The organism is Sphingomonas psychrolutea, assembly GCF_014636175.1.
Lineage (GTDB): Bacteria > Pseudomonadota > Alphaproteobacteria > Sphingomonadales > Sphingomonadaceae > Sphingomonas > Sphingomonas psychrolutea.
On record NZ_BMDW01000005.1, the window covers coordinates 57,672 to 115,342 of the forward strand.

At 64.8% G+C, this 57,671-nt stretch carries 51 protein-coding genes and 2 pseudogenes (2 of these 53 cut by a window edge); 21 read left to right on the forward strand and 32 right to left on the reverse strand.

What is annotated here, in order from left to right; genetic code table 11:
- The 3 genes in view from lptC to IEV62_RS05475 are tightly spaced (at most 31 nt apart) and all read right to left on the reverse strand, a layout consistent with a single transcriptional unit that may run on beyond the window.
- On the reverse strand, positions 1–216 hold the 5' portion of the coding sequence (gene lptC / locus IEV62_RS05465; RefSeq protein WP_188445862.1) for an LPS export ABC transporter periplasmic protein LptC. 414 nt of this gene lie to the left of the window's left edge; only the first 216 of its 630 coding nucleotides appear in the window; it begins with the start codon at positions 214–216; its stop codon lies beyond the left edge, outside the window.
- Positions 209–829: a ribonuclease D gene (locus IEV62_RS05470; protein ID WP_188445863.1), complete on the reverse strand. Its 621-nt coding sequence runs from the start codon at positions 827–829 to the stop codon at positions 209–211. The genes lptC and IEV62_RS05470 overlap by 8 nt, the downstream gene beginning before the upstream one ends.
- 31 nt (positions 830–860) lie before the next feature.
- The gene (locus IEV62_RS05475; protein WP_229732851.1) at positions 861–1,658 is read right to left on the reverse strand and encodes a TerC family protein; all 798 of its coding nucleotides are present in this window, start codon (positions 1,656–1,658) and stop codon (positions 861–863) included.
- A gap of 205 nt (positions 1,659–1,863) precedes the next feature.
- On the opposite strand from IEV62_RS05475, the gene IEV62_RS18390 reads away from it, so the two are divergent.
- Both IEV62_RS18390 and IEV62_RS05485 read left to right on the forward strand, forming a co-directional pair.
- A complete protein-coding gene (locus IEV62_RS18390) occupies positions 1,864–2,682 on the forward strand; it encodes a cold-shock protein (protein ID WP_188445865.1) in 819 nt (272 codons plus the stop codon).
- Positions 2,683–2,970: 288 nt separating this feature from the next.
- Positions 2,971–3,480, forward strand: coding sequence for a thioredoxin (locus tag IEV62_RS05485; protein ID WP_188445866.1), 510 nt, complete (start codon positions 2,971–2,973; stop codon positions 3,478–3,480).
- Between the two features lie 44 nt (positions 3,481–3,524).
- Here IEV62_RS05485 and IEV62_RS05490 read toward each other — a convergent pair whose 3' ends face one another.
- The 8 genes from IEV62_RS05490 to IEV62_RS05525 form a co-directional block, all read right to left on the reverse strand.
- Entirely contained in the window at positions 3,525–3,872 is a 348-nt protein-coding gene (locus tag IEV62_RS05490; protein ID WP_188445867.1) for a hypothetical protein, read from the reverse strand.
- Positions 3,873–4,417: 545 nt separating this feature from the next.
- A complete protein-coding gene (locus IEV62_RS05495) occupies positions 4,418–5,251 on the reverse strand; it encodes an EamA family transporter (protein ID WP_188445868.1) in 834 nt (277 codons plus the stop codon).
- A gap of 50 nt (positions 5,252–5,301) precedes the next feature.
- The gene (gene pip, locus IEV62_RS05500) at positions 5,302–6,255 is read right to left on the reverse strand and encodes a prolyl aminopeptidase (RefSeq protein ID WP_188445869.1); all 954 of its coding nucleotides are present in this window, start codon (positions 6,253–6,255) and stop codon (positions 5,302–5,304) included.
- A gap of 36 nt (positions 6,256–6,291) precedes the next feature.
- The gene (locus tag IEV62_RS05505) at positions 6,292–7,584 is read right to left on the reverse strand and encodes a metal-dependent hydrolase family protein (RefSeq protein WP_188445870.1); all 1,293 of its coding nucleotides are present in this window, start codon (positions 7,582–7,584) and stop codon (positions 6,292–6,294) included.
- Between the two features lie 55 nt (positions 7,585–7,639).
- Complete coding sequence (locus tag IEV62_RS05510) at positions 7,640–9,229, reverse strand: cisplatin damage response ATP-dependent DNA ligase (protein ID WP_188445871.1); 1,590 nt, start codon at positions 9,227–9,229, stop codon at positions 7,640–7,642.
- Positions 9,230–9,283: 54 nt separating this feature from the next.
- Positions 9,284–9,793: a Dps family protein gene (locus IEV62_RS05515; RefSeq protein WP_229732837.1), complete on the reverse strand. Its 510-nt coding sequence runs from the start codon at positions 9,791–9,793 to the stop codon at positions 9,284–9,286.
- Between the two features lie 97 nt (positions 9,794–9,890).
- Entirely contained in the window at positions 9,891–10,442 is a 552-nt protein-coding gene (locus IEV62_RS05520) for a TMEM165/GDT1 family protein (RefSeq protein ID WP_229732838.1), read from the reverse strand.
- A 22-nt stretch (positions 10,443–10,464) separates the two neighbouring features.
- Positions 10,465–10,788: a hypothetical protein gene (locus IEV62_RS05525; RefSeq protein WP_188445874.1), complete on the reverse strand. Its 324-nt coding sequence runs from the start codon at positions 10,786–10,788 to the stop codon at positions 10,465–10,467.
- A gap of 173 nt (positions 10,789–10,961) precedes the next feature.
- Between IEV62_RS05525 and rpmG the strand changes: the two genes are divergently transcribed.
- Entirely contained in the window at positions 10,962–11,129 is a 168-nt protein-coding gene (gene rpmG, locus IEV62_RS05530) for a 50S ribosomal protein L33 (protein ID WP_010162189.1), read from the forward strand.
- A 219-nt stretch (positions 11,130–11,348) separates the two neighbouring features.
- Here the strand turns inward: rpmG and IEV62_RS05535 are convergent, their stop codons facing one another.
- Positions 11,349–11,720 (reverse strand): response regulator, encoded by a 372-nt coding sequence (locus IEV62_RS05535; protein ID WP_188445964.1) that lies wholly within the window; start codon positions 11,718–11,720, stop codon positions 11,349–11,351.
- 48 nt (positions 11,721–11,768) lie between these two features.
- Between IEV62_RS05535 and IEV62_RS05540 the strand changes: the two genes are divergently transcribed.
- From IEV62_RS05540 to IEV62_RS05570, 7 genes are all read left to right on the forward strand, one after another.
- Positions 11,769–12,050, forward strand: coding sequence for a DUF3572 domain-containing protein (locus IEV62_RS05540; RefSeq protein WP_188445875.1), 282 nt, complete (start codon positions 11,769–11,771; stop codon positions 12,048–12,050).
- A complete protein-coding gene (locus IEV62_RS05545) occupies positions 12,047–12,691 on the forward strand; it encodes an HAD family hydrolase (RefSeq protein WP_188445876.1) in 645 nt (214 codons plus the stop codon). The genes IEV62_RS05540 and IEV62_RS05545 overlap by 4 nt, the downstream gene beginning before the upstream one ends.
- Entirely contained in the window at positions 12,688–13,155 is a 468-nt protein-coding gene (locus IEV62_RS05550) for a RidA family protein (protein WP_188445877.1), read from the forward strand. The genes IEV62_RS05545 and IEV62_RS05550 overlap by 4 nt, the downstream gene beginning before the upstream one ends.
- A 70-nt stretch (positions 13,156–13,225) precedes the next feature.
- Positions 13,226–15,037, forward strand: coding sequence for a DUF885 domain-containing protein (locus IEV62_RS05555; protein ID WP_188445878.1), 1,812 nt, complete (start codon positions 13,226–13,228; stop codon positions 15,035–15,037).
- 196 nt (positions 15,038–15,233) lie between these two features.
- Positions 15,234–16,061 (forward strand): universal stress protein, encoded by an 828-nt coding sequence (locus tag IEV62_RS05560; protein WP_188445879.1) that lies wholly within the window; start codon positions 15,234–15,236, stop codon positions 16,059–16,061.
- Positions 16,058–18,613, forward strand: a complete 2,556-nt coding sequence (locus IEV62_RS05565) for a cation-translocating P-type ATPase (RefSeq protein WP_188445880.1) — start codon at positions 16,058–16,060, stop codon at positions 18,611–18,613. The genes IEV62_RS05560 and IEV62_RS05565 overlap by 4 nt, the downstream gene beginning before the upstream one ends.
- A complete protein-coding gene (locus IEV62_RS05570) occupies positions 18,610–19,683 on the forward strand; it encodes an AI-2E family transporter (RefSeq protein WP_188445881.1) in 1,074 nt (357 codons plus the stop codon). The genes IEV62_RS05565 and IEV62_RS05570 overlap by 4 nt, the downstream gene beginning before the upstream one ends.
- Here IEV62_RS05570 and cydX read toward each other — a convergent pair whose 3' ends face one another.
- The 3 genes from cydX to IEV62_RS05585 are packed head-to-tail and all read right to left on the reverse strand — an operon-like array spanning position 19,684 to position 22,550.
- Positions 19,684–19,791, reverse strand: a complete 108-nt coding sequence (cydX, locus tag IEV62_RS05575; RefSeq protein ID WP_188445882.1) for a cytochrome bd-I oxidase subunit CydX — start codon at positions 19,789–19,791, stop codon at positions 19,684–19,686. It lies immediately after the preceding gene.
- 11 nt (positions 19,792–19,802) lie between these two features.
- Positions 19,803–20,951 carry a cytochrome d ubiquinol oxidase subunit II gene (cydB, locus tag IEV62_RS05580; protein WP_188445883.1) on the reverse strand — a complete coding sequence of 383 codons (1,149 nt, stop codon included), beginning with the start codon at positions 20,949–20,951 and terminating at the stop codon, positions 19,803–19,805.
- 21 nt (positions 20,952–20,972) lie between these two features.
- Positions 20,973–22,550, reverse strand: a complete 1,578-nt coding sequence (locus IEV62_RS05585; RefSeq protein WP_188445884.1) for a cytochrome ubiquinol oxidase subunit I — start codon at positions 22,548–22,550, stop codon at positions 20,973–20,975.
- A gap of 123 nt (positions 22,551–22,673) precedes the next feature.
- Here IEV62_RS05585 and IEV62_RS05590 point away from each other — a divergent pair, with 123 nt between their 5' ends.
- Together IEV62_RS05590 and IEV62_RS05595 are read left to right on the forward strand one after the other, a co-directional pair.
- Entirely contained in the window at positions 22,674–24,227 is a 1,554-nt protein-coding gene (locus tag IEV62_RS05590; RefSeq protein WP_188445885.1) for an ATP-binding cassette domain-containing protein, read from the forward strand.
- Positions 24,228–24,244: 17 nt separating this feature from the next.
- A pseudogene (locus IEV62_RS05595) lies at positions 24,245–25,618 on the forward strand (ATP-binding cassette domain-containing protein); the annotation flags it as partial.
- Positions 25,619–25,780: 162 nt separating this feature from the next.
- Here IEV62_RS05595 and IEV62_RS05600 read toward each other — a convergent pair.
- A complete protein-coding gene (locus IEV62_RS05600) occupies positions 25,781–26,464 on the reverse strand; it encodes an OmpW/AlkL family protein (protein WP_373868554.1) in 684 nt (227 codons plus the stop codon).
- Between the two features lie 186 nt (positions 26,465–26,650).
- Here IEV62_RS05600 and IEV62_RS05605 point away from each other — a divergent pair, with 186 nt between their 5' ends.
- Positions 26,651–27,388: a Crp/Fnr family transcriptional regulator gene (locus IEV62_RS05605; protein WP_188445887.1), complete on the forward strand. Its 738-nt coding sequence runs from the start codon at positions 26,651–26,653 to the stop codon at positions 27,386–27,388.
- Here IEV62_RS05605 and IEV62_RS05610 read toward each other — a convergent pair.
- Entirely contained in the window at positions 27,375–27,839 is a 465-nt protein-coding gene (locus tag IEV62_RS05610) for a hypothetical protein (RefSeq protein WP_188445888.1), read from the reverse strand. The genes IEV62_RS05605 and IEV62_RS05610 overlap by 14 nt on opposite strands.
- Positions 27,840–28,021: 182 nt before the next feature.
- Between IEV62_RS05610 and IEV62_RS05615 the strand changes: the two genes are divergently transcribed.
- Genes IEV62_RS05615 through IEV62_RS05625 form a run of 3 tightly spaced genes read left to right on the forward strand, consistent with a single transcriptional unit; the run spans position 28,022 to position 33,671 of the window.
- Positions 28,022–28,915: an ABC transporter ATP-binding protein gene (locus IEV62_RS05615; protein ID WP_188445889.1), complete on the forward strand. Its 894-nt coding sequence runs from the start codon at positions 28,022–28,024 to the stop codon at positions 28,913–28,915.
- 10 nt (positions 28,916–28,925) lie between these two features.
- On the forward strand, positions 28,926–32,513 hold the full coding sequence (locus IEV62_RS05620) for an ABC transporter permease/M1 family aminopeptidase (RefSeq protein WP_188445890.1): 3,588 nt from the start codon (positions 28,926–28,928) through the stop codon (positions 32,511–32,513).
- 21 nt (positions 32,514–32,534) lie between these two features.
- Positions 32,535–33,671, forward strand: coding sequence for a WD40/YVTN/BNR-like repeat-containing protein (locus tag IEV62_RS05625; protein ID WP_188445891.1), 1,137 nt, complete (start codon positions 32,535–32,537; stop codon positions 33,669–33,671).
- Here IEV62_RS05625 and IEV62_RS05630 read toward each other — a convergent pair.
- A complete protein-coding gene (locus tag IEV62_RS05630; protein ID WP_188445892.1) occupies positions 33,663–34,829 on the reverse strand; it encodes a serine hydrolase domain-containing protein in 1,167 nt (388 codons plus the stop codon). The two genes, IEV62_RS05625 and IEV62_RS05630, sit on opposite strands and share 9 nt — an antisense overlap.
- Before the next feature lie 92 nt (positions 34,830–34,921).
- Between IEV62_RS05630 and IEV62_RS05635 the strand changes: the two genes are divergently transcribed.
- Entirely contained in the window at positions 34,922–35,182 is a 261-nt protein-coding gene (locus tag IEV62_RS05635; RefSeq protein ID WP_229732839.1) for a hypothetical protein, read from the forward strand.
- A 4-nt stretch (positions 35,183–35,186) separates the two neighbouring features.
- Here the strand turns inward: IEV62_RS05635 and IEV62_RS05640 are convergent, their stop codons facing one another.
- Both IEV62_RS05640 and IEV62_RS05645 read right to left on the reverse strand, forming a co-directional pair.
- The gene (locus IEV62_RS05640; RefSeq protein WP_188445893.1) at positions 35,187–37,727 is read right to left on the reverse strand and encodes a TonB-dependent receptor; all 2,541 of its coding nucleotides are present in this window, start codon (positions 37,725–37,727) and stop codon (positions 35,187–35,189) included.
- 103 nt (positions 37,728–37,830) lie between these two features.
- Positions 37,831–39,450 (reverse strand): tetratricopeptide repeat-containing sulfotransferase family protein, encoded by a 1,620-nt coding sequence (locus tag IEV62_RS05645; RefSeq protein WP_188445894.1) that lies wholly within the window; start codon positions 39,448–39,450, stop codon positions 37,831–37,833.
- 87 nt (positions 39,451–39,537) lie between these two features.
- Between IEV62_RS05645 and IEV62_RS05650 the strand changes: the two genes are divergently transcribed.
- Positions 39,538–40,824: an amino acid permease gene (locus IEV62_RS05650; protein ID WP_188445895.1), complete on the forward strand. Its 1,287-nt coding sequence runs from the start codon at positions 39,538–39,540 to the stop codon at positions 40,822–40,824.
- Here IEV62_RS05650 and IEV62_RS05655 read toward each other — a convergent pair.
- The 6 genes and pseudogenes from IEV62_RS05655 to IEV62_RS05680 form a co-directional block, all read right to left on the reverse strand.
- A complete protein-coding gene (locus IEV62_RS05655; RefSeq protein WP_188445896.1) occupies positions 40,804–42,411 on the reverse strand; it encodes a phytoene desaturase family protein in 1,608 nt (535 codons plus the stop codon). The genes IEV62_RS05650 and IEV62_RS05655 overlap by 21 nt on opposite strands.
- 169 nt (positions 42,412–42,580) lie before the next feature.
- Positions 42,581–43,720 (reverse strand): aromatic ring-hydroxylating oxygenase subunit alpha, encoded by a 1,140-nt coding sequence (locus IEV62_RS05660; RefSeq protein WP_188445897.1) that lies wholly within the window; start codon positions 43,718–43,720, stop codon positions 42,581–42,583.
- A gap of 6 nt (positions 43,721–43,726) precedes the next feature.
- Positions 43,727–45,121, reverse strand: coding sequence for a M20/M25/M40 family metallo-hydrolase (locus IEV62_RS05665; protein ID WP_188445898.1), 1,395 nt, complete (start codon positions 45,119–45,121; stop codon positions 43,727–43,729).
- A gap of 81 nt (positions 45,122–45,202) precedes the next feature.
- Positions 45,203–48,305: pseudogene (locus tag IEV62_RS05670) on the reverse strand (efflux RND transporter permease subunit).
- 195 nt (positions 48,306–48,500) lie between these two features.
- Positions 48,501–49,325: a transporter gene (locus IEV62_RS05675; protein WP_188445899.1), complete on the reverse strand. Its 825-nt coding sequence runs from the start codon at positions 49,323–49,325 to the stop codon at positions 48,501–48,503.
- Positions 49,326–49,350: 25 nt separating this feature from the next.
- Positions 49,351–50,568 carry a hypothetical protein gene (locus tag IEV62_RS05680; protein ID WP_188445900.1) on the reverse strand — a complete coding sequence of 406 codons (1,218 nt, stop codon included), beginning with the start codon at positions 50,566–50,568 and terminating at the stop codon, positions 49,351–49,353.
- Positions 50,569–50,808: 240 nt separating this feature from the next.
- On the opposite strand from IEV62_RS05680, the gene IEV62_RS05685 reads away from it, so the two are divergent.
- From IEV62_RS05685 to IEV62_RS05695, 3 genes are all read left to right on the forward strand, one after another.
- Positions 50,809–51,168, forward strand: coding sequence for a hypothetical protein (locus tag IEV62_RS05685; RefSeq protein WP_188445901.1), 360 nt, complete (start codon positions 50,809–50,811; stop codon positions 51,166–51,168).
- Positions 51,169–51,379: 211 nt separating this feature from the next.
- Positions 51,380–52,291, forward strand: coding sequence for a helix-turn-helix domain-containing protein (locus tag IEV62_RS05690; RefSeq protein ID WP_188445902.1), 912 nt, complete (start codon positions 51,380–51,382; stop codon positions 52,289–52,291).
- A 93-nt stretch (positions 52,292–52,384) separates the two neighbouring features.
- Positions 52,385–53,269, forward strand: coding sequence for a hypothetical protein (locus tag IEV62_RS05695; protein ID WP_188445903.1), 885 nt, complete (start codon positions 52,385–52,387; stop codon positions 53,267–53,269).
- Here the strand turns inward: IEV62_RS05695 and IEV62_RS05700 are convergent, their stop codons facing one another.
- From IEV62_RS05700 to IEV62_RS05725, 6 genes are all read right to left on the reverse strand, one after another.
- On the reverse strand, positions 53,270–53,899 hold the full coding sequence (locus IEV62_RS05700; RefSeq protein ID WP_188445904.1) for a helix-turn-helix transcriptional regulator: 630 nt from the start codon (positions 53,897–53,899) through the stop codon (positions 53,270–53,272).
- 443 nt (positions 53,900–54,342) lie between these two features.
- A complete protein-coding gene (locus IEV62_RS05705; RefSeq protein ID WP_188445905.1) occupies positions 54,343–55,071 on the reverse strand; it encodes a cytochrome c biogenesis CcdA family protein in 729 nt (242 codons plus the stop codon).
- A gap of 4 nt (positions 55,072–55,075) precedes the next feature.
- The gene (locus tag IEV62_RS05710; RefSeq protein WP_188445906.1) at positions 55,076–55,453 is read right to left on the reverse strand and encodes a thioredoxin family protein; all 378 of its coding nucleotides are present in this window, start codon (positions 55,451–55,453) and stop codon (positions 55,076–55,078) included.
- A 128-nt stretch (positions 55,454–55,581) separates the two neighbouring features.
- Positions 55,582–56,685, reverse strand: coding sequence for an ABC transporter permease (locus tag IEV62_RS05715; protein ID WP_188445907.1), 1,104 nt, complete (start codon positions 56,683–56,685; stop codon positions 55,582–55,584).
- A complete protein-coding gene (locus tag IEV62_RS05720) occupies positions 56,682–57,425 on the reverse strand; it encodes an ABC transporter ATP-binding protein (protein ID WP_188445908.1) in 744 nt (247 codons plus the stop codon). The genes IEV62_RS05715 and IEV62_RS05720 overlap by 4 nt, the downstream gene beginning before the upstream one ends.
- A protein-coding gene (locus tag IEV62_RS05725; RefSeq protein WP_188445909.1) for a 3-oxoacyl-ACP synthase III family protein crosses the window boundary here: on the reverse strand, positions 57,418–57,671 show its end. The gene runs 781 nt beyond the window's last position; only the last 254 of its 1,035 coding nucleotides appear in the window; the start codon falls outside the window, past its right edge; its stop codon occupies positions 57,418–57,420. Before IEV62_RS05725 ends, IEV62_RS05720 begins: the two co-directional genes overlap by 8 nt.

Genomic DNA, 57,671 nt, shown 5'->3' on the forward strand with positions numbered 1-57,671 from the left:
CGACTGGACGCGCAAGCGCTCCTTGGCGACTTCGACCTTGTTCTTGTCGAGCAGGAAGCTGACATCGCCGCCGGCATAAAGCGGCAACACCACGACAAACGCCGCCAGCACGCCGATCGCCATCGGCAGCACCCGGCGCAAGACCGCGATCACGCGGTCGTGGCTCGATCCCGGTGCCGCCCAGATCTGGCGGGTGGTGCGCGCCGGATTAGGCATGCGCGAAGATATCGACCTCGGGCCAGCCCGCGATGTCGAGTTCGGCGCGCCATGGCAGAAAGTCAAAACACGCTTGGGCCAACTCGGTCCGCCCCTCGCGCGCAAGGCGCAGGTCGAGTTCGTTGCGCATCGCATGGAGATAGCGCACGTCCGAGGCGGCATAGTCCTTCTGCGCTTCGCTCAATTCGGGGCTGCCCCAATCGGACGATTGCTGCGCCTTCGAAATATCCTGGCCGAGCAATTCGCGCACCAGTTCCTTCAACCCGTGGCGATCGGTATAAGTGCGGATCAGCCGCGAGGCGATCTTGGTGCAATAAACGGGTGCCGCGGTCACATCGAGATAATGGCTGATCGCCGCCAGATCGAAGCGTGCGAAATGGTAGAGCTTCACGCGTGCCGGATCGGCGAGCAGCGCGCGCAGGTTCGGCGCGGCATAGTCACTATCGGGGCCGAAACGCACCAAATGCTCGTCCGGACCGCCATCCGAAAGCTGCACCAGGCAGAGCCGATCGCGCGGCGTGATGAGGCCCATCGTTTCGGTGTCGACGGCGATATCGACCCCTGCGGCGAAGATGTCGGCGGGAAGGTCTTCTTCGTGGAGATATACAGTCATCGCGCGGCCCTAGCGGGAAGCGCGCGTGCGTTCAATGCGTGCGCTTCTTGCTGCGCCCTTTGCGCGACGCGATGTTGAGCGCCTCGACCCCGCCCGAAAACGCCATCGCGGCATAAATATACCCTTTGGGCACATGCACGCCGAAGCCGTCGGCGATCAGCACCGCGCCGATCATCAGCAGGAAACCGAGCGCCAGCATCACCACACTCGGGTTGCGCTCGATGAACTTGGCAAGCGGCGTCGCCGCCAGCAGCATCACGCCGACCGCAACGATTACCGCGACGATCATGATCGGCAAATCGTTGGTCATGCCGATCGCGGTCAGGATTGAATCGACCGAAAACACCATGTCGAGCAGGAGAATCTGCACGATCGCCGCGCCGAACGACAGTGCGGCCGCGCTTTTTTTGTCGAGCAAATTCCCCGAATCGCCGCCGCTCTCGGTTTCGGCGTCGAGCGAATGGTGGATCTCGGTCGTCGCCTTCCACAGCAGGAACAGGCCACCCGCGATCAGAATGAGATCGCGCACCGAAAACGCGGTCTCGAAACTCGGCACGCCGTTTTCGCCGACTGCGCCCGTAATGCCAAAATCGACCACCGGCGCGACCAGCCCCGCGATCCACGCGATCGCCGACAGCAAGACAAGCCGCAGGATCAGCGCCAGCCCGATCCCGACGCGCCGCACCCGAATGCGCTGCTCCTCGGGCAGTTTGTTCGACAGCAGCGAGATGAAAACGAGATTGTCGATTCCCAGCACCACTTCCAGTACGATCAGCGTGGCAAGCGCCGCCCAAGCGGCGGGATCGGCGATGAGAGTCATGATCGACATCATCAATTCTGTGCCGTGCTTGCAACGCCCGCGCAAGAACCGTGTGAGGCGTGCCGCATTTTAGACGAATTCATTCGCGGCGCTGCGATTTTTAGGCTACCACGAGTCGGTACCATAATCGTTTTGGTGCATGTGCCTTTGCGTCCTTCGTCCGACGCTACGGTTACTATGATGGTTTCGGACGAGCCGGGAAGACGAACAGGGCATGAGTTTCGATAAAGGACGCCGCGGCGATCGTGGCGGGCGCGGGCGCGACAAGCGCGACGGTTTCGGCGATAGCGGCGGCTTCGACGGCGGTTTCGGCGGCGGTGGCGGCGATCGTTTCGGTGGCGGCGGTGATCGCTTCGGCGGCGGCGGCGACCGGTTCGGCGGCGGCGGCGGTGATCGCTTCGGCGGCGGCGGCGGCGGCGGCGGTTTCCGCAGCGGTGGTGGCGGCGGCTTCGGCGGTGGTGGCGCAGGCGGCGGTGCTGGCCGCGGCATGCCCCCGCAGGTCGTTGGCGAAGGCACCGGCATCGTAAAATTCTTCAACGGACAGAAGGGCTTCGGCTTCGTCGTACGCGATGATGGCGGCGAAGACGTGTTCGTCCATATCAGTGCCGTCGAGCAAGCCGGCCTCACCGGTCTGGCCGAGGGTCAGCCGTTGGGCTTCACCTTGGTCGATCGCGGTGGCCGCATCTCGGCAACCGATCTCAAGATCGACGGCGAGCCGATGGCCGTCACCGACCGCGGCCCGCCGCGCGAGCGTGACGCAGCCCCAGGCGGCCCGCGTGGCGCTGCCCCCGGCGGCGCACCGCAGCGTTCGCTGACGGGTGAGAAGGCGACCGGCACGGTCAAGTTCTTTAACGCGATGAAGGGCTTCGGCTTCATTCAGCGCGACGACGGACAGCCCGATGCGTTCGTGCATATCTCGGCGGTCGAGCGGGGCGGCATGTCGTCGCTCAACGAAGGCGACCGGCTCGAATTCGAGCTGGAAGTCGATCGTCGCGGCAAGATGGCAGCGGTGAACCTCACCTCGATCGCATAAACGCTTTCGATTTGACGGACAGATAGACCCGGCGGGCTTTAGGCCCGCCGGGTTTTTCTTTGTCCGCATTTCGGGCGAAACGCGGCAGACAGTCGGCGCTTCACTCAATCGTCACCCCGGACTTGTTCCGGGGTCCACCGGGCGGCCAGAACGTATCTCCGATTGTGAAGGTCACGCTGGTCGGCATGGTGGACCCCGGAACAGGTCCGGGGTGACGAGATTTAGGCACCGTCGCGTCCAGGATGGCGACGGACTGATCGACGTCACGATTGCCTAAGGATTTGCCAAATGCGCCCCGCCCTCATCGCCCTCCTCGCCGTAACGCTCACTGTCCCGGCAACGGGCGCCCCCGCGCCACGGGTCGCTGCAACCAGCTTCGAACAGCTCGCAACACCCCTCCCCGTCCCGTACGACGAAGCCGCCAACGCCAGGACGCAAATCGCCGCCGCCCGGACTCGCGCGATCAAGGCGCACAAGCTGCTGCTGATCGATCTCGGCGGAAACTGGTGCCTCGATTGCCGCTTGCTCGCCGGAACGATGGAGTTGCCCGAACTGCGCGGCTTCCTCGCCAAACATTATGAGATCGTCATCGTCGATGTCGGCCGCTTCGACAAGAATCTCGATATCGCCGCGAAATACGGCCTGAAGGATCATTTCGGCGGCGGCGTCCCGAGCGTCCTGATCATCGACCCGCGCACCGATACCTTGCGCAACCCCGGCCACACCGCTGCGCTCGCCGACGCCCGCACCCTCACCCCGCAGGCACTGGCAGACTGGCTAGCGAGTTGGGCGAAATAGCGTGAGTCCGGTTGCGTCGAATTTCGGACGTTCCCCGATATGGCTCAACGGAACACGCGCAATAGGGCGCTAACGGTCTTCGATACTTTTGTGCGGAGCCGTGTCCGATCTACGGTACGGGGCGTCCCGGCGCGATGGTGGCGCGGCTGCGTGTAACTCGACGCATTTCGAGTTTCGCTAAGAACTTGCCGCATCGAGTCGAACCAATCCTCTAAAATCCACCGGGCTTGATCACGCATCTCGGCTGCATCTGGCGGCGACAGCCGTGCAGCAATCGCGTCCACTTCGGCGAAGAAGCGAAGCACATGGCCACTGTCGTCGCTGGCACCAAAACAATCAAAAGCGCCCTGCATATGGCGACAGACGATCCGCCTCATCTCGTCGTCGGTCATGAAATCCCCCGCTTTAACGCCTCGAACTCACCCCCCACGCATCGCCTCCCCGAAACTTTCGTCGAGCCGAGATGTAAGGGCAAAACCCCGGCTCGGTTGCCCGATCCGCGGCGCAGCAACCTTTTCTCCGCCGATCCTAAGACGATGCGGAGGCGAGAATTCCGCACTCGTTGATCTGAAAGATGAGTCCGATGCTCTTCGGGGCCGAGCCGGGTCTGGCAGTGAAATTCGTGGACGTTTGAACGGCGTGGGCACGCAAGAAATCGTTCTCCAAAATGCCCGCCAACAGCAGTTTTCCAGCAGCACCCGACCTCCGCTGTCCTACATCAGTCGAGTCTGTCACTATCGCCGCGGCTCTTTCAAACCGTCGATTCGTCAGGCCGTCCCCGCGCAGTGAAGAACAGCGTGGATGGCGTAACCTTTGTGACTTTAGCGCGGGTCCATCAGGCGTTCTCCGACACGCCCTGTCCGCCCGCGCCCACCTACCATCGCGGACCGTCGAGCACCGCGTCTATGCCTAACCTTAGCCTAAACTTCCGCAGCTCTCACCCCACCAGAATCAACGCCGCCCCCGCCAGAATTCCCAGCACGCCAACCACCCGTCCCCAGGTCGCGCGTTCCTTCAACACCAGGATCGCGATCAGCAACGCGGTCACCATCCCCGTCTCGCGCAGCGCGGCGAGCGGTGCGGTCGGTCCCAACGACAAGGCATAAACCGCGCCGCCATAGGTGAACACCGACAGCAGCCCCGCGATCATCCCCGGCTTCCACTGCGCCCGCGCCGAGGTGAAGATGCCACCCCGGGTTAACACACCGAACAAGGCGACGACGACGAAGCCCATCTGCACGAAGACCCAGACGATATAGCTCGCCGGGGTGGGCGCGGCGCGCACGCCGATCGCGTCGATCACCGTGTAACTCGCGATCAGCGCGCCGGTCAGCAGCGACCAGCCGAGCGCCGCCCGCCCGATATGCTTGCCCGACACCATCACGAACATCGCCGCGCCGATCACCGCGATCCCGGCGATCTGCCCCTTGGTCGCATGATCCCCCAATATGCCGATCGACACCCCCGCGGTAATCAGCGGTGCGGTGCCACGCAGCACCGGATAGACCGCCGAAAGATCGCCGATCGCGTAGGCGCGGACCAGTGCGTAGAGATAGATGGCGTGCAGCACCGCACTCGCCGCCAGCCAGCCCCACGCGCCAGTCGGCAAGGGCACAAAGGCGATCGCGGGTAGCAGGATGATCGCACCGGTCGCATCGGTGATCGCGCGCCCCGCCGCCTTATCGCGCCCACCCTTGATGATCGCGTTGACGACGGCGTGGATCGACCCGGACGCGATCATCAGCAGGGCGGCAAGCGTGAAGGGGGCCATCGACGGCGCCTGCCCGTCGCGGCCCCCCGACGCAAGCACCGCGCAAGCGCTCAGCCGTCGGCGAAGCGATCGGTCGCGCGGATCAGCTGATCGAGGATGCCGGGCTCATTATAGGCATGGCCCGCGCCCTCGATCAGGTGAAAATCGGCCTCGGGCCACGCCTTGTGCAGCGCCCAGGCATAACGCGCCGGGCATGGCATGTCGTAGCGGCCATGGACGATCGTGCCTGGAATGCCGCGCAACCGCCCCGCATCGCGCAACAATTGGCCGTCCTCCAGCCACGCATCATGCACGAAAAAGTGGTTCTCGATCCGCGCAAAAGCAAGCGCGAAATGGCCGTCGCTAAACGCATCGGACAGGGCCGGATCGGGCAGTAGCGTGACCGTCTCACCCTCCCACAGCGTCCACGCCTTGGCTGCTTCCAATTGCCGCGCCGTATCGTCGCCGGTCAGCAACCGCCGATACGCCCACAGCATATCGCCGCGCTCTTCGGGGGCGATCGGCGCGACGAACGCTTCCCATTTGTCCGGGAACATTTCGGACACGCCAAACTGATAATACCACGCGAGTTCAGGCCGCGTCGCGGTATAGATCCCGCGCAGGATCAACGCACTGGCGCGCTTGGGATGCGTCTCGGCATAGGCCAGCGCGAGCGTCGACCCCCACGATCCGCCGAACACCAGCCAGCGCTCGACCCCGACCATCGCCCGCAGCCGCTCGATATCGGCGACGAGATGCCACGTCGTATTCGCCTCGAGCGAAGCGTGCGGCGTCGACCGGCCGCAGCCGCGCTGATCGAACAGCAGCACGTCGTAGCGCGCCGGATCGAACAACCGCCGATGGCTGGGCGAAATGCCACCGCCGGGGCCACCGTGCAGGAACACTGCCGGCGTTCCGCCCGGCGTCCCGCACCGCTCATAGGCGATGCTGTGTCCATCGCCGACGTCGAGCATCCCCGTCGCATAGGGTTCTATCTCAGGGTAAAGCGTGCGGAAATCGTTCATGAGGAATAGGTACCCCGCGCGACTTCCGCTGTCACGCTACCGCATCGGGATCACGCGGCCCTGCACCATCACATAGCCGACATGCAGCACCGCCGCCGGATCAACCAAAGGATCGCCCGTCACCGCGATCAGATCGGCCGATTTACCCACCTCGAGCGTCCCCGTCTCCGCCGACAGGCCGAGCAAGTCCGCCCCACCCTTGGTCGCCGCGATCAGCGCGTCGCGCGGGGTCATGCCGCCCTTGCTCACCATCAGACCGAGCTCCTCGCCATTGCGGCCATGCGGGAAGACCGCGGCATCGGTGCCGAGCGCAATCGGCACGCCCGCCTTATAGGCGCGGTTGAGGCCCTTGCCCCAGACGGCGAGCGTCGCGCGGCCCTTCGCCTCGGTATTGGCGGTGTAGCGCCCGGTGCCGAGATACATTTGCAAGCCGCTGAACGCCATCAGCGTGCCGCTGTAATAGGTGCCGTGCGCCTTCATCAACGCGACGCCCGTATCGTCGATGAACGTGCCATGCTCGATCGAATCGACCCCGGCGCGCACTGCCGCGGCGATGCCCTTGGCGCCATGCGCATGCGCCGCCGCCTTCAGCCCCAATTGGTGCGCGGTATCGCAGATCGCCTTCATTTCCTCATCGGTAAAATGCTGTTCGAGCCCGATCTTGCCATCGTCGAGCACGCCGCCGGTCGCATGGAATTTGATCACATCGACGCCGTACGCTGCGATCCGCCGCACCGCTTTGGCGCATTCCTGCGGCCCGGTGCAGACCCAGAATTGCTCGCCCGTCGCATCGATCGCGGCGCGCAGATCGGGGTTGAGCCCGACCGTGCCATCGCCATGCCCGCCAATGATCGACAGCGCCGGCCCCGCGACCAAAATGCGCGGACCGGGGAAGCTGCCCTCCTTCACCGCATCGCGCATCGCCAGGCTGGCGAGCGCCCCGCCGCCGAGATCGCGCACCGTCGTGAACCCGGCGCGCGCGGTGATCAGCGCGTTCTTCAGGCCGACCGTCGCGGCATAGGGTTCGGAATATTTCGGGGTCAGCCCCTGATACCACGGCTCCCCCGCATTGCCGGTCAAATGGACATGCACGTCGATCAGCCCAGGCAGCACGGTTTGCGTGCGCATGTCGACCACGGTCGCGCCGTCGGGCGCGGTCGCGCCATCGTCGATCCGCACGATCTTGCCATCGGTGACGATTACTGTGGAGGCGCCGCGTTCGGGCTTGGAGGCATCGACGATCAGATGCCCCGCCTGGATCGCGAAGGTTTCGGCATTTGCCGTGTTTGCGGTGAGCAAAGCCATGGCAGCGATCAGGAAGGTGCGCATCGTGTCCCCTATATTTTTTCAGCAACGTAGAAGGTTGCAGGCACAAGTCGAGGGCTCAGACGATCATCCGCTTGAGGCCCGCCACCGTATCCGCTTCGCCCGCAGGCTTGTCGGTGCGGATCCGGGCGATGCGCGGGAAGCGCATCGCGACCCCCGATTTGTGCCGCTTCGACTCGTGGATTGAATCGAACGCAATCTCGAGCACCAGCGTCTTTTCGACCTCGCGCACCGGGCCGAACCGGCCGGTCGTATGGTTGCGCACGAACTGGTCGAGCCGCTTCAATTCCTCATCGGTAATCCCCGAATAGGCCTTGCCGACCGGCAACAACTCGCCCGTCTCGGTCCAGCAGCCGAAGGTATAGTCGCTATAGAAAGACGAGCGCCGCCCGCTTCCGCGCTGCGCGTACATCATCACGCAATCGGCGGTCAGCGGATCGCGCTTCCATTTGTACCACAGGCCCGTTTTGCGCCCGCCGACATACGGGGAATCGCGGCGCTTGAGCATCACCCCCTCGATCGCGGCATCGCGCGCGCCGGCGCGGATACTCTCCAGCGCAGTAAAATCCTCCGCGACGATCACCATGCTGAGATCGAACCGACCCGGATCGAGTGCCCCGGCAAATGATTCAAGCCGCGCGCGACGGTCCGACCATGGCGAGCCGCGCAAATCCTCCGCACCATCGAACAGGATATCATAGAGCCGCACGAACGCCGGCGCCTCGGCCAGCATCTTCGCCGACACAACCTTTCGCCCGAGCCTTTGCTGGAGCGCGTTGAAGCTCGCCGCGCCGCCTTCTTCGGTCGCAGTCCCTTGGGCGTCGCCCTTCACCATCAACTCACCATCGACCACGCCGTACGTCGTGAAATCGCGCGCCACTTCCGGGAAGCTCGCGGTGATGTCGTCGCCAGTGCGGCTAAAGAGCCGGGTCTGCCCCGCCACATGGACGATCTGGACGCGAATCCCGTCCCATTTCCACTCGGCGGCATAGTCGGCAAGATCGACCCGCAAATCCTCCAGCGGATGTGCGAGCATGAACGGGCGGAACACCGGTACATCGGCAGCGGTCGGCTGCGCGCCCCTGCCCTCGGCCCAATCGAACAAAGCGGTGTAGGGCGCATCGATGCCATGCCAAACTTCCTCGACCGCTTCGACATCGAGGTCGAAGGCTTGCGCCAGCGCAGTCTTGGCAAGCCGCGACGACACGCCGATCCTAAGCGCCCCGGTCGCCATCTTGAGCAAGGCGAAGCGCTCATCGGCATCGAGCCGGTCGAGCATCCCGGCCAGCACCGCCGGCGTATCGGATCGGGAAAGGGCGGAGAGGCGATCGACCGCTTGCGCGATGCTCAGCGGTTCGGTGTCGCGCGTGAATGGCGGCGTCGGCCACAGCAACGCGATCGTCTCGGCCGAATCGCCAACATAATCGCGGCTCATCCGGTACAATACCGGATCGACCCGCGCCTCGATCAGCGCGCGGATCACGGCGGGTTTCACGCCCGGCAGATCGAGCTCGCCCGTCAATGCCGCCATCGCCCAGCCGCGATCGGGATCGGGCGTCGCGCGCAGATAATCGACGATCAGCTTGAGCTTGGCGTTGCGGGACCGCGTGTAGATCAAGCGGTCGAGAAGATCGGCAAAGGCGCGCATAATGCTTTAACATGGGCGCTGGCGGTGCGTTCCGCCAGCGCCCATGTAACCAGATCAGCCCTTGCGGCCGGCCTCGAACAAGAACCAGGCGCGGCGCTCGGCCTGATCGGTCCAATCGTCGATCATCGCGCTGGTCGCGTTGTCCTTGGCTTCATCGGCGATATCTTTGGCTTCGCGCAACGCGGCGACGAGCGCGAGATTGTCGTCGCGCAATTCGCTCAGCATCGCATCCGGCCCGACGAAATCGGCGTCATTGTCCTTGATCGTCTGATGGCGCGCGATGTCGCCGATCGAGCGCAGCGTGGTGTTGCCGGTCTTGCGTACGCGCTCGGCAATGTCGTCGGTTCCGGCGAAGATCTGAGTCGCCTGATCATCGAGCATCAGATGATAGTCGTGAAAGTGCGGGCCAGAGACGTGCCAGTGAAAATTCTTGGTCTTGAGATACAGCGCGAAGGTGTCGGCGAGGATGCCGTTGAGCGCCTCGGCAACGGTCTTGGTCGCGTTGCTGGTCAGGTCGCTGGGGGTCTTCAAATCGGTCGGGGTCTTGGGTGCGTCGGCGGCCACAATGTATCTCCTGTGGGATGGTTCGTTGCGGAAACGATCCGATGGCGGATTGGGTCCGGGCCGACCGAGACTAATTTCGATCGTGACCATCGAGCGCCTAGATCAGCCGCAGCGCCGCCAGCCCCTGCACCACGCCAAAGGCGGTCAGCGCTGCCGCCGCGCTCAGCCGTATCGCCACGGTCGGCAAGCGGCGCAGGTTGCGCTCGCCCAGCACAATCGCCGGGATGGTGACCGCCAACGCACCCAGCGTCGCACCGACCGCGGCAAGCGCCGGCGTCTCGCTGCGCGCGGCGAGCGCTGCCGTGATGAATTGCATCCGATCGCCAAACCCGAGCAGGCCGATCGCGATCAGGCTCAAGAGAAACGCGCCGCCGCGCCAGTCGCGGTGTTTGGCGGGCCTGAGCGGCCAGAAAGCGGTGATTCCGCCCGACACCAGCGCCACCGCCAGCAACAGACCCTGCGCATTGGGCGACAGCAGTGGCGCGATAAGCACGCCCCCCACGACGCCGAGCGCATTGCCGAGCGCGAGCGCGAGCGCGGTCGCGGCGATCACTGCACTTTTGTTGGCATAGCGATCGCCGAGCATCGCCGCAGTCCACGGCGTGCGGTCGCTCGCCTGGGTCAGGAGCGCCGCAACGAGCGCGGCCATCAACGCATCCATGTGGCGTGCGTCAGCCGCTCAGCCGAACCGAACAGGCGGCGAGATAGGTTTCGCAGGCAGGGCCGTCGTGCCGGTCGCACGCCACCGCATCGCGCAGGATGTCCAACCAGCCGATCACCAAGGCCCCACGCTCGCCGCGCGCCAGCGCCGCTTCGATCGCGTGCGTCACCGCGACGGCGGGATACAGGCCATGCGGGAGGGCTGCCGCCCGAATCGCATCGACCTCGCTGGCGAGCGTCGCGATCGACACGGTCCGGGCGCGGTGACCGATCCCCGCGACTCGCGCGGCGAGTTCGGCCTGGACCGGATCGCGTGTGGCGTATGCAGCATCCATCGCTAACACCTCTCTGCGTGCTACGCTGCGCCACAACGGGTAAACATCGCCTTAACCCATCGCAAAACGACCGCCATGCTTGACATCGCGACCCGCTTCCGCCATCGGGCAGCGCTTGGGAGCGGCGACCGGTTCGCCGCTTTTTCCTTTTCGTAATCACAGGAATTCAGGTCATGGCAAAGCCGACCACGGTCAAGATCAAGCTCGTCAGCACGGCGGACACCGGCTTTTTCTACACCACCAAGAAGAACCCGCGCACCAAGACGGAAAAGCTGAGCTTCAGCAAGTACGATCCCGTCGTGCGCAAGCATGTCGAGTTCAAGGAAGCCAAGATCAAGTAACGTTGGAGCCCGGCTACGTCCGGGCGGTGCGCAGCACCAACGTTACCGGCCGGCGTCGGCTGGCCGACGACCGACGACGCGGCTTTGCCGCGGCGAGTTCAACACTTCTTACAGCTTCTCACCCGGCGTGGCACAGCCACGCCGTCGGTCGGATCGGGCGATAGCCCGTCCGCCGTCCGGCGTTGTCAATGCGCTACCGCGCACCACCGATGAGCGCCGCTAATCGGATTTGAGCAACGCCTGCACCGCATCGACGAAGCGCATCAGCGAAATCGGCTTCGACACATAAGCGTCCGCCCCCGCCGCGCGGATGCGTTCCTCATCCTCGCGCCCGGCATAGGCCGTCACAGCCATGATCGGGATGCTGCGCAAAGCGTCGTCGGCCTTCAACTGCACGATGAGGTCAAAGCCGCTGACATGCGGCAGCTGAATATCCATTACGATCAGGTCGGGCGCGAAGGCCCGCGCCGCCGCCACAGCCTCGCGCCCGTCACGCACTCCCTCGGTCGTATATTCGTGCGCGCGCAGCAGATCGCAGAAAAGTTTGAGGTTGAGTTCGTTGTCCTCGACAACGAGCACCCTTTTTGCCACCGCGGGGCTATCTTCCGCCATCTCTTCGTCCATGGGGCTTCCTACGCAATGCGCGACGCCAAAACAAATCCCGACGCGGCACAGATCGCTCTGCGCGCGCTGGTGTGGATTTTGGCCGAGCCCGATCGTGCGCAACGCCTGCTCGACACCACCGGCCTCGACCCGCAGGATCTGCGTGCGCGCGCCGGAGAACCGGCGGTGCTGTCAGCGGTGCTCGGTTTCCTCGAAAATTATGAACCCGATTTGCTCGCCTGCGCGAGTGACCTCGGCGAACCCCCACAGGCGATCGTCGCGGCCCGTGCCGCGCTCGATCCGGAGTATTACGAATGAAGGGTCTGCTGATCTGCGATTGCGACGAAGTGCTGCTCCACATGGTGCGGCATTTCGGCGTTTGGCTGCGCGAGCGTCACGATATCGACTTCGCGATCGACGGCGGCGATTTCGCCTCGAGCATGCGCCGCCGGGATGGCGGCCCGTCGCCGACGCAGGAGGAGATGTGGGAGCTGCTCCACGGCTTTTTCCCCAATGAGATGGGCCGCCAGACGCTGGTGCCACACGCCCGCGAAGCGCTCGCCGCATTGTCGGAAGTGGCCGATGTGGTGATCCTGACCAATCTCGCCGATCACAATCGTGCGCCGCGCATCGCGCAATTGCTCGGGCACGATATGGAGTATCGGGTCGAGACCAATCAGGGCGGCAAGGGCGATCCGGTGGCGCGGCTGGTCGCCGAATTCGGCCATCCCGTTACCGTGTTCGTCGACGATCTCGCGGTGCACCACACCTCCGTCGCGAAGCACGCGTCGGGCGTGTTCCGGCTCCACATGGTGTCCGAGCCAAGCCTTGCCCCACATGTCGCGCCCGCCGCCGACGCGCATGCGCGAATCGACGACTGGCAAGCCGCACAAGCCTGGATCACCGAGCGTTTCTCCGCCGGCGTGCCGGCTACCGTCCCTGAAAGGATTCCCGCATGACCGAACGTGTCGATCGCAAACTTGCCGAACTCGGCCTCGCCCTCCCCGCCGCCGCCGCGCCGGTCGCCTCCTATGTCCCCACCGTCAATGCACACGGCATGCTGCACATTTCCGGACAATTGCCGTTTCGCAATGGCGCGGTGATCACCGGACGGCTGGGTGAATCGGTCGATCTCGCCGAGGGCACCGCCGCCGCGCAGGCCTGCGGCTTGATGCTCGTCGCGCAGATCAAGGCCGCGCTCGGCGGGCTGCACCGCGTCGAGCGGATCGTGAAATTGGGCGTGTTCGTCAATTCGACCGCCGATTTCACTGACCAGCCCAAGGTCGCCAATGGCGCATCGGATCTGATGGTCGCGCTGTTCGGCGACGCCGGCAAACACGCCCGCAGCGCAGTCGGCGTCGCGTCGCTCCCGCTCGGCGCGGCGGTCGAGGTCGATGCGATCGTGCAGATTACGACGGCCTGACCCACTCCGCACTGGCGCCATGGCGCAAACCCCGGCTAGAACACCCCCCTGTCTATCAAGGGGTTGCTGCATGGATCGTCGTCAAATGCTGGCCGCAGGGGGCGCTGCGGCGCTGACCGCTTCGTTGCTTCCCGCCAAGGCGTTTGCGGCGGCGGGGGCGGGCGATGCCGCGCTCAATGCCGAATTCGAGCGGATCTTTCAGGATGCGGTAACGCGTTCGCCCGAGCTGGCCACCTCGCTTGGGCTCGACAAGGGGCCGCTTGTCGCTGCCAAGGGTATGCTGTCGCCGCGTACGGTTGCCAAACGCCAGGCCGATGTCGCGCAGACCAAGGCGGCGCTCGCGCGGCTGGCGAAGTTCCCGGCGGCGAACCTCTCGCCCGCGGCGCAGCTCAATCTCGAGGTCGTGCGCTATTCGCTCGGCACGCAAATCGCCTCGGCCGATCGCTTCGGGATCGACAGCCCGATCCGCCCGTATCGCATCTTCCAACAAGGTGGTGCCTATTTCTCGACCCCCGATTTTCTCAACACCGCGCATACGATCGCGGTGACGGCGGATGCCGAGGCGTACCTTTCGCGGCTCGAACAATTCGCCACCGTGCTCGATCAGGAAAGCGTGCTGCAAGCCGAGGAAGCAAAGCGCGGGCTTCTCGCCCCCGCATGGTCGCTCGATCTGACGCTCGGCCAGATGCGCAAGCTGCGCGAGCAACCGGCGGAAAGCGCGAGCATCGTGCAATCTTTGGTCAAGCGCGCCGCCGCCAAGGGCATCGCCGGCGACTGGCAAACGCGCGCCGCGAAGATCGTCAGCGACAAGATCTACCCCGCGCTCGACCGCCAAATCGCGTTGATCGAACGGCTCAAGCCCACGACTAAGCCGGGCGACGGCATCTGGCGCGTGCCGAATGGCGAGGCGATCTATGCGATGGCGCTCGCCCAGGCGACGACCACGACGATGACGCCCGACGAAGTCCACGCCCTCGGCCTCGCGCAAGTCGCCGAGATCACCGCACAGCTCGACACCATCTTGCGCGCGCAAGGCTATACCAATGGCACCGTCGGCGAACGGCTGGCAAAATTGAACGTCGCGCCCGATCAGGTCTATGCCAATACCGCAGAGGGCCGCGCCGCGCTGATCGCCGGTCTCAATGCCGGGGTGAAGGCGATGTACGCCAAACTGCCGCAAGCTTTCACCACGGTACCGACGCAGCCGCTCGAAATCCGCAGCGTGCCGGTCGAGATTCAGGATGGTGCGTCGAACGGCTATTATAACCGCGCCTCGCTCGACGGGTCACGCCCCGCCATCTATTTCGTCAATCTGAAGGATGTCGGCGACTGGCCAAAATATACACTGCCCTCGCTCACGTTTCATGAGGGCGTGCCGGGGCATCATCTCCAGATCAGCCTCGCGCAGGAATCGCAGGCGATCCCCACACTGCGCAAGATCGGCTTCTTCTCAGCTTACTCCGAAGGCTGGGCGCTCTATGCCGAGCAGCTTGCCGACGAGCTCAACGCCTATGCGTCCCCGCTGGAGCGCGCCGGATATCTGCAATCCTTCCTGTTCCGCGCGGTGCGGCTGGTGGTCGATACCGGCATTCACGCCAAGCGCTGGAGCCGCGAAAAGGCGACCGATTATATGGTCGCCACCACTGGCTTTGCGCGCCCGCGCACGCAGCGCGAGATCGAACGCTATTGCACGCAAGCCGGCCAAGCGTGCAGCTACAAGGTCGGCCACATGGCGTGGACGCGCGCACGCGCCAAGGCGCAAGCCGCGCTCGGCGACCGGTTCGACCTGAAGCAATTCCACGACATCTTGAAGGAAGGCGCGATGCCGCTCACGATTCTGGAGCGCCGGGTCGATCAGCGCATCGCCGCGCTACGGGGCTAATGGTCAAAGGCGAGTGATTGCGCGCCGCCGGCTGCGTAGATTTCGTCCCTCGCCGGCAGCGTTTGATCCATGACAAGGCCGCTGCACGCAAGCAGCGTAGACCGGTTGCGGCGGATTCCGCCCGACAGCACGCGCTCGCCATCGTGATGCGGACGCGCGCCTGTCGAACCCTCGACGCTGATCAAAGGAGCGAACCATGATCAAGGACATCCTGCTCGTTATCGACGATTCGGTGCGGGCCGATCCGATCATCCATGCAGCCTGCGCGCTGGCTGAACGCCTCGCGGCCACGCTGACGATCGAGATTTTGAGCGCCGGACCGATCCTCATCCCGACGCTCGCGCCGATGACCGAAATGTATATCCCCACCGCCGAGCTCGCGCGCGATCAAGCCGTGCGGATCGAGGCGGTCTCCGCGATGGTTGCGACCTCGAACGCAACCGTTCGCGTGGTCGGGCTCCACGACGATCTGTTCATGCTCGCCGACCGTACCGGAAAAGCCGGGCCGATCGCCGATTTGATCCTGATCGGCGACGCCGATTTGTGGGCGGTCGCGTGGCTGCGCGGACGGATTGCCGAGACCGTCGTCATGGGCAGTGGCACGCCACTGATCATCCTGAGCGGCGCGACCAGCCTGGCACCGGTCCACCACGCGATGATCGGCTGGAAGGACACGAGCGAGGCGCGCCGCGCGCTCCACGATCTGATCGCGGTGATCACCCCCCACGCCAAGGTCGATGTCGTCGGAGTCGGGCGCAACGAGGCTGCCCTGCCTGCAATCCTCGACAGCACGGACGAAGTCGTCCGCCATCTGCGCGCGCACGGATTCGACGCCACGCCGCACGCCATTGCCGCCAATGGGCAAAGCGATGCCGAAGCGCTTCAGGGTTTCGCGCTGCGTCAGGGCGCTGACTTGCTGGCGGTTGGCGCGTTCGGCCATTCGCGGTTGCGCGAAGTGGTGTTTGGCGGCGTCACCCGCGCGCTGATCGAGCATCCGCGCTTGCCGGTGTTACTGTCGCGGTGAGCGCGTCCGCGCCGCGCACTGGGCTTATCGCCGCTGCGGCGCGCGAACGGCTTGCGCAGGATGGCCCCAACGAACTGCCGCGCGCCGGGCAACGATCGATCCTGCGGATCGCGCTCGAAGTGTTGCGCGAACCGATGCTGGCGTTGCTGCTGGCGGGCGGAATTGCCTATCTTCTGCTCGGCGACCGCGTCGAAGCGCTGATCCTGCTGGCGTTTGCGACCTTCTCGGTCGTCGTCACGGTGGTGCAGGAAACGCGGACCGAACATGTCCTGGAGGCGCTGCGCGACCTGTCGGCACCGCGCGCGCTCGTCATTCGCGATGGCGCGCGCGTTCGCATTGCCGGGCGCGATGTGGTGCGGGGTGACCTGATCGTGCTCGAACAAGGCGATCGGATCGCCGCCGATGCAATGCTGGTCGCGGCCGCCGATCTCCAGACCGACGAATCGCTGCTCACCGGCGAATCGCTGCCGGTCGGCAAGATCGCCAGCGCTGCCGATACGACCGCCGCGCCGCATCGTCCCGGCGGCGAGGGTCAGCCTTTTGTCTATTCCGGTTCGCTCGTCGCGCGCGGCAGCGGCATTGCGCGCGTGCTGGCGACCGGTCCGCGCAGCGAGATCGGCAAGATCGGTCAATCGCTCGGCACGCTCGAGACCGAAGCGCCGCGGCTGCGGCGCGAGACCACCCGGATCGTCACCTGGTGCGCGGCCGGTGGCGCGGCGGTGTCCATGCTCGTTGTAGTGCTGTTCGGGCTGTTGCGCGGTGGCTGGATCGAGGCGGTGCTGGCAGGGATCGCGATCGGCATGTCGATGCTGCCGGAGGAATTCCCCGTCGTGCTCACGGTCTTCCTCGCCATGGGTGCGTGGCGGATTGGCAAGGTCGGGGTGCTGACGCGGCGTGCCTCGGCGATCGAGACTCTCGGGTCGGCGACCGTTTTGTGCACCGACAAGACCGGCACGCTGACCGAGAACCGCATGTCGGTCGCCGAACTGTGGTTGCCGACGGGGGAGATCTTCGCCGTCGGCCCCGACACTCCGTTGACTGGACCGTTCACCGACCTGATCGAGATCGCAGCGCTGGCCAGTGCGGTCGAGGCGACCGACCCGATGGAGATCGCGCTGCATGCCGCCCGTGGCACCGGCACGTCGGGCGCGAGCCTCGCCTACGCTTATGCACTGCGCTCCGAATTGCTGGCGATGTCGAACGTGTGGGACGATGGCACGGCCTTGATGATCGCAGCGAAAGGCGCACCCGAGGCCGTTGCGGACCTGTGCAAGCTGACGCCCGAAGCCCGCGCCGCGCTGACCGAAGCGGTCGAGGCGATGGCGACGCGCGGGATCCGCGTGCTCGCCGTCGCGACCGCCGCCGCGCCCGACCGGGACTGGGCGGAAACACAGGCTGGGTATGCGTACACGCTCACCGGGCTGGTCGGCCTCGCCGATCCGCTGCGTGCCAGCGTGCCGAGCGCGGTCGCCGAATGCCGCAGCGCGGGCATCCGTGTGGTGATGATCACCGGCGATTATGCCGCGACCGCGCGCTCGATCGCGACGCAGGCCGGGATTGCCGCGGGCGACGTGCTTACCGGCACAGATCTGGCGGCACTCGATGATACCGCACTGGCCGAGCGGCTGAAGACCGTCACGGTGTTCGCGCGGACCATGCCCGAACAGAAATTGCGGATCGTCCAGGCGTTCAAGGCAGGCGGCGACATCGTTGCGATGACCGGCGACGGCGTCAACGATGCGCCGTCGCTTAAGGCCGCGCATATCGGCATCGCGATGGGCAAACGCGGCACCGATGTCGCGCGTGAAGCCTCGGCCATGGTGCTGCTCGACGACGATTTCGGGTCGATCGTGCAATCGGTCCGGCTCGGGCGGCGCATCTACGACAATATCCGCAAGGCAATGGCGTTCATCTTCGCGGTGCACGTGCCGATCGCGGGCCTCGCTTTACTGCCATTGCTTTTCGGGATGCCGATCCTGTTCGGGCCGATCCATATCGCGCTGCTCGAAATGGTGATCGACCCGGTGTGTGCACTTGTGTTCGAGGCCGAGCGCGAAGAAGATGACATCATGCACCGCCCACCCCGCGATCCCGCCGAACCGCTTTTCTCGCTGCCGATGGTCGTGTGGAGCGTGTTTCAGGGCGGGCTGGCCTTTGCGATGCTGGCGACGGTGTTCCTGGCGGAAAGCGGATCGGGCATGCCCGAGGCCGAAGTCCGCGCGCTGATTTTCTTCGCACTGATCGCCGAGATTGTCGCGCTGATCCTGGTCAACCGCTCGTTCAGCGCGTCGCTGGGCGAGGCGCTGCTCCGGCACAATGCCGCGCTGCGCTATGTCGGCACGGCGATTGTCGGGGTGACGGCGCTGATCCTGTTTCTGCCGGCTGCGCAGACCTTGCTGAAGTTCGGGTCGATCGCGTGGATCGATATGGGTTTCGCGGTTGCTCTGGGGCTCGGGCTGTTGCTGCTGCTAGAAGCGTGCAAGCCCTTCGTCCGGCGCGGTCTGGTGCGCACGGCACCGACGCCGGGACGCGGTCTGCCGGCCGCCGGATGAACGACGGCGCGGCACTCGGCATCACGGCGGGGCGCCTATTCCTGCTGACGTTGGTGGTTCTGTCGACGCTCGCCTTCCTCTGGCTGGTCGCGCCATTTTCGGGCGCAATTCTGTGGGCGGTGATCGCCGCGGTGCTGTTCGACCCGCTCAACACGCGGTTGCTGCGCGCGCTGCCCGGGCGACGCAATCTGACGGCGTTGACGACCTTGCTCGTCATCACCGCTGTAGTGGTCGTCCCGGCCATGCTGCTCGGCGCGGCGTTGGTGCGCGAGGCAACGACCTTCTACGCCCGCCTGCGCAGCGGCGACATTGATCCGGGTCGTATCTTCGTCGAGGCGCAGGCGCATATGCCCGAATGGATGCGGCGCTGGCTGTTCGATGTCGGCCTGAGCGATCTCGACAGTCTTCGCGCGAAGATCGGCGCGGGCTTCGCCAGCAGCCTCCAGAGCGTAGTCGCGCAAGTGTTGAACCTCGGCCAGGGCGCGTTCGGCTTCTTTCTCGCGCTCGGCGTGATGCTGTATCTGACCTTTTTCCTGTTGCGCGACGGGCATGCGCTGGTCGCGCGGATCGAAGCGGCGCTTCCGCTGACGGGCGCGCACCGGGCGGTGCTGGTCGCCAAACTCGTCGCGGTGATCCGCGCGACGATCAAGGGGAGCCTGATCGTCGCGATCCTGCAAGGCACGACCGGCGGCATTGTGTTCTGGGTGCTCGGCCTGCCGGGCGCCTTGCTATGGGGCGTCGCGATGGGGGTCTTTTCGCTGTTCCCCGCGATCGGCACCGGGCTGATCTGGGTGCCGGTGACGCTCTATCTGCTCGCCACCGGGGCGATCTGGCAGGGCGTGGTGCTGTTCCTGTGTGGCTTCTTCATCATCAGCAGCGTCGACAATGTCGTGCGCCCGATCCTGGTCGGGCGTGACGCGCGCATGCCCGATTATGTCGTGCTCATCTCGACGCTTGGCGGGTTCGAGCTGATGGGCTTTAACGGCTTCGTCATCGGCCCGGCAATCGCCGCCTTGTTCATCGCAGTGTGGCAGATCGTGGGCGACACGTCGGACGCCCCGGCCGCCTGATCATTCCGCCGGGTCGATCGGCTCGCTGTGAAACTCATGCCACACGCCGTTCAAGATACCGAAGCAGACGGCGAGGCCAACGCCCAGAATCCACGCAAAATACCACATGATCAGAGTCCTCAATAAAAGTCGGGGTTGCCGCGGACTTGCGCGATCATCACGCGGCCGAACATCACGCGATACGCCCAGCTGGTGTAGAGCAGCACGATCGGCAGGAAGACCGCCGTCACCAGCAGCATCGTGAACAATGTTCCGTGGCTCGACGACGCATTCCACACCGTCAGGCTGGAGCCCGGATCGATCGAGCTCGGCAGGATGAAGGGAAACATCGACAGGCCGACCGTCGCGATGATTCCGACGACCGCGAGCGAGGAGCCGGCGAAGACCAGTACGGAGCGGCGACCGCGCAGCGCAACCAAGGCGATGAGCGGGCCGACAAAGCCCAGGATCGGCGCGATCAGCATCAACGGATGGCCTGTAAAGTTCGTCAGCCACCCGCCCGCGCGCGCGACGGTTTGCGTCAGATGCGGGTTCGACGGCCCGCCAGTATCGACCGTACCGACCTGCGCGAAGCCCATGCCGGACCAGGCCACCAGCATGCCACCGACGGCGAACAAAACGATCGTCAGCACCGCCGCCGCCTGCCCGAAGCGGCGCGCGCGATCCTGCACCACGCCGGGCTCGAGCTTCATCGTCAGCCATGCCGCGCCGTGGAGCACCAGCATCGCGACCGACAACAGCCCGGCCAGCAGCGTGAAGGGGGTGAACAGCCCGAGCAGGCTGCCATCATAGAAACTGCGCAAATCGCTATCGAGCCGGAACGGTGCGCCCAGCAGCACATTGCCGACCGCGACGCCGAACACCAAGGCGGGCACGAAACCGCCGACGAACAACGCCCAGTCCCAGCGCGCGCGCCACGCCGGATCGGGCCGTTTCGAGCGATATTTGAACCCCACCGGCCGCAGGATCAGCGCCGACAACACCAGGAACATCGCGAGGTAGAAGCCCGAGAAGCTCACCGCGTAGACGAACGGCCACGCCGCAAAGATCGCCCCGCCGCCGAGGATGAACCAGACTTGGTTGCCCTCCCACGTCGCGCCGATCGTGTTGATCACGATCCGCCGTTCCTCATCGGTGCGCGCGACGAACGGTAACAAGGACGCGACGCCGAGGTCGAACCCGTCGGCCAGCGCAAAGCCGATCAGCAAGATGCCAAGCAGCGCCCACCACAGGATGCGCAGCGTTTCATAGTCGAGCGGAATGGACATAGCGTGACTCCTGGCGCCGGATTATTCGGCGGGGATGGCGTGGAGGGGGTGCGGCTGCGCGGTCTCGCGCGGCTGCCACGGGACGTAGCGTTCGGGCCCCTTGCGGATCGTCGCCAGCATCAGCCGCACTTCGATGAAGGCGAGGATGCCGTAAAGCAGCGTGAAGCCGATGATCGTCGCCCAGATTTGCGGGACGTTCAGGCTCGATGCGCCGAGGAAGGTCGGCAACACGCCGTCCACCGCCCAGGGCTGACGCCCGATCTCGGCGATGATCCAGCCAAGCTCGATTGCGAGCCACGGCAGCGGCATGACGATCACGGCCGTGCGCAGGAACCAGCGCTGGTCGAACACGCGGCGGCTCGACAGGATGAAAGCGGTGGCGAAGAAGGCGATAAAGCCGAACCCCAGCCCCGCCATCACGCGGAACATCCAGAACATCGCCGCAACATTCGGCACGGTCGACCACGCAGCCTTGTCGATCGTTGCGGAATCGGCGGTGCGCGGATCGGTGACAAAGCGTTTCAGCAGCAGCGCATAGCCAAGATCACCCTTGGTCCGCTCGAACGCTTCGCGCGCCACCAGATTTTTCGGATCGACCTTCAGTTTCTCGACTGCATCATACGCCGTCACGCCGTTGACGATCCGGCCGCGCGCGCGCGCCACCAGGGGGAAGATGCCAGCAACCTCGCCGCTGATGCCGCGCGTTGCGATCAGCCCCATGACGTAGGGAATCTTGATCTCATAATCGGTCGAGCGGCCCGAATTGGACGGAATTCCGAAAATGGCGAGCCCAGCCGGACTCGGCTCGGTGTGCCACATCCCCTCGATCGCGGCGAGTTTCATCTGCTGGTTTTCGGTCAGCGTATAGCCGCTCTCATCGCCGAGCACGACGACGCTGAGCGACGAGGCGAGGCCGAAGGCGGCGGCGACGGTGAAGCTGCGCCGCGCGAATTCGACGTGCCGCCCTTTGAGCAGATAGAAAGCCGAAATGCCGAGCACGAACACGCTGGCGCAGACATAGCCCGCGCTCACCGTGTGGACGAATTTCGCTTGTGCGACGGGATTGAAGATCACCGCGATGAAATCGGTCACTTCCATCCGCATCGTCGCGGGGTTGAACACCGACCCGACCGGATGCTGCATCCAGCCATTGGCGATCAGGATCCACACCGCCGACAGGTTCGATCCGAGTGCGACCATGATCGTCGTCAGCAAATGGCCGCGTTTCGACAGGCGATCCCACCCGAAGAACATCACGCCGACAAAGGTCGCCTCGAGGAAAAAGGCCATCAGCCCCTCGATCGCGAGCGGCGCGCCGAACACGTCGCCGACATAATGCGAATAATAGGACCAGTTCATCCCGAATTCGAATTCCATCGTCAGGCCGGTCGCGACGCCGAGCACGAAATTGATCCCGAACACCTTCGCCCAGAAACGCGTGATATCGCGCCAGATCGGGCGATCGGTGATCACATAGACGCTCTCCATGATGACCAGTATGAACGACAGGCCGAGCGTGAGCGGCACGAACAGGAAGTGGTAGAGCGCCGTCAGCGCGAATTGGAGCCGTGATAGCTCCACGACAGCCATGCTCGTCATGCGGGACCCTCATTATTCCGCCAAACGGGGCGGTGGCCGGATCACAGCGCTTTAGGGGATTGATCGATCGTCCGGTTTGACCGGAATCAAAGCGGACCAGGAATAACCGGCCATTACAAGCGTATGAACAGAACATCGTCGGCGGGATTTCTCTGGGTGTTCGATGTGCTGGGGGCGGCCCTGTTCGCCTTCGGGATCGCCAGCGCGGTCGGCCATTTGGCGGGGGGGGCAGCACCGGGGATTACCGCCTATCTCGCGATCCTGCTCGGCACGCTCATGCGCGCCGGCACGATCATTGCCGTCCACCGCGTCGCGATCGACGCAGCGCAAGCCAGCAGCGCTGCGCTCCGTGGGCGGCTGATCCCGCAGTTGCTCGGCGGCGTCCTCCCCCGCCCGATCCTCGCCGGTGAAAGCGCGACCTTTGCGATCGATCATGTCGCCGCGATCGAAGCGTCGAACGCCCGCTTCGCGCCGGTGCGGCTGCATGCGGCACTCGGCCCGGTGCTGGTGATGGCGATCGTCGCCGCTGTGAGCTGGGTCGCCGCCCTCATCATGCTGCTCACCCTGCTGCCGTTCGTGCTGGGGATGATCCTCGCCGGGTCCGCCGCGCGTCAGGCGTCGGAGCGGCAGTTGGCCGCGCTCTCCGCGCTCTCCGGGCTGTTCGTCGATCGCTTGCGCAATTTGGCCCTGATCCACCATTTCGGCGCGGAGGAGCGCGTTGCGCGGCAAGTCAGCGCGGCGACGCGCGCGGTGGCGGACCGCACCGTGCTCGTGCTGCGCGCGGCCTTCCTGTCGGGCGCGGTGCTGGAATTCTTCGCCGCGCTCGCGGTCGCGCTGATCGCGGTCTATTGCGGGTTCAGCCTGCTCGGCCTGTTGCCCTTCCCCGCGCCCGAGACCCTGACGCTCACCAGCGCCTTCTTCGTGCTGGCGATGGCCCCCGAATTCTATTTGCCGATGCGGCGTCTGGCGGCCGCGTATCATGAGAAACAACTCGGCGAGGCGGCGACCGCGGCGCTTGCGACGATAGCGCCCGAACAGCCAGTGGCGGCTCGGCCGACCGGCATGTTCACCGGCTTGCACGTCGCCAGCCTGCGCCTCGACTGGCCCGGCGTGACGATTGGCCCGATCGCTCTGACACTCGGCTTGCGCGATTTGGTCGTGCTCACTGGTCCCACCGGCAGCGGCAAGACCAGCGTGCTCGCAGCGATTGCCGGGCAATGCGCACTTTCGGGCGGCAGCGTGGCGACCGCAAACGGCTGCGCGCTCGATCCAGCGGATATTGCTTGGGCAGCGCAGCGCGCGCTCCTGCTACCGGGCACGCTGGCCGACAATATCGCGCTGGCCGCACCGCACGCGACGCCGGAGATGATCCGCGCGGTCGCCGACCGGGTTGGCCTTGGCGCCTTGCTCCGCGACCGGTGTGAGGGGCTGAACCTCCAAATCGACCATCGCGGATCGGGCCTGTCCGGCGGCGAACGCCGCAGGATCGGCCTCGCACGCGCAATCCTGTCGGGGCGGCCGTTGCTGCTGTGCGATGAGCCGACCGCCGATCTCGATGGCGACAGCGCAGCCGAGATCCGCGCGCTGCTGCTGGACCTGTCGCGGGAGCGGTGTCTGCTGGTGGCGACGCACGATCGCGTCCTTGCCGCTGCCGCGCGCCTCGTGGTGGCGCTATGAACATGCGCCCCACCGGAATGCGCTGGGCGACGCTGGCCGCCTCGGTCGCGTCGATTTCGGCGATCCTGTTGCTTGGCCTATCGGGCTGGTTCCTGACCGCCGCCGCCCTCGCCGGAGCCTCTGGCGTCACCGCAGCGCTCGCGTTCAACTATCTGATCCCCAGCGCAGCGATCCGCCTTTTCGCGCTGCTGCGGACCGGGTCGCGCTATGGCGAGCGGCTTTTATCGCACCGTGCCGCGTTGCGCGCCATGGCCGATTTGCGCAGCGACCTGTTCCGCAAACTCGCCGCGCAAGATGGCCGCACGGCGCCATCGCTATCCGGCGGCGACGCCAGCGCACGACTGCTCGGCGATATCGACGCACTTGAGGATCTGGTGATCCGCCAGCCGGCCCGCTTCGCCGCGTTGATCGCGGCTGCGACGAGTATCGCATTGGTCGCGTTCGCGGGGTGGCAGGCGGCGCTGGCGCTAACGGTGATGCTGGCCATCCTGCCGCTGCTGTTGCGCCTGCTCGCCGGTCGATTGACTCGCGAGCCCGCCCAGGCGGCGGCGGATGCGCTCGGCGCGCTGCGCACGCAGTTCGTCGAATATGCCGCCGCCCGGCCCGAGATCGCTGCCTACGGGCTGGCCGAGCGCGTCGCGGCGCGCCTTGAGGCAACAAGCGCCACGCTCGACGCCGCCCGCAAAGGCCTGTTCGTCGGGGAAGGCGTGCTTGCTGCGATCATGCTCGCTTATGGCGGGGCGACCGTCGCGCTCGTGCTGGCGCTGGCAACTGGTCCGGCACCCGTTGTCGCGCTCGCGCTGCTCGCGGCAGCCGCAGCGGTCGAGGCGATGGCGGGGCTGTCGCGCACCGCGCTGAAGCGCGCGAGCGTCGATGCTGCGGTGCATCGCCTCGATGCAATCGCGGACACCGCACCACCGCGACCGCAGGCCCCGGCAGAAGCAATGACGCCTGCGCGGGTGCGGCTCGGGAAAATCCGGCTGCGCCCCGGCGCGCGGATCGCCGTGATCGGCGAATCGGGCTCGGGCAAGACGATCCTGCTCGAGACTCTTGCCGGACTGCGCAACGCCCCGCTCGATATTACGGTGGACCATTTGTCGCCGGCGCGCTGGTCCGCCACGCAGTTGCGCGCGCACTTCGCGCTCGCCGCACAGGACGCGCCGATGCTGGCGGGAACGATCGCCGACAATCTCCGCCTCGCGCGCGCTGGCGTGACCAAGGACGATATGTGGCAGGCGCTCCACACCGCCTGCCTCGATACGCGGGTCGCCTCGGCACCGGCGGGATTGGACACGATCCTTGGCGAGGCGGGCGGCATCTTGTCGGGGGGGGAGCGCAAGCGGCTGTCGCTGGCGCGCGCGTTGTTGGCGGGGCGGCCGTGGTTGTTGCTCGACGAGCCGACCGAGGGCCTCGATGCGGCGACCGAGTCCGTGGTGATCGCCCGGCTTGGCGCATGGCTCGATGCGACCGCAACCGGGCTGATCCTGGTGTCGCACCGCGCGATGCCGCTGACCCTCGCGGATCAGCGGATCGCGATCGGCGACATCGTCAGCTCAGAGCCGGATGCCCAGCCCGACACCGACCACCAGCGGATCAAGATGGATCCGCACATTCTGCGTGCCGACCGCCGTTGTATCGAGCCGCGCCGTCGTGCGGATCTTGATATATTTGGCGTCGATGTTGACAAAGAGTCGCTTCGAAATATCGACATCGATCCCGGCCTGCGCCGCCCAGCCGAAACTGTCTGACATCTTCACCCGCGTTGGCCCGACCGCCGCGACGAGTCCGCTCGACACTTTCTCGTTCCAGAAGATCGTATAGTTTACGCCCGCGCCGACATACGGCCGCACTGCGCCGCGCGGGTTGAAATGATATTGTGCGGTCAACGTCGGCGGCAGCACCCAGGTCGAGGCGAGTTTGCCGATTCCACCCGTCGTCCCGCTGGTGCCCGATGCGCTGTGCTTGGTGGTCGCGGCGATCAACTCGAAGCCGATATGGTCGGTCGCCATATAGGTGAGATCGATTTCAGGCATAACGGAATTGTTTACGCTGACCTGTTCGGTCGGAAAAGTCGGCCCGATCCCGCCCGAGCGCTCGTTCGGCGCAACCAGAATCGCGCGAACGCGGAGCAGGACGTCGCCCGCCTTTATGCCGGTGCGCGTCTCAGCCGCTGCTGTCTGCGCGTAGACGGGGGTGGCGACAAACAGGCCGGCGGCAAGTGCAATGGCGATCTTCACGGTCAAATCCCTCTGGTTGTGAGGGCCGGAGCCTAGGGGAGCGGAGGGCGAGGTCCTTGTGCGGCCGCAAGCAGGCGCTTGATGGCAATCAAACCGCGCGGCGTGGGACGTGCTTTGCGTCGTTTCGATGCTGCGCTGCCGCGACACATGCGCTACACTCGACCCGTGACCAAAGGATCGCACGCCATGACCACGCAAACGCTCGCCGACAGGGCACACGCGGCGCAGGCCAGTGCGGTTTGTCATGAATGCCTGGTGCGCGACACATCGCTCTGTTCGAGCCTCCACGATCACGAACTGGTCGCGCTGAGCGCAATCGGCCGCCGCCGGACGGTGCCAGCGGGGCAAGTCATCACCTGGGCCGGGGATGTCGTCACCACCTTCGCCAATGTCGTGAGCGGCGCGCTGAAAGTGACGGCCTCGACCCCCGACGGGCGTGAGCAGATCGTCGGGCTACTGTTCCCCGGCGATTTCGTCGGGCAGATGTTCACTGACGAGGCATCGCTGACGGTGACCGCGCTGACCGAGACCAAGATGTGCAGCTTCCCGCGCGCCGCGTTTGAGCGCGAGCTGGGCTCGCATGCGCGCATGGAGCGGATGTTGCTCGAACGGACGATGGCATCGCTCGACGAAGCCCGCGAACGCATGCTGTCGCTCGGTCGGCGCAATGCGCAAGAGCGCGTCGCCGGGTTCATCGGTCAGCTAGCGGAGCGGGCGGGACTCCCGCGCGATGACGGCGGAATTCATGTCTCGATCCCGATGAGCCGCGGCGAAATGGCCGATCTGCTCGGCCTCACGATCGAAACCGTCAGCCGTCAGCTGACGGGGCTGAAGGCAGCGGGGCTGATCACCTTCGCCAAGGGCGAGCGCGATTGCCTGGTGCTCGATTCACGCGGACTCGATCTGGTCGCTAATCCGGCCTGACCACCCCCGCACCGGCAGCCGCGATATAGCTTTCCTTCAGCCGGATCGCGCGGCGGCATCCGTCGAAGAAGCAGCGCAGCATATAGGAAAGCTGACCAACATTGGCGCCCGCAACCGCGCCAGCGTGCTGCCACAGCGTGACAATGAGATCCTGCCCGTGCATCTCATCAAGCACGTGCATCTGATGCAACGCGTCGAGCATGATCGGACTCGGACGCTGCTCGGGCGGCATTGTGCGCAGCACCTGTTCGGCGCGCACGAAGTGCGAATTGGTAATGCGCAGGATACGATCGCTGATGCGGCGCAGTTCGGGCAAGGTCGGCAGTGCCGGCAGACGATCCGCGACACGTTCGAGATCGTCGCACAACAAGCGCTGGATGACATGATCCTCCTGCAACGTCTCGATCGACGACTGGATCTGATATGGGGCGACCGGCGAAACGCGGCTCATGATCGAAGGCATCCTCACGCTGTACGAACGCGCAAAATACCGAGCCGGAGGGTGCAGGACTTGACGGCGGTCAAACCGCGGCTAGCAAAATGCCGAACGCAAGGCTGCAATGGTCCCTTGACAGCTGGCGCTTTAGTATAGCAACACACTGCGATTCGCCGGGGCGATCTAAAGGGGGCACCATGCTGGAACTCACACACCTCACGCACATCTATGCCAACGGCACGCGCGCGCTGGACGATGTTTCGCTGTCGATCCCCAAGGGGATGTTCGGGTTGCTCGGGCCAAACGGGGCGGGCAAATCGACGCTGATGCGCACCGTCGCCACGCTGCAGGCGCCGACCTCGGGCGCGATCCGCTTTGGCGATATCGACATCCTCGCCACCCCCGACAAGCTGCGCGAACGACTCGGCTATCTGCCGCAGGATTTCGGCGTTTATCCGCGCGTCTCGGCCTACGACATGCTCGATCACATGGCGGTGCTGAAAGGTGTTGCCTCGGCGCGCGAGCGCAAGGAAACGGTCGAGACATTGCTCAACCAGACCAACCTCTGGAATGTTCGTAAGAAGGCAATCGCAGGCTTTTCGGGCGGGATGCGGCAACGTTTTGGCATCGCGCAGGCGCTGATCGGCAATCCCGAACTGATCATCGTCGACGAACCGACCGCCGGGCTCGACCCGGAGGAGCGCAACCGCTTCCTCAATCTGCTCGCCGAAATCGGCGAGAATGTCGTGGTGATCCTGTCGACCCATATCGTCGAGGATGTCGCCGATCTGTGCCCGCGCATGGCGGTGCTCGCGGCCGGCAAGATCCAGCTCGAAGGCGCGCCGCAGGATTTGATCGCGCTGGCGCGCGGCAATGTCTGGGCCAAAACGATCGGGCGCGGCGATCTGGAACCGTATCGTGATCGTTACGAAATCATCTCGACCCGGCTGTTCGCAGGCGAGACGATCATTCATGTCCTGTCGGACACCGATCCGGGCGATGGCTTCGCGCCTGCGGCAGGCGGCCTGGAGGATGTATATTTCTCAACGCTCGCCCGGTCGCGTCGCGCACCGCTCGCCAACGCCGCATAGGGGCACGGGCATGTTCGCACAGATCGCGCGCTTCGAACTCGGCTACCAATTCCGCAACCCGGTCTTCTGGGTGGTGACGGTGCTGTTCTTCCTGCTGCCCTTCGGGGCGATGACCACCGAGCAGATCCAGATCGGCGGCGGCGGCAATATTCACAAGAACGCACCGGTCGCGCTGGCGCAGATCGTGCAGATTATGACGCTGTTCTACATGTTCGTGACCACCGCTTTCGTCGCCAATGTCATCGTGCGCGACGATGAAAGCGGCTTCGGGCCGATGGTCCGCTCGACGCGTGTCACCAAGTTCGATTATCTGATGGGGCGCTTCCTCGGCGCGTTCGTCGCGGCGGCGATCACCTTCCTTGCCGTACCACTCGCCATCTGGATCGGCTCAATGATGCCGTGGGTCGATGCCGAGACGATCGGGCCGAACCGGCTGAGCGACTATCTCTACGCCTATTTTCTGCTCGCGCTGCCCAATCTGCTGCTGACCGCAGCAATCTTCTTCGCGGTGGCGACGATGACGCGATCGATGATGTATTCGTATCTCGGCGTCGTCGTGTTTCTCGTCTGCTATGTGGTGCTTAATACGGTGATCCGTTCGAAGCCCGAATATCGCGACCTCGGCGCCTATATCGAGCCGTTCGGCCTCGGCGCGATGGCGAAGACCACGCGCTACTTCACCGCAAGCGAATCAAATACGCTCCTTCCTGCCTTTACCGGAACGTTGCTGTGGAACCGGGTGATCGCACTCATCCTGTCGTTTGCGGCGCTGACGCTTGCTTTCTCGCGCTTCAGTTTCTCGGAACGCGGCGCATCAGCACGCCAGTTGCGTCGGCAGAAGCGCAAGGAAGCGAAGCTTGCCGCCTCCGCGCCCATGATGGTCGATCGGCTCCCCGCGGTGCGGCCCGCCGCGGCGAACTGGGCGCGGCTGGCGCTGCGCTGCCGCTTCGAGATGGGGCTGGTGTTCCGCAGCCCCGCTTTCTTTGTGTTGCTGGTGATCGGCCTGTTCAATGCACTCGGCGCCCTGATCTTTGCGGGCGAACTTTACGGCACGGCAACGCGGCCGCTGACCTTCGACGTGATCAGCACGCTGATGGGCGCGTTCGGTATCATCCCGTTGATCATCGCGATCTATTATGGTGGGGAAGTCGTCTGGCGCGACCGTGAGCGGCGGATGCACGAGATCATCGATGCTACCTCGCTTCCCAATTGGGCCTATATCGTGCCCAAAGCGCTCGCCGTATCGGGCGTGCTGTTTGCGACGCTGGTGATTTCGGCTGTTGCCGCGATGCTGGTGCAATTGGCGCGCGGCGTGACTGCGCTTGAGCCGCTGCAATATCTCAACTGGTATCTGTTGCCGATGACGGTCGACATGGTGCTGATCGCGGTGCTGTCGGTGTTCGTGCAGGCGCTCAGCCCCAATAAGTTTGTCGGATGGGGGATCATGGTCATCTACCTCGTCGCGACAATCACGTTGAACAATATCGGGTTCGAGCATCCGCTCTACAATTATGGCAGCACCGGCGGCGTCCAACTATCGGATATGAATGGCGACCAAATCGGGGGCCCCTTGAGCTGGTGGCTGCGCTTCTATTGGTCGGGCATCGCGCTCGCGCTCGCCGTCGTCGCGCATTTGCTGTGGCGGCGCGGCACCGAGACACGGCTGCTCCCGCGCTTGCGGCAGCTTCCCGCGCGGCTGAAGGGTCCGGCGGGCGGGCTGCTGGTGGCGGGGCTGCTCGTGTCGGCGGTGACCGGAGTGTGGCTCTACAACCAGATGAACGTGCGCAATGTCTACCGCACGCGCGATGACCGCGAAGCGCGGCAGGCGCAGTATGAGAAGAAATATCTGAAGTACGAACATGTGCTCCAGCCCTCGACCACCGATATCACGCTCAATGTCGCGCTGTATCCGGCCGAACGGCGGATGGAGGCGACGGGCAGCTATCGCTTCGTCAACGACACCGGCGCGCCGCTACGCGATCTCCATGTCCGCCTGAGCGACCCCAACACCAAGATCGTGTCGATCACGGTGCCAGGTGCGACACTCGCGTTGAATGATACCGATCTCATTTACCGCATCTATCGCTTCGCGACGCCGCTGGCGCCGGGCGCTGTGGGAAGCTTGTCCTTCGTCACCCATCGCCAGACGGTGGGGCTGCGTGCCAATGGCGACGACCGACAATTGGTGGGGAACGGCACTTTCCTCAACAATGGTCAGTTCACGCCGCAGATCGGCATGGACCGCGACGGCTTGCTCAGCGACCGCGCCAAACGCCGCAAATACGGTCTTCCGCCGCAATTGCGCAAAGCCAGACTGGAAGATGTTTCGGCGCAACGGCGCAATTACATCGGCGATGCCGATTGGGTGAATTCGGACATCACCGTCTCGACCGATGCCGGCCAGACGCCGATCGCGCCGGGCCGCAAAGTGTCGGACACCACGGCGAACGGTCGCCGCACCGCGCATTTCGTCTCGCCCGCGCCGATCCTCGCCTTCTTCTCGGTGCAGTCTGCGGCCTATGCCGAGAAATCGATGATGGCGGACGGCGTCAAGCTGTCGGTCTTTTACGACCCGAAACATGCCTATAATGTAGATCGGATGCTCGCGGCGATGAAGACCGCGCTTGGCTATTACCGCGCAAACTTCGGGCCGTATCAATTCGATTATGCCCGGATCGTCGAATTCCCCGGCTATGCGACCTTCGCCCAGGCGTTTGCCGGCACGATCCCCTATTCGGAACGGATCGGCTTCCTTGCGGACGCCAATGCACCCGACAAGATCGACTATGTCACCTACATCACCGCGCACGAACTGGGCCACCAATATTGGGCGCACCAAGTGATCAGCGCCGACATGCAGGGCGGCACCGTATTGGTCGAAACGATGGCGCAATATTCCGCGCTGATGGTGATGAAGCACCGCTATGGCGAGGATAAGATCCGCCGCTTCCTGAAGTACGAGCTCGACAGCTATTTGCGCGCGCGCGGGTCGGAGCGGGTGGAGGAACTGCCGCTCGACCGGGTTGAGGACCAGGGGTATATCCATTACCGCAAGGGTTCGCTAGTCATGTACCTGCTGCAGGATCGGCTGGGCGAAGACCGCGTCAATGCGATGCTGCGGACGCTGCTGGCCACCTACCGCTTCAAGAGCCAACCGTATCCGCGCTCGCTCGATCTGGTGAACGGGTTCCTCGGCCTTGCCCGGAATCCGGCCGAGCGCCAATTGGTCCTCGACCTGTTCGACCGGATCACGCTCTTCGATCTCAAGGCCAAGACCGCGACGGTGCGCAAACTGCCCGACGGCACGTTCGAGACATCGCTGACGGTAGACGCCGCCAAATTCTATGCCGATGGGACAGGCAAGGAAAAAGCGGCTCCGCTTGCCGACACGATCGACATCGGGCTGTTCGATCAGAAGCCCGAGCTTGGTGCCTTTTCGGCCAAGGACATCGTGCTGATGGAACGTCGCCCGGTGAAATCGGGGATCCAGACGATCCGCATCGTAACCAAGCGCAAGCCGGCCTTTGCCGGGATCGATCCGTACAACAAATATATCGACCGCAATGGCGACGACAATGTCGTGGCGGTGACACAATGAGGGTCTGACAGGGGGGTAAAAATGCCGATTGATCGCAGGGATATGCTGGGCGGCTTGCTCGGCACGGCGCTCGCCGCTGCACCGGCGACGCGAGCCTTGGCACAGGGTGCGCCCGCCGCCGCGCCGCCCGCGACCGGTTGGACGAAATTGCCGACCGAGCCGTATCCGGGCAAGCAGGACGACATCGTCTTCGTCTCGCGCAGCGTCGGGTGGTACGGCAACGGCAAGGGACGGGTGTACGGCACCACCGATGGCGGCGACAGCTGGACCAAGCTGCTCGACAAGCCCGGCACCTTCGTGCGCGCGCTCGGCTTCGTCGATGAACGTGTCGGCATCCTCGGCAATATCGGCCCCGGCTCTTTCCCCGGCGTCACCGATACCAATCCGCTCTACCGCACGACCGATGGCGGCAAGAGCTGGTCACCCGTGACGCGGATCACCGGTCCCGCCCCGGCGGGCATTTGCGCGATCGATGTGCTGCGCCAACCCTTCGTCAATTCGGGCGTGCTCGATTACCGCGTGACGCTGCGCGCAGGCGGGCGGGTCGGCGGCCCGGCGCATTTGCTGACCTCGACCGATCTCGGGCAAAGCTGGGTTTCGCAGGACATGACGGCTTCGACCGCGATGATCCTCGACGTGCATTTCGTGAACGAAAAGATCGGCTTCATCGCCGGGGCGAGCGACGCGGACGTTTCGGTGAGCAACGCGGTGGTGCTCAAGACGCGCGACGGCGGCAAAACATGGCGGCGGGTCTATGTCAGCAAGCGCCCGTTCGAGATCACCTGGAAACTCGCCTTCCCCAGCCCCAAGATCGGCTATGTCACGGTCCAGAATTACAATCCCGACGCGGGCGTGGTCGACCGTGTCGTCGCCAAGACCACCGACGGCGGCGAGACGTGGCAGGAAATCCCGCTGGTCAAGGACCACCGCGTCCAGCAGCTCGGCATCGGCTTTGTCGATGAGCGGCACGGCTGGGTCGGCGCGGCTCCGGGCGGCTTCGAGACCGAGGACGGCGGCGCGACGTGGCGGCCCGTCGACATGGGCCGCGCGGTCAACAAATTGCGGATCATACGCGATGAGAACGGCACGCGCGTGGTTGCCATCGGCGTGGACGTGCGGCGGCTCGATCTGCCTCCGGCGAAGCGAGCGCTACGGTAAGGTACCGCGCGCGAGCGCTTCCTCGGTCGCGGTATAGGCCGAGTGAGTGCCGGGCAGCTCCGCGACATCGGTCGCGAAATAGGCGGTTCCGGTGCCGCGCGTCACATCCACCCACAGCCCCGAGCGCAAGCCATAGGCTTCGCCCAGATGCCCGATCCGTGGCCGCCCGTCGCCGAACGGATCGTCGCGACACCCGGCTATACCTGTCGCGACAAAGCCGACAGCGAGGCCGTAGCGGCACATTTGTCCGCTCCAGGTATCGCCATTGCTGGCGGCACCCGTCGCACCGTTCCACGTCCAGACGGGCGTCTTGAGCAGCTTGACCGATTGCGACCGAAGGATCCGCACCCCGTCGAGCTTGCCCTTGCCGAGCAACATCCGCCCGACCCGCGCCAAATCGCGCACCGAGATGTACAGCCCGCCCTGCGGCGAATAGGTCGCGCCATTGGCACCGGCGCGCCATGTCGACAAATCGCACCTGCCGTCGCGCCCGCGCGTCACCGGGCATGCGGGGCGCTGGCCATGATTGTCGTCGCGCGTCACGACGCCGCTACGATACTGCACCGCCGCGCGCCGCACCGCCCCGTCGGAGCAGGACGCAAGCGTGTAGCACGCGTCAAGCTTGAGCGGCGCGAGCACAAGCCGCTGCATCAACCGGTCGAAGCGTTCGCCGGCCGCGCGCTCCATCACCGCCGCAATCACCGGGAAATTGAAGTTGGTATAGTGGAAATAGCTGCCGGGAGCATGGAGGGCGTCCCACGCCCGTGGATCGGCAAGGATCGCGCGCATATCGGCATCGAGCGGCAGAACATAATCGATCGTGTCGGTCAGGCTCGATTGGTGCGACAACAGCATCCGCAAACTGATCGCGCGATCGGGAAAGGCCGGATTGCGCAAAGGGTAGCCGAGCGCGTCCGACACATCGGTATCGAGGTCGAGCCGGTGCTGCTCGACTAGCCGCAACACCGCGATCGCGACGACGAGCTTCGAAATCGAGGCGATCCGCGCCGGATCGTCGGCGGTCAGCGCGCGCACCGCTGCAACATCGGCCAGGCCCGAGACGCGCACCGATCGCTCCCCGCCGCGATCGAACGTGACGCGCGCCGTGGCGATCGGCTGCGTCGTGCTTGCGGCGAGAAGAAGCAGCGCGGAGATCATGCGGCAGGATTACGCCGGAAGAGCGGCTGGTGAAACATCCAAAGCCAAGTTCCGCTGCACCGTGTATCGGGCTGCACGAAACGAAAGGGGCGATGATGTCCGAAGATTATGCGCACGGCCAACGCGACGGGCTGCGGCTCGCGCTGGCGATCCTGGCGGCAGAGGAGGCCAAATGGGCGGCACTGCTCGGTGAAAGCCGCTCCGGGCGCACCAACGCGATCCGCGCGGTGCGGCACAAGGCGCTGCAAGTGGCGCAAGCGCGCGTGCAAACCGCGCTCAATCGCCTGACCCCAAAGGCCGACAGTACGATGACGTCTGAACTCGCCTCCGCGCTCGACAAGGCCGGGCTATGACCCGCTAGAAGTCAGTGTGAAGCCGCACACCGATCGTCTGCGGCGTCACCGGCACGATATAGGGGCGCTGCCCACACGATCCGCATTGCTGAAAGCGCGAGAGCTGGCCGCGCGCGTCGAACGCGTTCTGCAAGAACACTTCGAGGCTGAAGCGACTGAACTCCGCCCCGATCGCGAAATCTGCCGTGGTGAACGCCGCCAGCCGACCGAGCGTGGCGGCGGGATTATAGGCAACACCGGTCGGGGTGAACGCCAGCGTCCGCACATCGCTCGACGCCGAGCTCTGATACGAAACCACGCCTTGGCCATACGCCTTGGCCGTGCCGATCGGTACGGTGTAGCGCGCCGTTCCGCTTGCCTTGAACTGCGGCGTGATCGGCAAGCGCGTGCCGACCGGAGCCGACACGGCACTCGTCGCGCAGGTGAAGGTCGGGTCATCGGCCAGGCAGAGATTCTGCGTGGTCTTGGCATCGGTATAAGAGGCAGAGCCGCTTAGCGTCAGCGCGCGCAGGTTGAGATTACCCTGGACTTCCACGCCACGGATGCGCGCATTGGGTCCGTTCTGGATTTGGGTAAAGCTATTCGCGCCAAGGAAGGCGAACTGGAACTTGTCCCAATTCTGCTGATAGATCGCGCCGTTCAAACGCAATTTTCCCCCAAGCAGCGTCGTCTTCGCGCCGAGTTCGTAATTGGTCAGGAAATCAGCACCGTAAGGCGGCACATCGGCGCGGCGATTGATGCCGCCGGGGCGGAACCCGCGCGAGGCAGTGCCGTACAGCAGAACGCCAGCGACCGGCTTCCAGCTGAGGTTGAAGCGGTACGTCAAGCCCTGGCCCGACGCCGTGACCGGCTGCACGCCCGCGCCTGCGGCATAAGTGCCGAGGTTGGTGCACGGGCCGCCCGCAACCGCCGGCGGCAGCAGCGTGGTCGATCCCCCCGCCGCAACCGCATCGCGCAGCCGCGTGCCGTTGGTGGTGAAGCACCCGGCCACGCCGGTGCGCGAGCTGCCCGCGGCGTTATACGGCGTGGTGCTGAAGCCACCCGCCGGATCACGCCCGAAGCCGAAGAAGCCGATCAACGAATTGTCGTAAATATAGGCACGCCCACCAGCGGAGGCGGTCAGCGTCGGCGTGATGTCGAAGCTCGCCTCGCCGAACATCGCATAATCCTTGTCGATGCGGTGCTGCTGCGTCAGCCACAACGTCCCCGGCGACCCGTTGACCGACAGGGTGGTGTCAAGGCCAGCGACTTGATAATCCTGATGGATGTCGTTGCTCTGGCGCTGATAAAAGGCACCCGCGACGAGCCGGAAGCGGTCGGTCGAGGGGCTGGCGATGCGCAATTCCTGGCTCAGCTTTTTGAAATGATCGCTGCCGATCACGCGCTGGCGCGGGTCGATCGTCCGGCCGGCATTATCTTTGAAATAGAAGTAACCGGCAATCCCGCCGGCCGAGGAATAGAGGCTGTCATAGGCTTCGGAATAATCGGTATAATCGCTCGACTGATAGGTCTTGCGATCGAGATAGGCGCCGGCATAAGTCAAATCCCAATTGCCGACCTTGCCCTCGATCGTCAGGCCCGCCTGGATGAAGCGATCACGGCGGAATTCGGGGAAGAAATGTTGGACCTTAAGGTCGCCAACTTTCGGATCATAGCCGTATGACCCGTGGCTGCGCGTATCCTGATACATCACGCTCGGCGTGACGGTCCAATTGCTGTCGAGATCGACCTTCAACGCGGCGCGCCCACCGGCGATTTCGGTGTCATTATAGTCCTTCTTGACGAAGGCAGCGTTGCTGACCGTGCCGGTATAGCCCGGCGCGAGCGGCGCGGCCGCCGCCGACACGTCGAAGCTGCGCGTGCCCGCGACATTGTCGATATAGCCCGCATCGCGCTGATAATAACCGATCACGCGCAGCGCCGCGGAATCGGACAGGGGCAGGTTGATCATCCCCTCGGCCTTGCCACCGAATCCGCCCTTGCTGACGTGATTGCCCTCGACATCGGCGCGGCCGTAGAAATGCGAGGTGTCGGGCTTGTTGCTGATGATACGGATCGTGCCCGCTTCGGACGACGCGCCATACAGCGTGCCCTGCGGCCCCGACAGGCTCTCGATCCGCGCGACGTCGTAGATATGGACGTCGAGATTGCCACCGATCGTCGTCACCGGCTGCTCGTCGAGATAGACGCCGACCGAAGGCAGCGTCCCCGAATGGTTGCCGTCACCGCCCGATGCGATGCCGCGCATGTAGATCACGTTGGTGCCGGGCGTCCCGCCGAGCGCCTGGAACGAGACCGAAGTCAGTTGCTGGGCATATTGCTTGAAGCTGCTGATGTTGAGCTCGTCGAGCTTCTTGGTGGTCAGCGCCTGGACGCTGATCGGCACGTTCTGCAGGCTTTCCGAACGCTTGGTCGCGGTGACGATGATGTCGGGATTGTCGTCAGCCGGCGCTGGAGCGGGCGCGGTCTGCGCGACTGCAGGCATCGCGAACACCGCCGAAGACAAGAGTGCAACGACGACAGCACGGTGCGCGAACGATGACATCAAAACAGTCCCTTTACGATGTTGCGACAGACTGTTCGCGGGCGCAGCATCCGTCAAGCGGGTCGATACCAAAGTGTAACAATCGTACCGTAGCGTTGCGGATTTACAACGATGTCGGCACTGCGGGATAGCGGTCGAGCACGTCACCCAGCGCCGCCTTTAACGGCTCAAGCCACGGTTCGAACGGCTTCCACGCCTCGGTTCCCTCGCGGAAGATCGGGCGGCGGACTTGCTCGGAACTTGCAGTGCGGACCGCGCGCGCGGTCTCGTGGAAAGCAAGACAGCCAGGCTCGAACGCCAGCCCGCACGCCGCCAGCAACGCACGAACCGTGCGTTCTGTGTCGTCCACCATATCCTCATACAGCACGCGGTGAACACGCCCCGGCAACACCGCATCGATGTGCGTCATCAGCCGCACATAATCCCGATAGTAACGCCCCATATCGTCGAGCGCGTAGCTGAACCCCTGCCCGCGTGCGAAATGCTGTTTGAAATTGGAGAAGCAGCACCCGAGCGGATGCCGCCGTGCGTCGATGATCCGGGCATTGGGCAGGATCGAGAGGATAAACGGCACATGCGCCCAATTGTTGGGGAGCTTGTCGATGAACAACGGTCGGTCTGTGCGGCGCTGGATGCGCGTGCGCTTGAGATAGTCCGCGCCCGCCGCGTGCAGCCGCTCGGCGGACCAGTCGGCCAACCCCGCGGGATACGCCGCGTCCTGCCGCGCAAGCAGCGGGATGTCGGGCAATTCGGTCGTCCCCTCGACGTGCGAATGGCTCGACAAGATTTGCTCGATCAGCGTGGATCCTGCGCGCGGCATGCCGAGGATGAAGATCGGATCGGAGGCCGGGTGGCCCTGCCCGGCCCGCTCGATAAAGAAATCCGCGTCGAAGCGCGCGATGCTGCGATCGACGAATGTCTGCGTTTCGTCGGCATCGTATTTCAATGCGACGCGGCGACGGGCGTTGCCGTCGACATAATGCGCGAAGGCGCGCGCAGCATCGCGACGATCCTCGAACGCCTTGCCGAGCGCGAAATCGAGATGGAAGCGATCTTCGTCGGTGATGGCCACATCTGCGAGTGCCGCTTCCATCGCGGCGATGTCCGCATCGTCGAAGCGCACGGTCTTCAAATTCGCGAGGCTCCACCACGCCTCCCCCAAACTCGGCAGAAGGCCGATCGCCCGGCGATAAGCGGCCACGCCGTCGGCCTGCCGCCCGACCGTCTTGAGCATATGGCCATAGCTCATCCACACGCGCGGCTGCTCGGGCACGTCGGTTAGGACGCGTTGGTACAGGGCGATCGCGTCGTCGAACTGGCCGAGCCGACCGAAGGCGGCGGCCTGCAAATTGGCGTGCCCCGGATTGTCGGGGTCCTCGGCGACGACGGTGGCGAGTTCTTCGATCGCCTCGGTCGGGCGATTGAGCCGGTACAGCACCAGCGCCAGATTGGCGCGCGCGGCGGTGAAGCCCGGCGACAGCGCGATCGCGCGCCGCAGCAGCGTCTCGGCATCCTTGTAGCGCCCGATCCGCCCGGCAAGCTCCGCCAACATGCGGATCGCCGCCACGTCGAACGGATCATCGCGCAGGTGCGCCTTCAGCAACGGCTCGGCCTCGCCAAGACGATTGTCATTGAGCGCGAGCGCGGCGTCGATCAGCCGCGGCGGATACCGCCCACTCGCCGCCATCCAGCCCGTCTCGGTCCCCACGATCGTCTTCGCCATGCGCGCGTCGTAGCGCAGCTTGCGCGAAAAGGAACTATGGCGTCGCCGCCCGCATCGTGCTGAATTGCCGGTCAGGGGGACAAGCCGATGACGACAGCCGCGCCGCGCCCGTTCGGACATTGGACCGCGATTGCTTTGGTGATGGGCGGGATGATCGGATCGGGCATCTTCCTGATGCCGATCGCGCTCGCCCCTTATGGCTGGACCGGGGTCGCCGGCTGGATCGTCAGCATTGCCGGCGCGCTCGCGATCGGCTGGACACTCGCGCGGCTGGCGCAGGCGATGCCCGAGGCGACCGGCGCGATCGCGATTACCGGCGCGGTGCTCGGGCCGTTGCCGGGGGTGATGGTCGGCGTCGCATATTGGGTGTCGGTCTGGGCCACCAATGCCGCGATCGCGATGGCCGCGACGAGCTATCTCGCGACCTTCGTCCCTGCGCTTAACGCCACCCCGCTGACCGGCGCGCTGGCTTCGGTCGGCTTGATCTGGCTGCTGACGCTGCTCAATCTCGCCGGGGCGACGCTGGCCGGCCGCGTGCAAGTCGTCACGACAGTTTTGAAGATCGCGCCGCTGATTGCGGTGGTGGTGATTGCCGCTGGGGTCGGGGTGCGCGGTACGGTCGCGCTGCCATCCTTGCCCGCACCCGGAACGGTGCTCGCCGGGCTCGGCGGCGCGGTGGCGCTCACCCTGTTTCCGCTGCTCGGGTTCGAGGCGGCGAGCGTCGCGGCGGAACGCATTCGCGACCCTGCGCGCACCGTGCCGCGCGCGACAATGGTCGGCACCTTCGCGGTCGGGCTCCTCTACATCCTCGTCTGCTCGAGCATCGTGTTGCTGTTGCCGGCCGCCGATGTCGCGGCATCGACCGCGCCGTTCCAGCTCTTCGTCGAACGCTTCGCGGGCGTTGGCGGAGGTTTGCTCGTTGCCGCCTTTGCCGCCATCGCGGCGCTCGGCGCGCTCAACGGCTGGGTGCTGATCCAGGGCGAAGTACCGCTAGGCATGGCGCGCGCGGGGCTGCTACCGCGCTGGTTTGCGCAGGTGTCGGCGCGCGATGTCCCGGTGCGCGTGCTGCTCCTGTCCTCGACCTGCGCCAGCCTGTTGGTGCTCTCGAACGCGAGCGCGTCGCTCGCCGGGGCGTTTGCCTTTGTCGCACTGCTGACGACCTGTTCGAGTCTGTGGTTTTACCTTGCCGCGTGCGTCTCCGCTTTGGTGCGGCGGATCGCGCCGGTCACGGCGATTCTCGGCATCGCCTTCTCGCTCTTCGCCTTTTGGGGCGCAGGCGGTGCGGCGAGCGGGCTCAGCCTGATCCTGATGCTCGCCGCGATCCCGCTATATCTGCTCCGCCCGCAAACCGCTTTAGCCGAACAACCGGCCTAGCACGCTGCGATCGCGCAGAATTTCATGCGCGGCATTGTGCCCCGGCGCGCCCGTCACGCCGCCGCCGGGGTGCGTGCCCGATCCGCACATATACAGCCCCGCGATCGGCCCGCGATAATCACCATGTCCGAGCATCGGGCGCGCCGCCCAAAGCTGGTCGAGCCCCATCGTCCCGTGGAAAATATCCCCGCCGATCAGCCCGAATTTGCGTTCGAGATCGAGCGGGGAGTGGATTTGCCGCGCAATCACCGATGCTTTGAAATTGGGGGCATGATCGGTGACCGTGTTGATGATCAGATCGGCGACTTCCTCGCGGCAATCGTCCCATGAACGGCCATCCGGCAGAGTCGGCGCGAATTGCTGGCAGAACAGGCTGGCGATGTGCATCCCCGGCGGGGCGAGACTGTCATCAACCGTGGTCGGAAGTTTCATTTCGACGATCGGCTTTTTCGACCAGCCATATTGCTGCGCATCGATGAACGCCTGATCCATATACTGCATGCCCGGCGCAATGATGATGCCAGCGGTGTGATGTTCGGCCTTTTCCTTCCCCGGAAAAACCGTGAAATCGGGCAGTTCGGACAAAGCGACATTCATGCGGAAGGTGCCGCTGCCGGTCTTGAAATTATCGATCCGGCGCTTGAAATCGGCGGGCATGTCGGCGGGATCGACCATCTGGCGATACAGCAAGGCCGGGCCGACATTGGCGGCGACGATCTTCGCGGCGATCTCCTCGCCCGAGTCGAGCCATACCCCGGCGACCTTGCCGCCCTCGGTCAGCAGTTTGGCGACGGGTGCCTCAAGGCTGATCTCGACCCCGACCTCTTGGCAGGCGTGCGCCATCGCCTGAGTGATCGCGCCCATCCCGCCGACCGAATGGCCCCACGCGCCGAACTTGCCGTTCACTTCGCCAAAGACGTGGTGGAGCAGGACATAGGCGCTGCCCGGCGTCGAAACCCCCGCATAATTGCCGACCACCGCATCGAAGGCGAAGGCGGATTTGACATGATCGTCCTCGAACCAGCCATCGAGGAAATCGCGCGCCGATTTGGTAAAGACGTCGAGCAAATCGCGTTGCGCTTCGATCCCCATCTTGCCGATCGGCCAGCCTTGCGCTGCCCCCGCCACCAGCGCGCGCAAACCGCCGCCGACATTGGGCGGGGTTTTCAGCGCGAGATCGCGCAGCACTTGCGCAACCTTTTCGAGCGCCGCGTCATAAGCGGGGTAGGCGTCAGCATCCTTCTGGCTGAAGCGCGCGAATTGCGCTTGCGTCCGCGCAGTGCCGCCGCCGAGCGTCAGATAGGTATCGGGGAAGGGGAAGAAATTGCTGATCGTCCGCTCGATAATGCGAAAGCCGCGCTCGTGCAGCTTCATGTCGGCGATGACCTGGGGTCGCAGCAGACTGACCGTATAGCTCGCGGTCGAATTGCGAAAGCCGGGGTGGAATTCCTCGGTCACGGCCGCGCCGCCGACGATGTGGCGCCGTTCGAGGACGCGGACCTTCAATCCTGCACGCGCCAGATAGAAGGCGCAGACGAGGCCATTATGGCCGCCCCCGATGATGAGTGCGTCGTAGCGTTTGGTCATGCTTCGCCTTCTCGTTCGTCATCCCCTCCCGCCTGCGCGGGAGGGGTTGGGGGAGGGTCTTCTTCTTCCTCGACGCGCGAAAGAAGAAGACCCTCACCGACTGCGACTAGGCCCGCCTGAAGAAGGCGGACCAAGTCTTCGTTGCCTCTCCCGCGAACGCGGGAGAGGGTTAGCGCTGCGACCACCCCGCCGCCGGCGCGCGGTGCAGCCTTGCCTCGGGAATGCGCTCCCGAATCTTCCGCGCGAAACTGCGCAAGCACACTTCGCTCGTGCCGATCGGCCCGGCGGTATAGCTTTGCGACGCCATGCCCTGCTGCACGCGCTCGATCAGCCAGGTGTCCTCGGCATTGACGACGCGGTTGATCCGCCCATTGGCATAGCGCACCAGCTTCATTTCCCGCCGGTCATCGGGCAAGGCAAACGCCATCTCGCGCAGCACGCACGTGGTGGGCGTCAGCGGCAGCCACTGCATGAAATCGATCTGATCGGCATAGAGGTCGAACGCCATGTTGGGCCACAGCTTGAAATAGAGCCACAGCCGCTGATTGTCCTCGGGCAGATGCGGCGCGTGCGGCAAATGCGCTTGGTAAAAGCGTTCCCACGGATTGTCCGACGCGCGATCGACGATCCGGCCCGACATCTTGTCGACCCACGGCTGCGCCGCGATCGCGTAGCTCTTGCCGAACAGGCGCGTCAGGCCATCGTGCGCCACCGGAATGTGGAGATTGTCGGAATAATTATCACCGACATTCTTCCAATTCACCGCCCGCTCGCGCAGCCGCAGCGGGCTGATCGTCTGCATATCCTCGAAGCGATACGGCGCGATTTCCGAGTCATACGGTGCCATCATCTCGGCGACCGACGGCCCGTCGCCCTCCAGCCGCACGAACACGAACCCGCGCCACAACTCCAGATCGACCGGCACCAGCCCGTTCTGCTCGAGCTCCAGCGCCGGATAATCGCGCCGCATCGGCACGCCCGACAACCGCCCGTCAGTCTCATAGGTCCAGGCATGGTACGGACAGACGAGCTTCTTCGCGCAGCCGTTCGGCCCCTCGACCAGCCGCATCGCGCGGTGGCGGCAGACATTGGCGAAGGCGCGCAGCACCGCGTCATCGCCGCGCATGACGATGACGCTCTCGCCGATATAATCGAGCGTGTGGAAATCGCCGGGATTGGCGACGTCGTTCTGGTGGCAGACGATCTGCCATGACGGACGGATCACACGCTCGGTCTCGACCGCGAAATATTCGGGGTCGGTATAGAGCCAGCCGGGCAAGCTCCAATCGGCGTCGGGATCGTGCGCCACGCGCGCTTACTTCGACAGATCGGTGAACAACGACCGGTAATACAGGATCCCCGGCGCGATGTTGCTGATCGGGGTACGTTCGTTGAGCCCGTGGCTGAAATCCTGCGATTCCTTACTGAACGTCGGGCTCGCACCATAGCTCGCGACGTGGTGATAGCGGAACCACATGCTGTCGCTCGCGCCCGAGGATTGCGCCGGGAACACCGGCACGCCCGGATAGACTTTCCCCATGGCGCGGTTCACCGCTGCCAGGAAATCGGGGCGCAGCGGCGACGCATCGTTGGCGACCGACCCTTCGGTAACGTCACTAAAAGTCACACCAGAATCACCCACCGCTTGCGCCAGCTCGGCCATGATGTCGGCGGGCTTGTGGCCGGGGAAGATGCGGCAATTGATGTTGGCCGTCGCGCGCTGTGGAAGCGCATTTTCGGCATGCCCGCCGCTCACCAGCGTCGGCACGCAGGTCGTGCCGATCCGCCCGACCGTGCCGGGGTTGGCGACGAGCATGGCAATCGCGGCTTCATCGGTCGGATCGGCAACGAATGCCTTCAGCGCCGCGCCGATCGCGGGCTCTTCATACGGTGCCGCCTTGGCAAGCGCCTCGCGCGTCAGCGGGCTGAGTTCGGGTTTGAAACGATAACGGCCGATCTTGTCGAGCGCGCGCGACAGCTCGACGATCGCGTTGACCGGGCGCGGAGCGGAGGAATGGCCGCCGGGGTTGGTGACGGTCAGCCGGAAATCGGCATAGGTCTTTTCCGCGCCCTGCCACGTCCAATATTTCGGCTTGCCGCTCTCCTCGTCGAGCACGCCGCCACCGCCATCGATATTGAGCACGATATCGGCATCTTTCAGCCGCTCGGCGATCAGCGCGGAGGTCTTCATCACCGTTTCTTCGTCGCCCGAGAATTCGATGACGATCGTGCGCTTGGGCTTGTACCCTGAGCGGCGCAGATCGACGAGCGCGGCAATCGCGGTCGTGCCGTCGAGCTTCATGTCGCTCGCGCCGCGCCCGAACAAATAGCCATTCTCGACCACGGGCGTGAACGGGTCGCGCTGCCAATCGGAGGGTTTCGCCTCGACCACGTCCATATGCCCCGAAATGACGAGCGGTTTCAGCTTCGGGTCGCTGCCGCGCCACGTACCGATCAGATAGGCGGTGTCGTCAACGGGCACGATTTCGACATCGGCATCGGCAAACCCACCCGCGACCAAGGCGGATTTATACAGCGCTGCGACTTGCGGCGTCTGGTTGCCCGGCCCGCGCACCGAACGCAGCGCGATTGCCTTCTTCGCGAGATCGAGCGCCTGGTCCGCGGCGATGGTCGGTGCAGCGACGGCCTGGGCCAACGCCGGTACCGCAAGCCCGCAGCCCATCATCATAACGCTTACAAGGGCTCGCATCGCACTCTCCATTCGGTATCGGAGATCGTGCGTAACCGTTGGGCGCGCTGGCGGCAATCGTTCGCCCGACCAAATCCCCCCTCAGGCCGGACTGCCCAAGGTGGCATGGCCGATCACCGGTGCAGCCATACCGTCATCACCGGGGCGATAGGTCAGCAGGCGTCGGCCGATCCGCGGCCCGATCCAGCGCTCGATCCCCATCGCCAGGCTGAAGCTTGCCGGCACGATCACCAGCGTCAGCACGGTCGAAAGCAGCAATCCGCCGATCACGGTGATGCCCATCGGCGCGCGCCACGATCCGTCGCCGCTGAGCGACAGCGCGGTGGGGATCATGCCCGCGACCATCGCCACCGTTGTCATGACAATCGGCTGCGCGCGCTTGTGCCCGGCATCGAGGATCGCGGTGGTCGGTTCGACCCCCTTGGACATTTCGTCGAGCGCGAAGTCGATCAGCAGGATCGAATTCTTGGCGACGATGCCGAGCAGCATCAGCATCCCGATCAGCACCGGCATCGAGATCGGATTTCCGGTCGCCAGCAAGGCCAGCAACCCGCCGAGCGGCGCGAGCATCAGCGAGCCGAGATTGACGAACGGCGCCAGGAAACGGCGATAAAGCAGCACCAGCACCGCGAACACGAGAAACACGCCCGACACCACCGCGACGACGAAATTGTTGATCATCTCGGTTTCGAACTTCTGCTGGCCAAGCGTCAGTTTGGAGACACCGAGCGGCAGCGCCTGCATGATCGGCAGCGCGTTGATCTGGTCCATCGCCGTGCTGCTGACGATTCCCGGGGCACGGTCGGCGCCGACGGTGACCTTGCGCTGCTGCGCGACGCGTTCGATCTTGGTGGCACCCGCGCCGAAGCTGATATCGGCCACAAGGCTGAGCGGGACCGAACCGCCGCTTGCCGTCTGGATCGGCAAGTTGCGGATCGTCGCGAGGCGGGCGCGCGCGCTTTCGTCGAGCGCGACGCGGATCGGGATCTGGCGGTCGCTCAGTGAGAATTTCGCGCTGTTCTGGTCGATGTCACCGAGCGTCGCGACGCGGATCGCGCTGGACAGCGCGGCAGTGGTCACCCCCATGCTGGCGGCAAGATCCATATGCGGCTTGATCACGATCTCAGGGCGCTGCAAGTCGCCAGCGATGCGCGGCGCGGTGACGCTCGACAAATGCGACATTTGCTCGGCGAGCGTGATTGCGGTCCGGCGAAGCACTTCGGGATCGGAGCCGGCGAGCGTGATCGACAGATCGCGCCCGCTGCTCCCGCCATTGTTCGAGCGGAACGATACCCGTGCATCGGCAATCTGCGCGAGCTGCGGGGCGAGCGCGCTTTCGAACGCCTTGCTGGTCTGCGTCTTCTTGGGCTTGAAGATGGCGGTGACGCGGCCGTTGCCGACACTCGCGCGTTGATAGGTCGATTCGACGTCGGGCTGCCGCTGCAACAGGGTTGCGACCTGGTTCACCACCGCTTGCGTCTGCGCGAGCGTGGTGCCCGGCACCATCTCGATCGTCGCGGTCGAGGCATCGCTATCCTGATCGGGCTGGAAGGTCATCGGCAGTGCGCCCGCGCACACCACGGTCAGCGCGAGCGCGCCCATTCCGCCGACCACCGCGGACCAGCGGTGGAGCAAGGTCCAGCGCAGCACCACCATATAGACGTTCATGACCGCCCCCTCGCCGTGCGCGCGGTGCCCCTCGGCCTTCAGGAAATACGCGGCGGTCATCGGCGTAATGAGGCGCGCGACAGCGAGGCTCATCAGCACCGCGACGACGACGGTCAGCCCGAAATTTTTGAAGAATTGCCCCGATATCCCCGGCATCAAGCCGACGGGGAGGAACACCGCGACGATCGCCATTGTGGTGGCAAGCACCGCGAGGCCGATCTCGTCAGCGGCATCGATCGCGGCCTGATAGGCGGATTTTCCCATTCGCATGTGGCGCACGATATTCTCGATCTCGACGATCGCATCGTCGACCAGCACGCCGGCAACCAGACTGAGCGCGAGCAGACTGATGCCATTGAGCGTGAAGCCCATCAAATCCATAAACCAGAAGGTCGGGATCGCCGACAGCGGGATGGCGAGCGCGGAAATGACGGTCGAGCGCCAGTCGCGCAGGAACACGAACACCACGATCACCGCGAGCACCGCGCCCTCGATCATCGTGTCGATCGCCGAATGATATTGCAGCTCGGTATATTTGACCTGGTTGAAGATCAGCTCGAAATGGACCTTGGGATAGCGCTTCTCCAGCGCGGCGAGCTTGGCTTCGGCGCCATGAAAGACGCTGACGTCGGACCCGCCCTTGGCGCGCTGGAAATCGAAGCTCAGTACCGACCGCCCGTTAAGCGCCGAGGCGGAGCGCTGCTCGGCATAAAGATCGCGGATCTGGGCGATGTCGGCGAGCTTGATCGTTCGCCCCGCGCCGAGCGAAATCTGCGTTTGTCCCAAATCATAGGCAGTGCTCGCGTTGCCGAGCACGCGGACCGCCTGTTCGGATCCGCCGATCTGCGCCCGCCCGCCCGCCGCATTGAGATTGACGAGGCGGAGTTGCTGGTTGACCGCGCCCGCCGTGATGCCCTGCGCCTGCAATTTGACCGGATCGAGGATCACGCGGATCTCACGATTGACCCCGCCATTGCGATCGATATGCGCCATGCCGGGCACCGACAGCAATTCCTTCGACACGGTATTGTCGATGTACCAGCTGAGCTCCTCGATCGTCATGTCGGTGCCGATCGCGGCGTAGCTCGCCAGATCGTTTCCGGTCGTATTGGCGCGTTCGATCTGCGGCTCGAGGATCCCGTCGGGCAAGTCGCTGCGGACCTGCTGCACGGCCCCGCGCACATCTTCGACCGCGCGGTCGATCGGCGTGCCGATCGCGAGCTGGATGACGGTGGTCGATTGGCCTTCGGACACAGTCGAATTGATCTCGTCGATGCCAGCGAGACTGCGCACCGCCGCTTCGATCTTGAGCGTGACCTGGTTTTCGAGCTCGCTTGGCGCGGCGCCCGGCTGGCTGGCTGACCGAGACGATCACGATCGGGAAATCGATGTCGGGATTGTCGTTCACTTGCATCCGCGAAAAGCTGACGATGCCCGCTATGGTGAGCATGGCGAACAAGACGAGCGAGGGGATCGGGTTGCGGATCGACCAGGCAGAGATATTGCGGAAGCTCATGCGCGCACCGTGGGGCGTGCGCTGTGGCAAACGATACCGGGGAGCGCGGCGCGCAAGTGGGGTGATGTTAGGGACACTGAAACGGGGCGCATCGCTCGACTCTCGGCAGCTTGTCTGACTGCGCGTGTCTTAGTGTATTACATCGATAATACATAGCGATTTTTCCGGCGACGATCGCCGACCACCGCCGCAGTTTCAGAACCGCGCAGTGACGCCAAGGAACGGGGCAAGCGTGGCGGCATCCCCTGCGACCCCGAATCCGATCCCGGCATCAAACTGGAGTGTGTCCCGCGCGCGGTAGGTTAGCCCGGTATTGAGGCTGGCTGATGCATCGGTCCCGCCGAACAATTCTGCGGCGACTTCGTAATAGCCGCCGACGCGATCCGACAAGCGCACCGCGAGCGACGCCGTTGCAGGGACGCGTAAGCGGTATGACGCGGCGCGCTCCTCGCGGCGGTAGGTCAGCCCGGTATTGAGCCCGAGTCCGAAGCGACCGCCAAGATCGACAGCAAACGGCACCAGCACACTATACAGCGCATCGGGAGGTCCAATCCCGGTTGCGGGATCAAGCGCGACGCTGACATAGGGCAGCACTGCAAGCGCGGTGGGGCCGCCGTCATTGCCCCAGATATTGACCTTCGCGCGCAGGTCCAGCGCGCCAATACCGTGCAAGCGGCGCGCAGGGCCGCCAGGCGCCACGCCGCCATAAGGATGCAGCACGACATCGACTTCAAGCGCACGGGTCAACCCGATCCGCAGGTTCGATGTCGCGACCTCGAAACTTTCCGCGACCACGCCCGATCCGTCGCGCGGGGCGCGGGCATAGCCGAACAGCGTCGTCTCGATCTGCACATGCCCCGGATCGATCGTAAACGGGCTTTCGGTCGTATCGGGGCGATCGGTCGTAAGATCCCGCAATTGATCGCGCGGCATTGCCGCTTGGGCGGCAGCGGTGATCGGCGCGACGCTCAAAACAAGCGCCGCCCCGACCACCATCTGACCAACGAGAGTCGGCGTCATGCCCGCCTCACCCGATCCATGACGCCTAGTTGATGCGGTACACCACCGGGCAATTCACCACGAAGCCAACGGCGCGGAAATCCCCACCGTCGAGGCTCTTGAGATAGCCGCGCGTCGACATTTCAGCGGCCTGCAAGGCGCTCGTCATGCGATAGCGATAGCCCTTCTTGATCGCCTCGTCGGTCCACACCGCCGGGAACAACCGCCACATCGGCGAGTAATCGAGGTTGATCGTCGGAATGCCGCCCAGGATGTTGAGCGGGCCACGCCCGTCGGTCAGCGCGCTGACCAGGCCCTGGCGATGCGGATTGTCGAGCCCGGTCGGGCCGTTCACGACCACCACGATCCGCTCGGCCGATTCGCCCGGCGAGGCGTCTTCCAGCGCGAACGGCAAGTCCTGCATCGCCGGCGTGTAGGTCGCATTCTCGAGACTGGCTACAAGCGGGTTATTGGCTTCGGTCGACAGATACTGGATCGGCTTGTCGAAGGTGAAACCGAGCGTCAAGCTCAGCGTCACCGTCTCGTCGCGCGGGCAGATTTTGACGACCTTGTCGTGGACTTTCGATTTGTCGACATTGCCGTCGCACATCGCGTTGAGCTCGGCTTCGCTCGCCATCGACACGACCGGCGCATTGAGGATGACCGATTTGGCCGAATTGTCGACATACACCATCGGCGTATAGGTCGCATCGCCCACGCTGCCCGGCTGGAAGCTCTTGGGCGGGAACGGCGCGTCGGCGGGTCCGGGAACGACCGACAGCACCGGCTTGAAATCGACGCTACCGGTGTTGAAGGTGAAGACCCCGTCCTTGCCGATCGTCGCGTGGCGTGTCGCGTTGCCGGTCAGGCCATAGGCCATTTTCGGCGAATAATTGACGCCGTGCAGGTTCGACAGATTTTCGTCGGTCGTATCGGTGATGATGAACCAGACCGGGCGCCCGTCCTTAAGCTTGCCCTTGCGCAGCGGCAGTTCGGCGGTTCCGGCCTCGAGGTCGATATGCGCCGATTTCATCATGACGACCGGCCCGAGGAATTCGGGCTTCACTTCCGATGGCGAAGGTTGCGCGACGATCGTGTGGAGATCGGGATAGATCGAAGCTGGTGCTTCGCGAATTTCCGAGAGCGGGCGACCTTCCTTGCCGCGTTTGACGACTTCGGCCGAGACCGGTGCGACCGCGGTAGCCGCGACCAACGCCGATCCTCCGATAGCCAGAGCGAATTTGGTAAAACCTAGATTGGGCATGTGCCACTCCCCGATTCATTCGCGCGACCGAACCCAGATTCGCCTGGCGACCGCGGAGTTCCAACCGGCCAGAACCCCGCCGCGAAAGCTTTCGCGTTGTCGGGTATTTTGCGAATTTTTGCGCTTTGATCACCGCAAATGGCACAGCAACCGGATTGAACGGTTCTGCAGATGCGCAATATATTGATAGCGCCTCCTACGCTGCGGCGATACGGATACGCACCCAGGGAGACGATCTCGATGCCGTGGCGACACTTGTCCACTTGGTTCGCCGAACGCCAGGACAGGCCTGCAACCGCACCGATGCCGCTGACGATGGTGACGTTGCGCGGGACCGAGCCGGCCGACCCGATGGCGATGGCCTTCCACGCCGAAGCGGAATTCGATGCGTTGGTGGCGTGGGCGCTCGCCGGTCGCTTCGTGCTGGCGTTCGCGGCACTGGACCGTGACGAACTGACCTTATTGTGCGCCGAGCCGAAGGCAGCGGTGGAAGCGCACGTCAGCGCTTTGCCGTTCGTTGCCGCAGGACTGGCATCGGCCGATTTGCGCCCGGTCGTTCCATTGCGGCTGACCGCCGAGAGTCCGGTGCTGCTGCACTAAGTGCGCCCGCGACCATCGCGGGTGGCGTTTCAAAAGCAACGGTGCGTTGTTGAAATATTGCTGTTTTCTGCGGCCGCGCAAGGTCTGCGACTCGGCGATTGGCGGCGGAAATGGTATTTCAATGCGGCAGCCAGACCGGCTGTACGGCCGACCGCTCAGCCCGTTTTGAGCTTCGCGACCCAGGCCGACGATCGACGTGCTCGGGGGCGCTATGGAACAGAGTTCGAGGCTGGGGGCGGTGTTTCGCGGGTCGACCGGCACCAACGCCTATGACCGGATCAACTATTCTGCCGAGCCGATCGGTGAGGTCGTCTCGCGGTCGGACAGTCCGCTCGGGATCGTGCGGCATTTGGGGGTCAGGTCGGAGGGGATCGCGACTGCCAACCATGCCGCGACACTCGGCACCTTGTTGCTTAATCTCACGACCGGTGGCGCGGTTAGCGGCGACGTCGGTGGCTATCGCATCCATCAGCCGCTGCAGCGCGGTTTCGTGGCGTTCGTCCCGCGCGACGTAAATTTTGAAATCGAATATCCTGCCGCGAACAGCGCATTGTTGCTGTTTATTCCGCGGGATTTCGTCACACGGATGTGCGCCGAACTGGAGGTCACCGATCTGCCGCTGTTGCTGGCGGCGCGCAACGAACGGCTCGCGCAGTTGATCACGATGGTCGAAGGCGAGGTCCGCGCACCTGGCTTCGCATCGGATTTGATGGTCGATGGTCTGATGCGCGCGATCGCCAGCATTCTCGCGCGGCGCGAGGGCACGCCCGACGAATGCGATCTTCAGCGCATTCATTTGACCTTGCCCAAACTCGATCGCGTCCGGGGCTATGTCGAGGCGCGGCTCGATTCCGACATCAGCCTGAGCGATATGGCCAGCGTTGCCGGGTTGTCGCCATTCCATTTCTCGCGCGTGTTCAAACTTGCGACCGGCGAAACGCCTTATCATTTTCTGTCGACGCGTCGGCTGATGCGGGCGCGCTGCCTGTTACAGGAAGGCAAGATGCCGCTCGCCGAACTGGCGCTGGCATGCGGTTTTGCCAGCCAGTCGCATTTTACAGCGGCATTTACCAAAGCGATGGGCGTCTCGCCCGGCCGCTATCGGAAGCATTTAAAAGCCTGATCTTCGCACAGCAATTTGCGGACAAAGTGCCGCGCATTTGAAATATGTTGCGCGCAAGTCGGCCTAGCACGGACCCGTAACGAGGAGGGTCCCATGCACCGCAACCACCAATCACGCTTTCGCTATCGCTCCGCAGCTGCTGCGTTGATCCTCGCCGCAGCCACCATCGCGAGTGCCCCGGCCGTGGCGCAAGACGATGCCGCACCAGCGCCCGTTGCAGCAAGCGAATGGACGCCGCTCGACGGTAGCAAATTCGGGGCCGAGCTGACCGACAAATGGATTCCCGTGCCGAACGGCACCAGCGGCGCGCCCCGCCAGGGGTGGCTCGCCACCGCCGACGGCTTTTTCACGCGGGAGGCGCATCTGGCGTATGATTATACGACCGCGCGCAATTCCGATGCGCACGAGGTGCTCGCGCGTTTCAATTATCCCTTGTCGCGGCGGCTCTGGGCCGGGGTCGAGGTGCCATTCTATCAAAAGTCCGGGCGGCAGGACGGGTTCGGCGACATCACGCTGACGACGCAAGTGATGCTGCACGAAACCCGGAACCTGTCGATCAACGCCGGGGTCGGCTGGCGTTTGCCGACCGGCGAGACGCGGCTCGGCAATTCGGTGTTCGCCGCCCAACCGCAAATCAATCTGTGGAGCGATGTCGGTCACGGCTTTTCGCTGCGCGGTCGAGTCGCGTATGAAATCGCCGATTCAGGTCGGCCCGACAGCTTCGTGCTCAACGGCGCGGTCGGCCAGACCATCACGCCGCACAGCAAGGCACCGTTCGGCGACCTCACCTGGTATGTCGCAGGAAACTGGCGCGAGCCAGTAAGTGGCAACGGGCGCAGTTTCGTCAGCGTGACGCCCGGCCTGCGCACGCATGTCGGCGGCAACCTGTTCCTGCTGACGGGTATCGAGTTCCCGGTGACGGACAATCGCAGCTCGTTCAACGAGCGCTACATCATACAGCTCGTACAGGGCTTCTGATCACCGGGTCGCCGCCGCCCTGCCCGTCCCCCCACGGTGGCGGCGGCGATATTCTGCAGGCGTAACGCCGGCTGTCGCGCGGAAGCGCGTCGAAAAATGCGTGTGGGTCGAAAAACCCGCCTTCAGCGCAATGTCGCCGATCGGTTCGTCGCAGTGGCGCAACAGTTCCTGCCCGTGGGAGACGCGCTCGCGTAACATGTACGCGTAGGGCGACAGACCCGTGGTCGCCTTGAACGCGCGCACAAAGTGATAGCGGCTATATCCGGCGACAGCGGCCAAATCGCCCAGCGAGATCGGGTTGGCGATATTGATGCGGATAAAATCGCGCACCCGTGCCACCGTCCAGGCGGTGAGGGTGAGCCGCGCGAACCCCGGAAATTCGGCACCGCTGGTCGATGTCGTCGCCAGCCGCAACAGCAAGGCGTCGAGATAATAATCGGCAATGACGGCCCAGTCGGGATCATCGCGACTGGCCATCATCAGATCGAACAATTGCGCGACGTGGCGATCAGCCCGGCCGATGCACTCCGCAAAACTGATCGATTGTGGATCGCGATCGAAATTCTCGGCCACGATCGCGGCGAAGCGGGCGGGATCGACATAGATATGGGAGGTCCTTCGGTGTGCCACGCATAGCTGCTGCCGCTCTGAACCGTGCTGTGGGCATGAAGGGCCGCATCGACACTGCGTCGACCTGTCCCGCCATGGCGACAAATCCGTTTCGGACCCGCTTGATGCAGAATGATCAGATGATGGTCGATCGCGGGCTGCGGCATGGTCGCGCTCGTTCCGCTCCAGCTTTGCAGAAAGCCGCCGCCGAAATAGCAGGGCGGACGTTCCACGGCCGACGGCACTTTCGACCATTCGCGCCAGTCCTGCGGGTGGAGATAGCGGGAAAGTTCGCAAAAGTCCGACATCGCCCCCCACCCCACCGTTGCACACTGCCGCAACGATAACCGATATCGGCGTCGCGTGAGATGCTTGCGTGTGCGGTAACGTGCGCGCCCGGTGCGTTTTCGATCATGACGGCGCGATTCAGGCCAGGATCGATCCGGCGCGAGGCGATCCTTTCGTCAGATCGACGTCGTCAGATCGACCAGCCAGTCGGGGCTCACACTGACGACGAGACCCTCGAACACGTGATCGCCGCCGCTGATGATCAGCACGCCGACCACCGCAAGCACGGTGCCCAGCACGCGCTTGCCACCGCTCCCCGCCTGTCTCAGGCCGCCGCGCCAGCGTTGCAGCAGCGAGCGCGTCGCCGTCGCCAGAACCAGCAGAACGGTCGCGATACCGAGCCCGAAGGCGCCCATCGTCAGCGCGACCGCACCGAGATTCTCGCCTTGTGCGGCCAGTACCGTCGCCGCGCCCAGGGTCGGGCCGACGCACGGACTCCACACCAGACCGAGCAGCACGCCGATGCCGAACTGCCCGGCCAGCCCGAACCGCTCGAGCCCGGCCTGCTGCTTGCCCGCCCATGCCGCCAGCGGCGACGCGGCATTTTGCAGCGCATATTGCAGCCGCGGTACCAACAGCATGATGCCTGCCACGATCAACAAGGCGGCCCCGAAATAGCGCACCCAATCGCCGTCGAATCCACTGGCGGCACCAACCGTGGCCAGCGCGAAACCAGCTCCGGTGAAGGACAGCACCAGCCCGACGGCGATCGCCAGCGGGCCGAGGCGATGCTTCTGTGCCGCGCTGCCGAGCACGATCGGCACTAGCGGCAACACGCACGGGCTGAGGATGGTCAGCGCACCCGCCGCGAAGGCGAGCAACGGATTGAGAGTTTCGCTCGCCATCGGACTAACCGACAATCTTGCCGAGGAAACCGTTGATCAACGGCTTGTCGGTCTTGAATTCGATCCGACCGAGTTCGCTGCGACCCTTATAGCCGATCAGCGTGCCTTGCTTGCGCACGCCGAGCGCACGCCATTCGGGCTTCTGGCTGTCATAGTTGATCTCGAAGATCACCAATTTGTCATAGGCCGGATTACCGGTGACGGCGGCCTTGATCGTGCGGTTCTGCGACCCGCATACCGGGCACCACCACGCCTTCACATCGACCAGGATCGGGCGACCGGCGGCCTTGGCCGCTTCGAAGCTGGCGGTATCGAACTTACGGACTTCGGCGGCTTGCGCCGGGGTTGCGGCGATGACGGCGGCGGCAAAAGCGGCCAGCATCGGCGCGGCGAAACGAAACGGGGACCTGGCACCATCCTTCTGTTGTTGAGGAACCCGGACGGGGCGTTTCCATCGCCACCGTTTGATGCCCGTTCTTCGTTCGCGTGCGCCAATCGGTTACGGCGTCGTCACGAAAGTCGACGTCGTTGCGCCAGCAATGCCACGCCGAGCGCTACCGCCAGAAACGCGAGGATCGGCCACGCTTCGAGCGCGACGACCCGGCCGCCATCGCCGCGCAACAAGACCCCGCGCGCCGCGCGGATGAAGTGCGTCAGCGGGAAGATCTGGCCCAACGCCTGCGCCCAACGTGGCAGCGTTTCGAATGGATAGAGAAAGCCCGAGAGCAGCATCGCCGGCAAATAAAAGGCAACCGCACCCTGCAACGCCGCCAGTTGCGTCGCCGCGCGCGCCGCAATCGCCACGCCCAGCGCGAGATGCGCGCCGGCAAAAAGTGGTAGCAGCAGGATCAACGCGGCGACATCGCCGCGCGCGGGCAAGCCGAACAAGCCGATGCCGACCGCCAGCACCAATCCCCCCTGCGCGCTGCCGATGACGACATAGGGCGCAAGCTTGCCGATCAGGATTTCGGCGCTGCTCAAAGGAAGGCTCAACAGCGCTTCCCACGTCCCGGCCTCGCGCTCGCGCGCCAGACTGAGGGTGCCGAGCATGATCATGCTGATCATCATCGTTACGCCGATCAGCGCAGGCAGGAAGGTCCAGTCGGCGCGGGCGTCGGGGTTGTACAATTGCTCGATCCGGTAGCCCGGCCCGGTATCGGCGACACCTTCGCGCTCGGCCAGCGCGCGCCAATAGGCCGCCTCGATTGCGGGCACGGTGCCTGCGGTCAGCACCGCGTTGCTGGTATCGACGATGATCCGCGCCGGATGGATTCCAGCGGTGGGATTGGCGAACGAGGCGCGCTCGGGCAGTTCGATCCCGACCAGCGCCTGATGCGCGCGAACTGCCGCCTCCGCCGTTCCAGGCTTGCCGTCGCGGCGCACGAGCTGAAGATGCGGTGTCCGGTCAAGGCTGCGGGCCACCGCCGCCGCATCGGCAGGTGCGGACGCGGCAATCGCCACCGTGATCGCTCCCTCGGTCGGCCGGATCGCATAGCCAAACAGCAGTACCTGCAACGCGGGGACCACCAGCAACAAGGTGATCGCGATCCGCGAGCGGAACAGCCGCAACAGCTCGAGCCATGCGACCGCACCGATCCGCCGTGCGCCGCTCATGCCATGCCCCCGTCGGCGATCTGAAGAACCGCAGCCTCAAGGCTCGCGGCGCCCACCGATGCCGCCACGGCAGCGGGCGTTGTTTGCGGATGCGCGGCCCCGCCGTGAAACAGCAAGATCGCAGGACAGCGTTCGGCCTCGGCCAGATCATGCGTGCTGATCACGATGCCGCAGCCGTCTGCAGCCAGCTTTTGCATCCAGTTCCACAGGTCACGGCGGGTGGCGACGTCGAGCCCAGCGGTCGGTTCGTCGAGCAGCAACAGCTTCGGGCGCGCCAGGACGGTCGCGGCGAATTGAACGCGGCGCGCCCAGCCGCCGGACAGCGTCGCGCAGCGTGTCGCGACGACCGGGCCAAGCCCATATGATTCGATGACTTCCGCCGTCCGCGCTGACGCACTCGGCACCCCGTGCACCGCCGCGTGGAAGCGCAACGTCTCGGCCACGCTCAGCTCCGGGTAGAGCGCCGTGCGCTGACCCATATAGCCGATCTGCCGCCGGGCGCGCGTGCGGATCGCCGCGATCGGAGCACCCATCACGGTGCCCGTGCCGCGATCGGGGTGCAAGAGACCCGCCAGCATCCGCAGCGTTGTCGTCTTGCCGCCGCCATTGGCACCGACGAGCCCGACAATCTCGCCCGACCGCACCGTCAACGTGACGGCACGCACGGCGTCGCGCCCGGCGAAGCGCTTGCCGAGTCCCTTCACCGCGACCAGCGGCATCGCTTCCTCGCGATCAGCCATGGTGGTACGCAAACCCGCCATACATATGCTTCGAAGCTTCGGCCCCGAGGATCAGCGCCGATTGCCCCGACTTGGCGACGCCGCGCCGCAATTCATCGAGCGCGAGCCAGATCGCCGCCGAGCCGGTGTTGCCCCGTCGATCGGCCTGCACCATCATCCGCGCCAGCGGCAGACCGAACCGGTCGGCGACCAATGCACCAATCCGCCCGCTGACCTGATGCGGGATGATCCAGTTCGCCGCCGCGA

Excerpts from the sequence above, each read along its gene's own strand:
- IEV62_RS05470 (WP_188445863.1), bottom strand. The coding sequence starts at position 829 with ATGACTGTATATCTCCACGAAGAAGACCTTCCCGCCGACATCTTCGCC.
- IEV62_RS05475 (WP_229732851.1), bottom strand. The coding sequence starts at position 1,658 with ATGTCGATCATGACTCTCATCGCCGATCCCGCCGCTTGGGCGGCGCTT.
- IEV62_RS18390 (WP_188445865.1), top strand. The coding sequence starts at position 1,864 with ATGAGTTTCGATAAAGGACGCCGCGGCGATCGTGGCGGGCGCGGGCGC.
- IEV62_RS05485 (WP_188445866.1), top strand. The coding sequence starts at position 2,971 with ATGCGCCCCGCCCTCATCGCCCTCCTCGCCGTAACGCTCACTGTCCCG.
- IEV62_RS05490 (WP_188445867.1), bottom strand. The coding sequence starts at position 3,872 with ATGACCGACGACGAGATGAGGCGGATCGTCTGTCGCCATATGCAGGGC.
- IEV62_RS05495 (WP_188445868.1), bottom strand. The coding sequence starts at position 5,251 with ATGGCCCCCTTCACGCTTGCCGCCCTGCTGATGATCGCGTCCGGGTCG.
- pip (WP_188445869.1), bottom strand. The coding sequence starts at position 6,255 with ATGAACGATTTCCGCACGCTTTACCCTGAGATAGAACCCTATGCGACG.
- IEV62_RS05505 (WP_188445870.1), bottom strand. The coding sequence starts at position 7,584 with ATGCGCACCTTCCTGATCGCTGCCATGGCTTTGCTCACCGCAAACACG.
- IEV62_RS05510 (WP_188445871.1), bottom strand. The coding sequence starts at position 9,229 with ATGCGCGCCTTTGCCGATCTTCTCGACCGCTTGATCTACACGCGGTCC.
- IEV62_RS05520 (WP_229732838.1), bottom strand. The coding sequence starts at position 10,442 with ATGGCCGCGCTCGTTGCGGCGCTCCTGACCCAGGCGAGCGACCGCACG.
- IEV62_RS05525 (WP_188445874.1), bottom strand. The coding sequence starts at position 10,788 with ATGGATGCTGCATACGCCACACGCGATCCGGTCCAGGCCGAACTCGCC.
- rpmG (WP_010162189.1), top strand. The coding sequence starts at position 10,962 with ATGGCAAAGCCGACCACGGTCAAGATCAAGCTCGTCAGCACGGCGGAC.
- IEV62_RS05540 (WP_188445875.1), top strand. The coding sequence starts at position 11,769 with ATGCGCGACGCCAAAACAAATCCCGACGCGGCACAGATCGCTCTGCGC.
- IEV62_RS05545 (WP_188445876.1), top strand. The coding sequence starts at position 12,047 with ATGAAGGGTCTGCTGATCTGCGATTGCGACGAAGTGCTGCTCCACATG.
- IEV62_RS05550 (WP_188445877.1), top strand. The coding sequence starts at position 12,688 with ATGACCGAACGTGTCGATCGCAAACTTGCCGAACTCGGCCTCGCCCTC.
- IEV62_RS05555 (WP_188445878.1), top strand. The coding sequence starts at position 13,226 with ATGGATCGTCGTCAAATGCTGGCCGCAGGGGGCGCTGCGGCGCTGACC.
- IEV62_RS05560 (WP_188445879.1), top strand. The coding sequence starts at position 15,234 with ATGATCAAGGACATCCTGCTCGTTATCGACGATTCGGTGCGGGCCGAT.
- IEV62_RS05570 (WP_188445881.1), top strand. The coding sequence starts at position 18,610 with ATGAACGACGGCGCGGCACTCGGCATCACGGCGGGGCGCCTATTCCTG.
- cydX (WP_188445882.1), bottom strand. The coding sequence starts at position 19,791 with ATGTGGTATTTTGCGTGGATTCTGGGCGTTGGCCTCGCCGTCTGCTTC.
- cydB (WP_188445883.1), bottom strand. The coding sequence starts at position 20,951 with ATGTCCATTCCGCTCGACTATGAAACGCTGCGCATCCTGTGGTGGGCG.
- IEV62_RS05585 (WP_188445884.1), bottom strand. The coding sequence starts at position 22,550 with ATGACGAGCATGGCTGTCGTGGAGCTATCACGGCTCCAATTCGCGCTG.
- IEV62_RS05590 (WP_188445885.1), top strand. The coding sequence starts at position 22,674 with ATGAACAGAACATCGTCGGCGGGATTTCTCTGGGTGTTCGATGTGCTG.
- IEV62_RS05605 (WP_188445887.1), top strand. The coding sequence starts at position 26,651 with ATGACCACGCAAACGCTCGCCGACAGGGCACACGCGGCGCAGGCCAGT.
- IEV62_RS05610 (WP_188445888.1), bottom strand. The coding sequence starts at position 27,839 with ATGAGCCGCGTTTCGCCGGTCGCCCCATATCAGATCCAGTCGTCGATC.
- IEV62_RS05615 (WP_188445889.1), top strand. The coding sequence starts at position 28,022 with ATGCTGGAACTCACACACCTCACGCACATCTATGCCAACGGCACGCGC.
- IEV62_RS05620 (WP_188445890.1), top strand. The coding sequence starts at position 28,926 with ATGTTCGCACAGATCGCGCGCTTCGAACTCGGCTACCAATTCCGCAAC.
- IEV62_RS05625 (WP_188445891.1), top strand. The coding sequence starts at position 32,535 with ATGCCGATTGATCGCAGGGATATGCTGGGCGGCTTGCTCGGCACGGCG.
- IEV62_RS05630 (WP_188445892.1), bottom strand. The coding sequence starts at position 34,829 with ATGATCTCCGCGCTGCTTCTTCTCGCCGCAAGCACGACGCAGCCGATC.
- IEV62_RS05635 (WP_229732839.1), top strand. The coding sequence starts at position 34,922 with ATGATGTCCGAAGATTATGCGCACGGCCAACGCGACGGGCTGCGGCTC.
- IEV62_RS05640 (WP_188445893.1), bottom strand. The coding sequence starts at position 37,727 with ATGTCATCGTTCGCGCACCGTGCTGTCGTCGTTGCACTCTTGTCTTCG.
- IEV62_RS05645 (WP_188445894.1), bottom strand. The coding sequence starts at position 39,450 with ATGGCGAAGACGATCGTGGGGACCGAGACGGGCTGGATGGCGGCGAGT.
- IEV62_RS05650 (WP_188445895.1), top strand. The coding sequence starts at position 39,538 with ATGACGACAGCCGCGCCGCGCCCGTTCGGACATTGGACCGCGATTGCT.
- IEV62_RS05655 (WP_188445896.1), bottom strand. The coding sequence starts at position 42,411 with ATGACCAAACGCTACGACGCACTCATCATCGGGGGCGGCCATAATGGC.
- IEV62_RS05665 (WP_188445898.1), bottom strand. The coding sequence starts at position 45,121 with ATGCGAGCCCTTGTAAGCGTTATGATGATGGGCTGCGGGCTTGCGGTA.
- IEV62_RS05675 (WP_188445899.1), bottom strand. The coding sequence starts at position 49,325 with ATGACGCCGACTCTCGTTGGTCAGATGGTGGTCGGGGCGGCGCTTGTT.
- IEV62_RS05680 (WP_188445900.1), bottom strand. The coding sequence starts at position 50,568 with ATGCCCAATCTAGGTTTTACCAAATTCGCTCTGGCTATCGGAGGATCG.
- IEV62_RS05685 (WP_188445901.1), top strand. The coding sequence starts at position 50,809 with ATGCCGTGGCGACACTTGTCCACTTGGTTCGCCGAACGCCAGGACAGG.
- IEV62_RS05690 (WP_188445902.1), top strand. The coding sequence starts at position 51,380 with ATGGAACAGAGTTCGAGGCTGGGGGCGGTGTTTCGCGGGTCGACCGGC.
- IEV62_RS05695 (WP_188445903.1), top strand. The coding sequence starts at position 52,385 with ATGCACCGCAACCACCAATCACGCTTTCGCTATCGCTCCGCAGCTGCT.
- IEV62_RS05705 (WP_188445905.1), bottom strand. The coding sequence starts at position 55,071 with ATGGCGAGCGAAACTCTCAATCCGTTGCTCGCCTTCGCGGCGGGTGCG.
- IEV62_RS05710 (WP_188445906.1), bottom strand. The coding sequence starts at position 55,453 with ATGCTGGCCGCTTTTGCCGCCGCCGTCATCGCCGCAACCCCGGCGCAA.
- IEV62_RS05715 (WP_188445907.1), bottom strand. The coding sequence starts at position 56,685 with ATGAGCGGCGCACGGCGGATCGGTGCGGTCGCATGGCTCGAGCTGTTG.
- IEV62_RS05720 (WP_188445908.1), bottom strand. The coding sequence starts at position 57,425 with ATGGCTGATCGCGAGGAAGCGATGCCGCTGGTCGCGGTGAAGGGACTC.